Source organism: Bradyrhizobium sp. 192 (assembly GCF_023100965.1).
In the GTDB taxonomy this organism is placed as follows: Bacteria; Pseudomonadota; Alphaproteobacteria; order Rhizobiales; family Xanthobacteraceae; genus Bradyrhizobium; species Bradyrhizobium symbiodeficiens.
Genome location: NZ_CP064690.1, coordinates 7,620,826 through 7,674,837 on the forward strand (window position 1 = coordinate 7,620,826; position 54,012 = coordinate 7,674,837).

Below are 54,012 nucleotides of genomic sequence, written 5' to 3' on the forward strand. Positions count from 1 at the left end.
TCGGCCGCCCTTCCCTCGGACTTGAAAAGGCGGTAGCCCACCGCGATCAGCACGGCGCAGATCGCCAGCGCCGTGGTCAACCCCGCGATCAGCATCATCCGTCGCACCCGCGCGAACAGCGCGGCCTGCTCGGGGCTCGGTTCGGGAACAGCGGTGTCAGAAATCGTCATGGAAAGTCTTGGTCCTAAGGGTCTTGGCTCTGCGCAAAGGTTGGAGGTCGTCGTCCAAGGCAGCGAGGGCTCGGCCCGGCTCGACCGCGTGCTGGCGGCACACCTCACCGACCTGTCGCGATCGCGGCTGAAAGCCCTGATCCTGGCGGGCGCGGTGAGCCTGAAGGCCGCCGCGATCCGCGACCCCGCTTATCACGTCACATCCGGCGATACGATCACAATCGACGTGCCGGAAGCGGTCCCGCCGGAGCCAAAGGGGGAGGATATCGCCCTCGATATCGTGTTCGAGGACGACGAAATCGTCGTTCTCAACAAGCCGAAGGGGCTGGTGGTGCACCCTGCCGCCGGCCACGAGACCGGCACGCTGGTGAACGCGCTGATCGCCCATTGCGGCGCTTCGCTGTCGGGCATTGGCGGAGTGCGCCGGCCCGGCATCGTGCACCGGCTCGACAAGGACACGACGGGGCTGATGGTGATCGCCAAGAACGACCTCGCCCATGCCTCGCTGACCGCGCAATTCGCCGATCACGGCCGCACCGGCGCGATGCGCCGCGGCTACATGGCCTTTGCCTGGGGCGTGCCCGGCCGTCATCGCGGCACCGTCGACGCGCCGATCGACCGCCATCCGCATGCGCGCGAGAAGATGGCGGTGCGCCAGGGCGGCCGCGAGGCCGTCACGCACTGGGAGATCCTGGAGAGTTTCAACGGGCGCGACGGCAAGCCGATCGCGACGCTGCTCGCCTGCGAGCTCGAGACCGGGCGCACCCACCAGATCCGCGTCCATCTCGCCCATACCGGCCATCCCCTGATGGGGGATGCCGTCTATGGACCGCATTTCAAGACGAAGGCGAACCAGCTTGGCACCGAGTCGCAAGCCGCCCTCGCCGCGCTTGGACGGCAGGCCTTGCACGCGTATCTGCTGGTATTGGAGCACCCGAGGACCGGAGAATTACTCCACTGGGAGGCACCTCTGCCGGAGGATTTGCTTCTCCTTCAGGGCGCCCTGAAAGCGGCGCTATGACGCAGAGGCTTTAAGAAAGTCGTTACATTACAAAAAGTTATAGCTGCCACACGGGGACGTGACGTCAGCAATCCTTCCCTTTTTGCCCCCCGATGGGGTATATTGCGCCTGCGTTGGAAATGACCAACGTGGAACATCGCAGCTACGGCCGGCTTTAACACAGCGGTCGTCTGCCTGGCCCGCCGCTATCGGGGGCCTGAACCTTTGGAGGGCTTCAGTATGGCCCGTACCGCTGCTTTGCCGGTCCTCAACGGAGAATCCGGCCTTTCCCGTTACCTCGCCGAGATCCGCAAGTTCCCGATGCTGGAACCCCAGCAGGAATACATGCTCGCCAAGCGTTGGCGCGAGCATGACGATCGCGACGCGGCGCATCAACTCGTCACCAGCCATCTCCGTCTCGTGGCCAAGATCGCCATGGGCTATCGCGGCTACGGCCTGCCGATCTCCGAGGTCGTCTCGGAAGGCAATGTCGGCCTGATGCAGGCGGTGAAGCGTTTCGAACCCGAGAAGGGGTTCCGTCTCGCTACCTACGCCATGTGGTGGATCAAGGCGTCGATTCAAGAGTACATCCTGCGTTCCTGGTCGCTCGTGAAGATGGGCACCACTGCGAACCAGAAGAAGCTGTTCTTCAACCTGCGCAAGGCGAAGAGCAAGATCAACGCGTTGGATGAGGGCGATCTGCGCCCCGACCAGGTCAAGATCATTGCCAAGCGTCTCGGCGTCACGGCCCAGGACGTGATCGACATGAACCGCCGCCTCGGTGGCGACGCGTCGCTCAACGCACCGATCCGCGACGACGGCGAAGCCGGCGAATGGCAGGACTGGCTGGTCGACAATACGCCCAACCAGGAAGCCATGCTGGCCGAGCACGAGGAATATGACGAACGCCGGGACGCGCTGAACGGCGCCATGGGCGTGCTCAATCCGCGCGAACGCCGCATCTTCGAGGCTCGCCGCCTCGCCGATGAGCCGATGACGCTGGAAGACCTCGCTGCCGAGTTCGGCGTGTCGCGCGAGCGCGTCCGCCAGATCGAGGTCCGTGCCTTCGAGAAGGTGCAGTCAGCGGTCAAGGGCACGATCGCAAGGGCCGAACAGGCCGCGCTGGAAGCCGCGCACTAAGCGGGGCGTTTCCGCGGAGAGAAATTGGCGGATCGAAAAGAGAGAAAAAGCCGGCGGCAACGCCGGCTTTTTTGCGCGTGATGTCGAGCATGTTCGGACAGAGGCGGGCGAGGCATCTTGAACCCGCCTCGCCGGTCAACCGACCCAAGATTGAGAGCGATCAGCATCGATTGGACGCACACCGTGTCGATCATCCTGCAATCCACCGTGGGCGGTTTTTCCGCCCAGTTCATGCGCAAGCTGCCGCAGGTCGAACAGGCGATGCGCGAGCATGGGCTGGAGCCGTCGGAATTCGTGATCTCCAAGGACTATGCATCGACCGCGACGATCCCGATCATGGGGCCGTTCTTCTTCAGCTACAGCGTGTTCTTCGGCGAGGAGACGTTCAGCGTCACCGAGCCGAACGACATGGTGTTCCTGGATTACTTCTTCAAACGCGTGCTCGCCGTCGATGATCCACCCGAATTGCCGCAGCGGGCGGGATTGATGCGACGGTTGTTCGGCTGGATGGCGCAGTCGGTGTGACGCCTCCCGTCACTCCCCCCACATCCTCGCCAGCGTCGCGAGCCAGCAGCCTTCGCAATAGCGCGAATCCTTGTAGTCGATCCAGTTGTGGGCATAGACGTGATCGAGGGGAATGTCGTAGCGCGCGCGCAGCAGCTTCACGAGCACGCGCCACGCCGCGACCTGCGCGTCGGTCGGACCGGTCGTCACATCAGGGTAATTGCCGGCGAACTCGACGCCGATCGAATTGTCGCGCACGACCCGGCGATAGGTCGCGCTGTTGTCAATGTACTTGTTGTCGTTGCGGTTGGCGCCGTCGCCATGGGTCGGCACCAGGTTTTCCGCCACCGCCCAATAGACCGTGCCGTCGGTCTCGACCCACACGGTGACGCCGCGCCGCGTCGGGTTCTTCGACTGCTCCGCCGCGCCGCCGCGCGCCGAGCCCGCCGGCCCCTCGGTCTGGTGCACGATGATGTTGCGCCAACCTCTTACGCTGCGGACGTCCCCCCAGGGCGCCAGCCAGACCATCTTCAGGCCGGGAATGTCGGGCGTACCGGAGGAACGTGCGAGCTTTGCGAACTCGGCATCTCCGGCAGCGGCAGGCGCGATCAGAAAGAGGGCGGCGAGAACGGCCGCGAGCAGGCGAGCAATCATCATGCGGGTCCAACGAAAGACCCAACCTAGCATGGCCTCAGGCGAAATTGCGCGCGGCCTCGCCCCGGCAGATCGGCTCAGGCGAAAGCGGCGGCGACGGATCGTAGACCGCAAAATCGTTCTTGCCGTTCTTCTTGGCGGCATAGAGGGCGTGGTCGGCATTGGCCATCAGGCGATCCGGGAATTCGCCGATACCGCGATCCCATTGCGCGACGCCGATCGAGATCGCGATCGGGATCTCGCTGCCGGTGCAGGCCTCGGCATCCTGACGGCAGACCTCGAGCACGCGGCGGGCGATCGTCGCGGCCTCGCGCAAGGACGATGACGGCAGCACGACGCAGAACTCGTCGCCGCCGGTGCGGGCCAGCATGTCGCCGGGCCGCAACCTCGTCTGCGCCATCAGGGTGAAGTGCTGCAGGCAGGCATCGCCGGCGGCATGGCCGTGGGTGTCGTTGATGGCCTTGAAGCCGTCGAGGTCGATCACCAGCAGCGAGAACGGCGCGCCGCTGCGCTCCGAGCGGGCGCATTCCTCGGTCAGGCGCTGCAACAGATGCCGCCGGTTGGCGACGCCGGTGAGATCGTCGAGCAGCGCGAGGTCGGCGACCTCGGCCCGCAGCCGGTCGATCGCCATCAGCAGGAAGCCGAAATTGAGCGTCATCGACAGGAACAGCAGCCCCAGCACCATGAGGGCAGGGGTCTGGCCACCGGCCTTCGCCGACAAATCGTGACCGAGCAGATTGCCGATCGTGCGGACAACGAGGATCGCGATGATGGCGAGAATGACGATGCCGGACAGTCGCGCGCCCGGGCTGACGCGGCCCTCCGTCGGCGAGAGGAGAAGACGCAGCGCCAGCACCAGTGGCAGGGCCTGACCGAGCGTGTAGCTGAGCATGCGCAGCTGCATGTGGTCGAAGCCGACCATGAAGACCACGATGCCGGCAAGGCTCAGGGCTCCCGTAGTCGTCATGAGGCGCCATGAGACCGGCCGGTCATAAAAACGTTGAATGCCCATGGTGGCGAGACAGCACGCCGCGATCACACCGGCTGCGCCGAGCAGAAGCGGCAAGGGAGAGGCGACGAACAGGCGGACCAGCGCCGTCGTCGCCCCGAGCGCGCCGACGAAAGACGATGCCATCCAGAACCGCGCGGCGGCGAATTTCGGATAGGACCGCGTCACGTAGGCCCAGATCACGCCGAGCGCCACGAAGTTGACGACGAACACGGTCCAGAGCGTCGGTGTGTTCAGCATGAGGCGTGCGGCATGCGCAACGTCGCGCCCCCCGTCCCTGCCAGCCGTCCGTCCATGACCCATCCCCGTTTTCTTGCGGGCGACCATGCGCGCGACGCGCTTAATGGAGTCTCACCGCGATCCGGCAAATCGCGCCTTTGGTTTTGGATTCATGAACGGCGCTCTCCCCGTTGGCGGATCGTTAGGGATGCCGGCGGCGACGCCGCTTCGACGCCGATGCGGATTCCCGCACCAAAATCACCCGAAAATGCATCTGAGCTGTGGATAACGCGATGACACGGATGTGACAGCGCGGGGCAGCGAGCTGCGAATCTGCTGAGCTTGTCGTCGAGGATGTTGCGAGGCTGGCCCTCCGCCGAGCATCCCTCGTGTCGCGTTTCACCATTAACCCTGAAGAGGATCCTATGGCTAAGAAAGCGAAGAAGGCTGTGAAGAAGAAGGCAAAGAAGGCCAAGAAGGCGGCGAAGAAGAAGTAACGAGGCTTCTATTTTCTTTGCCCGGGTGGAGCCTCGCTCCGCCCGGGCTTCGGGTCAGCGTTGAGAGTGTGTGAAGGTGGCGGGCGCGAGGCCCGCTTTTTTATTGGCTTGCTCTCTCAATCGTACCACCGAGCAAGGGCCAATAGCGGCCGCACCTGAACGCACGCCTCGTCCTTCGAGACGACCGCCTCCGGCGGTCTCCTCAGGATGAGGCTCAGCGGCACTGTGCCCGTTGAAGCAGCCGCTACGCACTCCGCCCTCATCCTGAGGAGCCCGCCTAAAGCGGGCGTCTCGAAGGATGGCTGCAAGTGCAAATGCCTAGCCGCGAGCGACCTGAAGAAGCTACCTCTCCGCGAAGGCCAGCTTGGCGCCGAGCGCGGCGAAACCGGCGGCGAAGCTGCGGCGCAGCCAGGCCATGACGCGCGGGCGGGAAATGACGTGCTCGCGCACCGAGGCGGCGCAGAGGCCGTAGACGACGAACACCGCAAGGGTCATCGCCATGAAGGCGCCGCTCAATTCCAGCATGCGCGCCAGCACATGGGATTCGTCCGCGGCGATGAACTGCGGCAGGAAGGCGAGGAAGAAGATCGACAGTTTCGGATTGAGGATGTTGATGAGAAAGCCGGTGGCGATGACGCGGCCGACCGAACGCTCGCTGATGTCGCCCTCGACCGCCAGCGCACCTTGTTCGCGCAGCGCCTGCCAGGACATGTAGAGCAGATAAAGCACCCCGCCCCATTTCAGCGCGGCAAAGGCGAGCGCGCTGGTGTGGAGCACGGCGGCGAGCCCGAGCATGGCCGCCATCATGTGCGGCACGATCCCGAGCGTGCAGCCGAAGGCGGCCGCGAGACTGGCGCGTGAGCCGCGCGTCAGCGCCGCAGCGAGCGTGTAGAGCACGCCGGTGCCGGGAGAAGCGACGACGATGAGCGAGGTGAGCAGGAAGGACCAGGACATGGGCGGACCATATCAGCCCACCTCGCGGTGAGGAAGCCAGCTTGGGCGCAACGGGATGACGGCTCGAGAACGCTCACGCCAGCTGCGCGAGCTCCGCTTCGCGCAGCACGTCGAGCGGCGCCCAGGGTTTGGCCCAGAACTTCGCGCCGTCGGGCAAGGGCTGCATCAGCGGACGGCCGGAGGTGACGACGACGTCGAGCCTGGGATTGCGGTGCTTGGCGACATGGGCGAGTTCGACGCCGGTCATGCGCCCGGCGAGCTGGACGTCGGTCATCATCAGGCAGAGCGCGCCGGCGCTCTTGTCGAGCACGCGCTCGGCGGCCTCGGCGCTTTCGCACTGGATGACCTGATAGCCACTCTCTTCCAGCAGCAGGCTCAGCATCTCCCTCTGCATGACATCGTCTTCAACGATCAGCGCAGTTGCGCGAAATGGCTGTGCCTGCCCCATCAGCGTCTCCAATTCTTGTTTGTGTAACGTATGTTAAGGGGCGAATTCGCCTGGGGTTCGGTTCCATTCTGAAAAAATCCAAAGCATAGTTCCCTTATCGGGGATTGACCGGGGATCGACATGACTGCAATTCGCGGCGCTGCCGCCATTACGGGTGCTGCGAGCGGCATCGGCCGGGCACTGGCGCTGGAGCTTGCGCAACGCGGCTGCGATCTCGCGCTGGCCGATCGCGACGAAGCGGGGTTGAAGGCGCTGGCAGCCGAGATCGGGGCAACGCGCAAGGTCAGCGTCCACCGCGTCGACGTCGGCGAGCCCGACGACATTGCCCAGTTCGCGAATGAGGCGACCTCCGCGCATCCCGCGCTCGGCATGGTCGTCAACAATGCCGGCGTGGCGCTGATGGGCTCGTTCGAGGAGATCGACCAGGCGCAGATGGACTGGCTGTTCGACATCAATTTCTGGGGCGTGGTGCACGGCACGCGCGCCTTCCTGCCGCATCTGAAGACGAGGAGCGAGGCGCATATCGTCAACCTCTCCTCGATCTTCGGCATCATCGCGCCGCCGGGCCAATCGGCCTATGCGGCGGCGAAATTCGCGGTGCGCGGCTTCTCCGAGAGCGTGCGGCACGAGCTCGCGGTGGCGGGCAGTCCGGTCAGGCTGTCGGTCGTGCATCCCGGCGGCGTCGCCACCGCGATTGCGCGCAACTCGCGCACCGGGGTCGGCGTCACCGACAATTCCCGCCGCGCGCAATCGATCGAGCGGTTCGAGAATGCGGCAAGGACCACGCCGAAGGATGCCGCGCTGCGCATCATCAGGGGTATCGAGAAGAACGAGCCCCGCATCCTGATCGGCAACGACGCCCGCTTCATGGACCTGTTGCAGCGCTTCCGCCCGGCAACGTATTGGGCGCCGCTGCAGCGGAAGCTGGAGAAGATGGCGAAGGGGAAGTGAGGTGACCCGATGGCGTTGCCTCGCGCCCCGCTGTCGTAGGGTGGGCAAAGCGTAGCGTGCCCACGACTTTCCAAGAGCGTGGGCACGGCGCAAGTGCGCCTTTGCCTACCCTACGAGATCAGCGCTCTCACTGCCCCGCCAGCCGATCGGCGAAATAGCCGATGGTCTTACGATACACCACCGCCCTGTTCCACTCGCGCATCGCTTCGAAATTGGCGGTGCCTTCGCCGTAGGGCTGGCCCATCTTGAAGCCGTTGGTGTGGAGCAGATTCGCGGTCGAGGCGAGCACGTCGGGGACGCTGTGGCGGAGGTCGACATGGCCGTCGCCGTCGAAATCGACGCCGTATTTGATGTAGGACGACGGCAGGAACTGGGTCTGGCCGATCTCGCCGGCGAAGGCGCCGATCAGGTCGCGCAGCGGCAGGTCGCCGCGCTGCACGATCTTCAGCGCAGCGAGCAGCTCGCCCTGGAACAGATCGGTGCGGCGGCAATCATGGGCGAGCGTCGCCAGCGTGCGGACCACCGGCATCTTGCCGATGTCGCCCTTGCCGAAATCGCTCTCCAGCCCCCAGATCGCGACCAGGATGTAACGGGGCACGCCGTACTGCTGCTCGATGCGCGAGAGCAGCGCGGCGTGGCGCTGCAGCAGGGCGCGGCCGCCATTGATGCGGCCGGGGCCGACGCGGGTCGAGACATACTGCTCGAAGCTCTTGTTGAAGGTGTGGCGCTGGCGCCGGTCGAAGGCGAGCACCGCGCCGTCTGGGGTGACACCGCTGAGCGCGGTGTTGGTCACGCTTGCAGAGACGCCGGCGGCCTGTGCCTCCTGCGCCATGCTGGCGACGAAAGCGTTGAAATCGCCGCCGCAGCGCGCGGCCTGCGCCGACCCGCCGGCCAGACAAAGAACGGACGCGGCGGCGAGAAGCAGTCTCAGCATGTGGAGCAATCCCTTAAAAATCTTCTGCGAAGCAGCGCGCGGATCATGCCCGGGAAAGCAGCGAGCGTCAAAGTGCAAGGCCTGAAAGGGCAAGGCTTGAAAGAACAAGACTTGAAAGAACAAGACTTGGAAGGACAAGGCTTGGAAGGACAAGGCTTGATCCGCATCAATCCATCTCACCGCCCGCTTCCTAGACTGCGACGAACAGGAGCCGCCTCAGGAGAAGCGTCCATGACCGGAATTACCTTGACCGCCGAGCAGATCCGCAATGCCCCCGCAGCCGTGCGACAATGGATCGAGCAGGAGGTGTTCAGTTCGCTCGGCCTTGCGGCGCCCCGCGCGGCCGTGACCATCCCGCCCCAGGCGTCCCATCTCGTCGCCTGCAGCGTGGAGGACGTCGCCGGGGTGCTGGAGCACATCAGGGGCGTGCTTCCGGCCGTCAACGTGCTGTTCGAGCTTGGCCGTCCCGGCATCAGCTTCGGCCAGCCCGCGGTGATGACCTTCCGCCTGATGGACATCCTGCATCACACCCGCCTGCACGATGTCGGCGAGGCCATCACCTGCCTGGAGATGATCAACCAGGCGCTGACGGAGGTGAAGAAGGACCCATCGGGGCGGTTCTGCGGTTTCGACAATGAAGGCCACTGCCTGATCGCGCCGCAGACGCAAGCGAGCATCGCAACGCTCTGGCAGACCATGATGGAGCGGCAGCAGGCGGCGCAGGCGCGCGAAGCCGCGGGCCGGGTGGCGCCGGCGGCGTGAGGTGGGGCGGTATCGCCATCACCACTGTCCGTCATTCCGGGGCGCGACGAAGTCGCGAGCTATGGTGCGCAATTGCGCACCTGAGAATCCATCCGGCGGCAGAGACGGTCGATGAATGGATTCCGGGCTCGCGCTGCGCGCGCCCCGGAATGACGGACGAGAGAGTTTGCGCTATGATTGTTGCTTGCGCCGCGCCGCCGAACGATCCGTCACCGCATCAAGCCCGCATGAAGCGACCAGCCATGCCCAACCATCAGCCCAATCGAACTTCTCGCCCCTCCCTCCTCCGCATCCCGCTGTTTCGTCTGCTCGCCATCAACCTCGCGATCGGTGCCTGCGCCGCGACGCTGCTCGTCGGCGGCCTGCTCTGGCTCAACCCCGGACATCTGCGCGAGCTGATCTTCGCCGACAGCTCGCCCGGCATTGCGCTCGCACTGCTGCTCGCCTCCTTTCTCATCACCTTCGGCTCGGCCGCGATGGGCAGCGCGATCATGGCGCAGGGACGCAACGAGGACGGCGGCAAGAGCGGCGGACACGGATCGCGGCTCGCCATGCAGGAGGTGGCGCAGCGCACGCGGCCAAAATGATGCGCGCGCCGAGAAGCGTGAGGCCCGTTTACATATGTCAGCCTGCATCATCTGCACGCAGGCGGGAAGATGTGCAGGCTGGTGCAACGTTCGACACAGCGCGTCATTCGCGCTGCATTGCGAGGGCCGGCGAGATGAACAAATTGGTTTGGCGGTCTAAACAATTGCTTCGATGTGAATCGAAACCGCAGGTCGCGGCCAACGCATATCTGATCCGCTCGCTGCGACATCGACGCCGCCATGATTTGCTTGCCATCGCAGGGCGCCTTCTATAGCCTTCTACTTTAGGTTGTCGCCCCGCCAGCCCCGGGCGACGCTGAAGACCAAGAATAGACGGCGGGCTTCGGCCCGCCGTTTATTGAAGCGAGGGTCTCTCATGCAGCGGATCCGCGGCCACGGCTCCGTGCCGACCCCGGAGACGCGCAAAGTCATTTGACTGCGGCCCGCCAATCGACGACAAGCCGCCCATGGCCAAGAAACCCGGAACCAACCCCAAAGGCGAATTCGCCTTCTTCAACGTCTTCTATGAAGACGATTCCCAGCGCTCCAACCGCCGCGTTCCCTCGGAACTGCTCGGCGGCCTCGACGGCGACGAACCCGCCCGCGCCTTCATCATGGAGCAGGACCGCGAGATCGCCGAAAAGAGCGGCAAGCCGGCGCTCGAGATCAAGCGGCTCGAGCGCGTCGGGGTGAAGAAGAAGTAGGCCTTCAGCTTCTCCCACGGCAAACAAAAACGGCGGGCCTGAGCCCGCCGTTTTCGTTTTGAAGGATGCTTGGATCAGTTATCCAAGAAGCTCCGCAGCTTCCGCGACCTCGACGGATGCTTCAGCTTCCTCAGCGCCTTCGCTTCGATCTGACGAATACGCTCTCTCGTCACCGAGAACTGCTGGCCCACTTCTTCCAGCGTATGGTCGGTGTTCATGCCGATGCCGAAGCGCATGCGGAGCACGCGTTCTTCGCGCGGGGTGAGCGAGGCCAGGACGCGCGTGGTGGTCTCGCGCAGGTTGGACTGGATCGCGGCGTCGATCGGCAAGATCGCGTTCTTGTCCTCGATGAAATCGCCGAGGTGTGAATCCTCTTCGTCACCGACCGGCGTCTCAAGCGACAGCGGCTCCTTGGCGATCTTGAGGACCTTGCGGACCTTCTCGAGCGGCATGCCGAGCTTCTCGGCGAGCTCTTCCGGGGTCGGCTCGCGGCCGATCTCGTTGAGCATCTGGCGGGACGTGCGCACGATCTTGTTGATCGTCTCGATCATGTGCACGGGGATGCGGATGGTGCGGGCCTGGTCGGCGATCGAGCGCGTGATCGCCTGCCGAATCCACCATGTCGCGTAGGTCGAGAACTTGTAGCCGCGGCGGTACTCGAACTTGTCGACCGCCTTCATCAGGCCGATGTTGCCTTCCTGGATCAGGTCGAGGAATTGCAGGCCGCGGTTGGTGTATTTCTTGGCGATCGAGATCACGAGACGGAGGTTGGCTTCCACCATCTCCTTCTTGGCCTGGCGTGCTTCGCGCTCGCCCTTCTGCACGGAGTGCACGATCTTGCGGAACTCGATGATCTCGAGACCGGTCAGCGCCGCGAGCTGATGCACCTCGTGGCGGAGGTCCTTGATCCGGTCCTTCTCGTGATGGACGAAATTCTTCCAGCCCTTGGCCGAAAGCTTCGAGACACGGTTGAGCCAGCGCGGATCGAGCTCCGAGCCGGTGTAGTTGCGCAGAAAATCCTCGCGCGCGACGCCGTGGCTGTCGGCGAGACGCATCAGCCGGCCCTCGTACGAAACGAGGCGCTTGTTGATGTCGTAGAGCTGCTCGACCAGTGAATCGATACGCGCCTGGTTGAGGCGCAGCGACTTCACCTCGACGATGATCTCGTCCTTGAGCTTGCGGTACTTCCGCTCCTGATGCGGCGACAGCGAGGGCCCGTGCGAGGTGCTCTCGAGCTGGTTCTGGATGTCCTGCTCCTGCAGCTTGCGCAGCTTCTTGTAGCTGTCGGCGATCTTGTCGAAGATCTCGACCACCTTCGGCTTGAGCTCGGCCTCGATCGCCGCAAGCGACATCTGGTTCTCGAACTCGTCGTCCTCGTCCATGTCGGCTTCGGCGGCGGACTCGGCCGGATCCTTGACCTCGCCAGCCGGGCTGCCGCCGGGGGCGGGTTGCCCGGCGCGGAACGGGGTCGGCGCCGGCGGCGCTGCGGGCGGGGCGACATGCGCGGGCGCACCGGTCGCGGCGGCCTGGCCGCCCTCGGCCGGGGCTTCACCGTTCTCGCCGGTGGGACCCGCGATCATCGCATTGTTCATGCCGGCCTTGGCGTCGGGGCCGGCATAGGTGGCTTCGAGATCGATGATGTCGCGAAGGAAGATCTTGCCTTCGTTGAGCTCGTCGCGCCAGATGATGATGGCCTGGAAGCTCAGCGGGCTTTCGCAGAGACCTGCGATCATCGCCTCGCGGCCGGCTTCGATGCGCTTCGCAATGGCGATTTCGCCTTCGCGGGAGAGCAGCTCGACCGTGCCCATCTCGCGCAGATACATGCGCACGGGGTCGTCGGTGCGCTCGCCGGGCTCGCTCTTCTTGACCTCGGTGACGGCCTTCTGCGTGACCTCGACGAGTTCGTTGTCGGTCTCGTCCTCGCCGCCCTCGTCCTTGTCCTCTTCGCCTTCGCTATCGTCGGCTTCGGTGACGTTGATGCCCATGTCCGAGAGCATCGACATGATGTCCTCGATCTGCTCGGGCGAGGTCTGGTCGGACGGCAAAACTTCGTTGAGCTGATCGAAGGTCACGAAGCCGCGCTTCTTGGCCTGCTTGATCATCTTCTTCACTGCCGCGTCGGACAGATCGAGCAAAGGAGACGGCGCGTCCTGGGAGTCCTTCTCCGGCGCGTCCGCTGCCTTGTCGTCTTTTTCCTTGTCCTTCGCCTGCAGCGTCTTTGCCTTGGTGGCCATCCATTGCTCCTAAACGCGCTTCATGCGAGACGCTTGCCGCGCCCGCGTGAAATCACTTGAACCTGTTGCTCGACGCTCTCGCTTCGCCAGATCTCGACACGGAAAGGGCGGCGCGCACATCTCTCGCCACCCCGACCCTTCTCTCGCCGGATTTGCCTAACGCTTCGTGAGCCTCTTTGTCGCAGCGGATGCAGGTGAAGTGCCAACAGTGATTGCGCGGATTCATTCCTGACGCGTCTGTTCTGCCTGCGGCCGCCTGGGGGCCAAAGTGCTACAAGACCGTTAAGCCTCGATTAACCCTGTTTTTGCCGCCAAACCTTGGATTTGGCGAGTCTTTTAGCGGTTCCGGCCTCGGCCGTCCGCATGATTCTTTTATCACACGCTCTTCTGGAACCGGCCCGACAGCTCGCCAAAACCCTCGATCAGGGCCTCGGTGCCGTCGACTTCGGCCAACCGAGCCTTCACGTCACGCAGCCACGACATATTGGCCTCGCTGGGATCCTCCCCCAAGGCCAGCTCGGCGTCCTTCAGTTCTCTAAGTAGTGAATGGTACTGCCGATGCAAGGCAACCAGCTGGTGCCAGGTGGCGAGAACATCGTCGGGGGCGGCGCCCTCGCGGGCACCCCACACGGCTTGCGTCGTAATCCCGTTCTCAACCCTTTGAAGAACTTGTGAAAATCCGCCCTTGGCGAGATCGCTGCGCATCTTTTCGGCCTGCTCGCCGGGGTCCGGGGAATGGTGGTGGTCGTTGGCGAAGGCGGCGATGATGCCGGCCCTGAGCTTGTGGGCCTCGGGATGGGCCAGCTCCAGGGCGGCGACCTCCTCGAGGTGGTCGTGCAGCAGCCAGGGGTGGTTGATCAGGATTTGCAGGATCAGCGCCTCGCGACGGGAGATGGCGCTGCGCTGGCCGCGCATGATCGGGCTTGCCGCCAGCTGGGGGCTTGCCGCCTGATAGGGGCCTGACGGTAATGGGGTGAGGCCCGGCGGGCCGCGGCGCCCGCCGCCGAACCCTCCACCGTATCCTTGGCCACCGAATCGATTCGCGCCGCCGGCAGCCCGGGGCTGGAATTGGCGGGCGCCGCCACCCTGGCGGAAATTGCCCCGGCCGCCGAAGCCGCCACGCCCGCCCTCGGGGGCAAAGGCGCGCTGCAGCCGCTCGACGAAATCATCGCGGTAATAGCGCCGCACCACCTCGTCGCGGATCCCGTTCGCGAGCTCCTTGATGCGCGCCTCCAGCGCGGCGCGGCGCTCGGGCGTGGCGAAATTGCCGCCTTCGAGCTCGCGCGACCAGATCATCTCGGCGAGCGGCTTCGCCGCCGCGATCACTTCCTCGATGGCGCCGCGGCCGCCCGAGCGCACGAGATCGTCGGGGTCCTGCCCCTCCGGCAGCAGCGCGAAACGAAGGCTCTTGCCGGGTGCGAGGAAGGGCAAGGCAAGGTCCGCAGCACGATAAGCCGCCTTCTGGCCGGCGCGGTCGCCGTCGAAGCAGAGGATCGGCTCGTCCGCCATCTTCCAGAGCAGCGCCAGCTGGCTTTCGGTCAGCGCGGTGCCGAGCGGCGCGACGGCGCCCGCAAAGCCCGCGGTGACCATGGCGATGACGTCGACATAGCCCTCGACCACGATCAGCGCGCTGCCGTCATGGGTGGCTTTGCGCGCGGTCTGGTGGTTGTAGAGATTGTCGCCCTTGTGGAAGAGCGGCGTCTCCGGGGAATTGAGGTATTTGGCCGGAACGTCCTTCTCCAGCGCGCGCCCGCCGAAAGCGATGACGCGGCCGCGCATGTCGGTGATCGGGAACATCACGCGATCGCGGAAGCGGTCGTAGGGCACGGGAATGTCGTCGCCGGCCACCAGCAGGCCGGTCTCGACCATGTCCTCGACGGAAACGCCGAGCTTGCCGAGATGCTCCTTCAGCGCGAAGCGGTCGGGCGTGGCATAGCCGAGGCGGAACTGCAATTGCGTCGCCGGCGAAACGGCACGGTCGGCGAGATAGCCGCGCGCCTTGGCGCCGACGCGCGAGGCCAGCGTTTCCGCGAAATAGGTCGCGGCGAGATCCATGACGTCATGCAGCGTACGGCGGCGCTGCTCCTGCCGCGCCGCATCCGGCGTCACCGCCGGCAGCGCCAGGCCCGCCATGCTGGCGAGCCGCTCCACCGCCTCGCCGAACGGCAGGCCGTCGGTCTCCATCACGAAGGAGATGATGTCGCCGTGCTTGCCGGAGGAGAAGTCGTGGTAAAAACCCTTCTGGTCGTTGACGTAGAAGGACGGCGTCTTCTCCTGCTGGAACGGCGACAGCCCCTTCCACTCCCGTCCCGCCTTCTTCAGCTTGACGCGCTTGCCCACGACTTCGGACACCGAAAGCCGGGCCCGAAGCTCGTCGAGGAATTGGGGCGTGAAGCGCATGATACTGATTTCTGGGCTGAGTCGGCATTATGGCCAACCGGATAGGCATATAGGGACGGCCTTGGGAAATACGAAGCATGTGTGGCTTCTCCCAGCTATTCACAGCCGAAAGTTTCGACGGAAAGCTTGAATCGCCCCCGGTTCCACGCTTCCATACCGCCATGTTCAGGACCTTCCGAGGCGGCCACAGCGGGGGCTGGCGTGTGATCTCGATCGCACCCGTGACCGGCGAGCCCCTGCCCTTCATGCCGGCGCTGTCGGTCACCGACAGCGAGGCCATCGCGTTGCCGCTCGTACCCTCGCGCAATGCGTGGCGGCTGGTCGGCGCTCCCAGCAGCTTGCGCTACACCGAGCGGCCTGAGAAGCAGCAGCTCACCGCCGTGCAGGCCGGGCTCGGCCGAGTGGAAGCAACCAGCGCGGCACTGATCCCGATCCGCAAATCGCAGGCCTGGTGGGACCTGACCCAGGAAGAGCGCCGCAAGATCTTCGAGGACAAGTCGCACCACATCGCCAGCAGTCTTCGTTTCCTGCCCGCGATCGCGCGCCAGCTCTATCACTGCCGCGACCTCGGCGAGCCCTTCGACTTCCTGACCTGGTTCGAATTCGCCCCCGCACACGCATCGCTGTTCGAGGAGCTGGTGGGGATGCTGAGGCGGACCGAGGAATGGAGCTACGTCGAGCACGAGGTTGACGTGCGCGTGGTGAAGGAAGTGCTGTCGGCTTAGTGATCGAGAAACCGGCCGGACTCGATGATCGGCAAACCGGTGACGGGCCAGTTGTAGACATAGGTCCAGGCCTTCCCGGCGGCTCCATCAGGCAGCGTCACGTCGACCTCTCGGCGCAGATATTCGGTCGGCTCCGGAAAACCCTCGCCGCAGGCCTCGTACATGTCGAGTTCGCCCAGCAACTCGTCAGGCACGCGCATCCGGAACAGCTCGCCGTGGACGATGTCGGAGGCTGCCTCCGACAGCAGCAAACCCGGATAATGCTTCACCAGGACCAGCCGGCCGCGGCAGGTCGCTTCACCCAGGAAATCCGCATGCCCCGCAAGCAGCCGCGCCATCGGATGGTCGAAGCCGCGCATCAAGGTGCCGTAGACGAAGAGGTGATCGGAGGTCATGCTGTTCTAACGTTGCGACGTCGGTGCAATATCGTTACTCCGTTTAGACACGTAATCGTTTCATAGGCAATCAGAATGGACCTGCACACGGCAGAGGCGGCCGATCAACTGCTTGGCGAGGGCGACACTCCGCCCGTGCATGAGGAGAATGCGGAGGGGACTTCGCCCTTCCTGCTCACCGCGGATCATTACGGACGGATGCTGCCGCACGCGCTGGGCGATCTCGGCATCGCGGAAAGCGAGCTTGTCAGGCACATCGGCTGGGACATCGGCATTGCTGGCGTCGCCGAGCGACTCGCAAAGCTGCTCGATGCGCATCTGATCGCACAGCGCTATTCGCGGCTGGTGATCGACTGCAACCGCCCGCCGGCCGCGGCAAGCTCGATTCCCGTGATCTCCGAGGCCACCGCGATCCCGCGCAACGAAGGGATTTCGGACGGCGAGCGCGCGGCACGGCGGCGCGAGATTTTCGAGCCTTATCACCATCGCATCGATGCCGCGATCGACCGCCGCGTGCATGACGAGCGGCCGATGGTGCTGGTCTCGCTGCACAGTTTCACGCCAGTCTATGCCGGCGTCGCGCGGCCCTGGCACATCGGCGCGCTCTACAATCGCGATACCGTGCTGCCGCAGCTGCTGCTCAAGCATCTGCGCGCAGAGGGCGACCTCGTCGTCGGCGACAACGAGCCCTATGCGGTGGACGACCTCACCGACTACACCATCCCCGTGCACGGCGAAGGGCGCGGCCTCGTCAGCACCGGCATCGAGATCCGGCAGGATCTGATCGCGGACCAGTTCAGCCAGCAGCAATGGGCCGAACGGCTGGCGAGGATCTTTGCCGAGATCGAGGTGGAGCTGCGGGCGGAACGGCTGGTCATCTAGAGCAGATTCTGATCAGGCGCGATCATAACCTGCCGCGGCGAAGAAGTTCAGGCACTCTTGGGCGGTGAAGGCGGCTGTGGTGAGGGCGATAGCATTGTCCAAAGCCTGGATTGATCTGGCGGCGGCCTTTCGCAGGGCGGCTTTGAGCTTTGCGAAGGCCATTTCGATCGGATTGAGGTCGGGCGAATAAGGCGGGAGATAGAGGAGCTGAGCGCCCGCCGCGTCGATTGCGATGGCGATCTCGGTCCGCTTGTGTGCTGCGAGATTGTCCATCACCACGATGTCGCCGGGCTTGAGTGTCGGTACCAGGACTTGCGTCACGTAAGCCTCGAACGCCGGACCATCCATGGGGCCGTCGAGGACCATCGGCGCGGTCATACCGGTCGCTCTAAGCGCGCCGACGAAGGTCGTCGTCTTCCAATGACCATGCGGGATCGCGGCGACACAGCGCTGGCCGTACGGCGAACGGCCGTAGCGCCGCGCCATTTTGGTCGAAGCCCCCGTCTCGTCGATGAACACCAACCGATGGATGCCGATCTCAGGCTGAGACGCCTTCCACGCTGCGCGTTCAGCGGCCACGTCCGGCCGATCCTGCTCGCTGGCGTGCGATGTTTTTTTTGAACGTGATGTTGCGACGATCGAAGAATCGCCAGATCACGCTCGGCACGAAACGCTCGCCGTGGACTTTGAAGAGATGGTCAGCGATCTCGGCCAGCGTCATGTCAGGCGTAACCTTGACCAGGGAGAGGATCTCCGCAGCGTGACCCTCGATCCGAGCTGAACGCCGGTCTCCGCCCTGCGTTCCCGCCTCACAGGCGCCGGTCCTTCGCCACTCGCCAACCAGTTCGATCGCTGTCGAGGGCGCCACGCCGAACCGAACAGCGGCGCCCCGACGGCTCATGCCTTCATCTTCCACAGCCCGAATAATACGAATGCGAAGGTCCGGCGACAGCGGTTTAGCCATGGGGGCTGGCCTCCATCACCAGCCCTCAGGGTGAATCACGATTTGCCTCGCAAGGGAATCCCCTACCGATTCCGACAGGTTGGAAAATGCTCTAGCCGCCGCGTGTAGCGACGAACAGCGCCAGCGCTACGAGAATCGCGGCGATGCCCCACAGCACGAAAGCCATGCGGCCGGCGCCGCGCGCGTCGAGCGTGGCTTCCGCCGGATTTTCCGGATTGACGCGAACCTCGACGGTCGCGCCGTCCTGGTAGCGTGCCATGAGCTTTCGCAGCATCTCGTCGGAGGCATCAGGCGTTTCGGCCGCGACGCGCGCGCATTCATTGGTGTAGCTGACGTTCTGATACTGATAGGTGTAGGTCACCCGCTTGCCGAACATCTCGGTACCGCGACGCTCGCCCGGTTCGCTCGCCCGGTGATAGTCTTCGATCCCCGACAGCTTGATGGTGCCCGGCACCACCGGCCAGCGCGTCGCCATCGACGCCTGCCGGTGCACGGCATACCCCATCAGCGCGATGACGAGGCCGAACGCGCCGAAGCCGACCACGAGGCCGGCGAGATCGGGACGGGCGACGTGGTGCGAGAGATAGACATAAGTCTGGTTGAGGCCGAAGGCCGATCCCAACACGATGCCAAGCACGATCACCGTGCCGATGCCGAGACAGCCCCACAGGCCCTTGGGCAGGTCGCGCTCCAGCACGGCCTGATCGGGATGGCGCGGATTGTAATAGACGGTCACGATGCTGCCGGCGGGATATTTCGCGAGCTTCTCGGCGACCTGGAAATTGCCGAGGTCCTCGCCGATCGAAATGCGGTTGCAGCGCAGCTTCCGCCCGCCGACCGAATATTCGTAAGTCACGTTCGCGAAATTGCGGCTTTCGAGGCGAGAGCCCCCCTCGCGATCGTCGTCGAAAACCTTGACGTCGCGCAACTCGGCGACCGAGGTCATGACCTTGCCCGGCGCTTGCGGCCAGTTTCGCGCCTCGCGCACCTGCCAGGTCTTGACGATGGCAGCGACCAGGATGAGCCCGAGCGGCGCGAGCAGCATCGCATAGACGAACCAGGGGAGATCGGGCACGGCAAATTCCTTCGTCAGCGGCAATGCCCGATTGGACGCATTGCGGCCGCGAAGGGTTCAAGCCGGACCGGCCCTGGAGGGGCTATTTTGCTCGCGTCAGCGCCAGCCAGATGCCGCCGCCGATCATGAAGCCGCCGGAGATGCGCGACATCATGCGAGTGCGGCGGGCCGAGAAGAATTTTCGCGCGCGACCTGCCGCGATGGCGTAGAGCGCATCGGTCATTACCGCTGTAACCATGAAGGTCGCGCCCAGAAGGGCGACTTGCGGAAAGTGCGGCTGGTTCATGTCCATGAACTGCGGGATGAAGGCGCCGAAGAACACCAGCACCTTCGGGTTCGACAGCAGCACCAGGAAACCCTGCAGGAAGAAGCCGCCGCGCGGCGGCGCCGGCGGCTCGTCGACATTGACGCCCTCGACCGGCGCCCAGATCAGCTTGATGCCGAGCCAGACCAGATAAGCAGCGCCCGCAAAGCGCACCCAGTCGAACCAATAGCCCATGGTCGCCATCAGCGAGGTCAGGCCGACCGCGACGATGCCGATGACGATGGCAAGCCCGGCTTGCGCACCGGCCACGTTGGTGAGCGCGGCACGCGTGCCGTGGCGCAGGCCGTTGGCGATGACGAGGGTCACGATCGGCCCCGGCAGCAGCGCCAGCGCAATGCAGGCAGCGAGGAAGGCGAAATAAGCTTGCATGGACATCATGAGGAGGACTCGGGCTCGGGGCGGCGTGCGCGTATTAATGCATGGGATCGGCCGGAACGGAAGCTTGCTCATCCATTCTTCGGCAGGCCGGCGACCGCGCGCGCCGGGCCGGTCAGCTCGAGGATATGCAGGCCTGTATTGGCGCGATCGACGATGTAGATGTAGCCGCGGTCGTCGGTCTCGACATTGTTGGTCTGGATCGCGACCTTGCAGCGCTCGCCGCCTTCGATCGGGATGCAGCGCTTGTCGGTCGCTGCCGTGATCGAGGGAATGAAATAGCCGACTTCCTTCGGATGATAGGGATCGCGGATGTCGAGCGCGCGCACGCCGGCATTGAAGAAGGCGATGAAGGCCATCTTCTTGTAATAGACGGGCGCCATGCTCTCGTTGGAGGAATGCGCGCCGAACCGGCCGCCGCGCTGGCAGAACCGCCCGCTCGCCTCCGGCACGGTGTAGCTCGAGATGATCATCGGCCGCGTCTCGGTGGTAACGTCGGCGAACCACACCATCTGCCGCGCCTCGCCGCATTCGTTCAGGATGGTCTCGTCCACGATCATGACGATGTCGCGGGTCTTGCCGTCCTTGTCCTCGGCGAATTCGGCGATGGGCATGTCGAGCATCGGAAACGTCGTATGCGCGCCGTTGAAGGCTGACATCGGCAGGCGCGAAATCTCGGGATAGCGCAAATTGTCCGGCGTCGGCTGCTTCGGCCCGTTCAGCAGCTTGTCCCGATCGACGATCTGCATAATGCCGTCCTTGTCGGTGCCGTAACCGAAATAGACGCGGTTGCCATTGGGCCCGGTCGAGATCGGCCCGTGCAGCTCGGTCGGCACCGCACCGGTCGAACCTGGCTCCTGACCGGGCAGTCCGAAGTCGCGGATCTTCTGCGGCCGCGCGGGATCGGAGAGATCGTAGATCTGCGTCATGCGCCGTGTGCGCCAGTCCGGCGCGCCCGAGACGAGATAGGCAATGCCGGTGTCGCATTCCCACCAGCTCTTGTGCGTGTCCTTCAGGCCGCCGATGCGCGTGATGAGCACAGGGCTGGCGGGATCGGTGACGTTCCAGATCTCATGCGCCTCGCTGCCGAAGGTGCGCAGCATGTAGACCGCGTTGGGATCGCCCTTCGGCAGCGCCTTGCCATCGCAGACCCGCACCATCTGCGCGCCGCCGGATTCGTATTTGCCCTCCTGGCCCGGCAGATGCCTTAGATATTTCGGACGCGCGGGATCGGTGACATCGACGATGGAGGTTCCGTTCGGCTCGGCCTTGCCCGTCATCGGATTGACGGGCGCGGGTACATCATCGGTGCCGCCGTGATGGCCGATATAGGCGATCCAGCGATTGCCCTGGTGATGGATGGTCGGCTGATAGGCGCTGCGGGCCTGGAGATCGTTGCTGCCGACGAGCTTCATGTTGGAGGCTTCTGGCGGCGCGCCGATTGTTTGCTGCTGCGCCTCGGCGGCGGTGCTGCACGCGAAAAGGACGAGGGCGGCAGCAGTCAAGACGCAGCGGAACATCAATGTCCTCCCGGAACCGATCTGTGCTGGCTGAGCTTCGACGGTAACACAGCCGAATGCGGACGCCAAAGACACCATCTTGACATGCAACCATTTGGTTGCCTATTATCCCGGTCATGGATGAGGTCTTCAAAGCGCTCGCCGATGCGTCACGACGATCGCTGCTCGACAGGCTTCACGCGAGGAACGGCCAGACGCTGAACGAGCTCTGCGACGGCCTTGCAATGACGCGGCAGGCCGTGGCCAAGCACCTTGCGATTTTGGAGGAGGCCAATCTCGTCACCACCATCAGGCATGGCCGCGAGAAGCTGCATTACCTCAACCCGGTGCCGATCCATCAGATCGGCGAACGCTGGATCAGGAAATTCGAGCGCGGCAAGCTGGCCGCGCTCAGCGAGTTGAAACGCCAGTTGGAGAAGCGCGATGAGTAAGCCGGAATTCGTCTACGTGACCTATATCGAGACCACACCGGAAAAACTGTGGGAGGCGCTGACGTCGAGCGAATTCACCAGGCAATACTGGTTCGGCGCCGAGGTCCGCTCCGACTGGAAGGTCGGCTCACCCTTTGCGCTCACGCTCGACGGCGAGGTCACCGATTCCGGCGAGATCCTCGAGGCCGATCCGCCGCGGCTTCTGTCCTACAGCTTCAAGCACCGGAAGTTCGAAGAGCTGCGCGGCGAGCCGATCTCGCGCGTCGTCTTCACCATCGAACCGTTCGGTGCGCTCGTGCGCTTGACCGTGTTGCACGACGGCTTCGTCGAGGGCGGCAAATATCTCGGCGCCGTCTCCAATGGCTGGCCGGCGATCCTGTCCGGGCTCAAGAGCCTGCTGGAGAGAGGCAAAGTGCTCGCCATTCCCCGCACGGCCCTCAACAAGGGATTCGACGCAAAATGAAGCTCGATCAGTTCAAGCCGCTGACAGTCTACACCATCTACATCGCGTCCACGCCGGAAAAGGTGTGGGAGGCGCTGACCTCGGCAGAGTTCAGCCGTAAATACTTCTCCGGCTTTGCGGTGGAGATGGAGCCGAAGCTCGGCGGCACCTTCATCGTGCGCGCGCCTGACGGTTCCGAGCACATCTCCGGCGAAGTCTTCGAATACGATCCGCCGAAGAAGCTCACCGTGAGCTGGAACGTCAACTGGCCCGACCTTGTCGCAAAGCTCGGCGCCACACTCGTCACCTACGAGATCGAGCCCGCAGGCGAAGCCGTCCGCCTCACCATGAGCGAACGCCACGACCGCGAACTCGGCGACGACATCCTCGAAGGCGGTCGCACCGGCTGGCCCGCGATCCTGTCGGGGCTGAAGAGCCTGCTGGAGACGGGCAAGGCGCCGCAGATCAAGATGGCACCGCCAGCGCAGATGCTGGCGGCGCTGAAGGCGATGGGGATCAAGACGCCGTAGCGTCCGGAATCTGCGCCCTCACCGCTTCTTCTTCACCGGCGGCTGAATCTCGTCGATCTTGCGACGGCAATCCCCTTCCGAATCGTGCGGGCCCGAGACAAAGGTCCCGCTGACCTTGATCGCATACCAGCCCGACTCCACGCCAAGCCGAAGTGCTTCGTCTGTCTTGACCTGCCGTGGCGAGAGAGCTTGTATCGGTTGAGTTTGCATCGGGTGCTTTCGGTTGACGTTCGATCTCATATCGAACGAATGGGGAATCTGTCACGCAGCCGTGGATGAGCCACGCCGCATCCAACTTACTCGTGGGAACGGGCAATACAGGCGACGATCGCGTTACGACGGCGTGACCAATCGGCTCCGCCGGTGCGAGGAATGAGCCGTTGCGCCTCGCGCGTGCAGCGTCGTGGCGCCACGTGTGCGCGGAGACGACCGCTCTTTCCGACATTGACGCACCGTGCGCGCAATCGCGACAATTAGCTATCGTTTTCTCGTTCGCGCCGCGCTTTTGAAGCGCCAAATGCCGCTCTCGATCGAATAAGGCCGTCGAAGCCTTGTGTTCGACCGCTTCGTAGCCATCTTGAGAACTCAGCCAGGGGAAAGTCGTACGCATGAAGCTCCGCGTCGGGTTCGAGATGCTGTACGAGTTCCCGCAGCCGACGCCCATGATCATGGTGCTGGGCACGCACTTCACGCGCGCCTCCGACGTGATCGTGCCCGATCTGCTGACCACCAGCCCCTCCGTGACGATCAGTCCCTATCGCGACCTCTTCGGCAATTGGTGCAGTCGCCTCGTGGCGCCGGCCGGCACTTTCCGCCTTGCCGGCGATGGCATCGTTCGCGACAGCGGCCTGCCCGACCCGGTGTTTCCGAACGCGTTTCAGCACGCCGTCGAAGCGCTGCCGACCGACACGCTGGTCTATCTGCTCGGCAGTCGCTACTGCGAGACCGATCGCCTGACGGATATCGCATGGAAATTGTTCGAGCGGACGCCGCCCGGCTGGAAGCGGGTTCAGGCCATCTGCGATTTCGTTCATCGCCACATCACGTTCGGTTATGAGCACGCGCGCGCCACAAAGACGGCCCGTGAGGCTTACGACGAAGGCAAGGGCGTGTGCCGCGACTACGCCCATCTCGCCATCACATTCTGCCGCTGCATGAACATCCCGGCGCGTTATTGCACCGGCTACCTCAGCGACATCGGCACGCCGAAGCCCTGGGCTGCGGGAGATTTCGCCGGCTGGTTCGAGGCCTATCTCGGCGGAAGCTGGCACATGTTCGATCCGCGCAACAACACGCCGCGGATCGGCCGGGTGCTGATCGCGCAGGGACGCGATGCCTCCGACGTCCCCATCACCCAAACCTTCGGTCCGAATAAACTGCTCAATTTCAAGGTATGGACCGACGAGGTCGCTTGATGACGGACAGCACCGCCGCGCTCAGCGCCGACGAATTTGCGTCGCTAACCGAAATCGGCAAGGGCGAGGCGCAAGGCGACATTCCGCAGGCGCACGGCGAGCGCCTGGTCAACCTGGGTTATGTGATCAGGCGGCTTGGCGAACTCGAACTGACCTCCTCCGGCACTCGTCGCCTGGCAGCGGGCCAATAGCGCGCCGCCGCTACGTCCGGCTCTCCGCTCACGCCATCGGCGTCACCAGCCGCCGATAGAGATGCCATGTCGCATGCCCGAGCACCGGCAGCGTCACAATCAGCCCGAGAAAGTAGGGCAGCGCCGAGACGATCAGCAGCATCACGATCACGGCGGCCCACGTGATCATCGGCAACGGACTCGTTACCACCGCGCGCACGCTCGTCACCATCGCCGTGACGAAATCGACCTCGCGGTCGAGCAGCAGCGGAAACGACACCACGGTCAGCGAGAACAGGATCAGCGACAGCACCGCACCGACAGCATTGCCGATGCCGAGGAACAGCAGGCCTTCATTCGTAGTCAGCACCACGGTCATGAATTCCTGAATGCTGGAGAACGAGGCGTGCAAGCCGAGCAGCAGCGCGATCAGGAGCCGCACCTGGTACATCCAGACCACGAAAACGAACAACGTGACGAACGCCATCCAGCCGATCTCGCTGCGCGAGCGCACGGCGGACCAGATCGCGCCGAAGGAGACCGGCTCGCCGCGCTCGCGGCGGCGGCTGATCTCGTAGAGACCGATCGCCACGAACGGTCCGATCAAAGCGAAACCTGCCGCCAGGGGATAGACGAGATAGACCATGCCGAAGGCCGTGAAGCACAACATGATGGCGATGCCGCCGGCGGCGTAGAGCCCGCCGAAGCAGAGACCGTAGAACGGCAGCGCCTGGAAATCGCGCAGGCCCTCGACCAGCGCCTCGGCGATGTCGGTCGCCGCGACTGGACGCACCACCGGATCGACCTTGCCCGAGATGGACATCAGCTTCCTCCACACGTCGGCGCGATCTTTCGCCGCGCGCATGCGCGATATTAGCGCCGCCGCGCGCCGGCGCAACTTGATGCCGGCAGGAGCGAAGAGTCAGAGGCGAGGCGACAATGCTCGCGGTGCGAAATCCTTGACCCTTGGTGCATTTTCCCGCCAATGGCTATGGACTGGGCAGACGATCGTGCCGCAAATTGTACCTCCGAGCAGATACGCCTGAGAGCGGACCGCCCCACCGATGAGCCTGCGTACCCGGTTACTGATCCTCGTCATCGCAGCCATGCTCGTGCCGGCGATCCTGGTCGGGCTGCGCTTCGTGCAGAATCGAGCCAGCGAGATCGACGCGGCGCTGGCCAATCTGGCCGCATCCGCCGACGACATCGCCGCCGATCTCGACGAGAAGATCCAGGGCACCGCCCAGCTTCATTATGGGCTCGCCCGTGCCCGCGACCTCGACACGCGCGACAAGGCGGCGTGCTCGGCGTTTCTGTCCGATGTCCGCGAAGAATATCCGCAGTTCACGGGTATCCTGACCATCGATCCCGACGGCAGCCTGTTCTGTGACTCGCTGCGAACCAACCGCACGCTCGACCTGAACGACCGCGGCTATTTCAAACAGGTCAAGGAGCTTACGGGCGTCGTCGCGGTGGAGCCGGTGTTCGGCCGTCTCACCGGACTGTCGGTGCTCCAGATCGCCTACCCCGTGCGATCGGAGGCGGGCGCGCTGAAGCTGGTGCTGCTCGCGTCCTTCAACCTGAACAAATTCGTGGAGTTTCACGACAAGCGGCTGCTCGCCGAGAAGGACATCCTGCTCGTCGACGCCAAGGGTACGGTCCTGGCCGCCCCCAAAGGCGGCGGCTGGAGCGAACCCGTCGGCGGGTCGATTGCCGGCTCCGACCTGTTCCGCTTTGCGGCAGCGCCCGATGGCGAGCCATTTCGGGAGGTCACCGACCGCGAGGGCCGCACGCAGATCTGGGGCGTTGCCCGCTCGCCCTCGATCCGCAAGGCCGGCCTCTACATCCTGGTCGGACGCTCCAAGGACGGGCTGGTCGCGGCGGCGAACCGCCGGCTGTACGAGGACGTGGCGATTCTCGCGGTGGCCTCGCTGCTGCTGCTCGCCGGCCTGTGGATTCTCACGACCGTGAGCATCGGCCGCCAGGTCGGGCGGCTCGCCACCATGGCGAAGAGGCTCGGGCGCGGCGATCTCAGCGCGCGCATTCCGGAGCCCCATCCGGGCGGCGAGCTCGGTGGGTTGATGACCCTGCTCAACAGCACCGTCGAATCGCTCGAACAGCAGCGCGCCGCCATCGCGGATCTCAGCCACAAGCTCAGCCAGTCCCAGAAGATGGAAGCCATGGGCCAGCTCACCGGCGGCGTGGCGCATGATTTCAATAATCTCCTGACCGTCATTCTCGGCAACTCGGAGCATCTTGCCGACAGGCTTGCGGGCAACAAGGAATTGCACCGGATCGCCAGCGATATCGCGACCGCGGCCGAGCGCGGTTCCGATCTGACCCGGAGCCTGCTCGCCTTCGCGCGCAAGCAGCCCCTGCGGCCGCGAGAGATCGACATCGCCGAGCAGGTCACCGGCATGAAGCAGCTGCTGCGCCGGACCCTGGGCGAGCACATCGAGTCCAGCTTCACCTTCGCGCCCGATCTATGGCTCGCCAGCGTCGATCCCGGCCAGTTGGCGACCGCCGTGCTCAACCTCGTGCTCAACGCGCGCGATGCGATGCCCGACGGCGGCAAGCTGGCGGTCGAGGTGTGCAACGCATCGCTCGGCGAGTCCGATCTCGACGTCAACGGCGAGCCGCGGCCCGGCGACTACGTCATGCTGGCTGTGAAGGATACCGGAGCCGGGATGAGCAGCGAAGTGTTGGGGCGCGCGTTCGAGCCGTTCTTCACCACCAAAGAGGTCGGCAAGGGCACCGGCCTCGGCCTCAGCATGGTCTACGGATTCGTGCAACAATCCGGCGGACTCGTGCAGATGCAGTCCGAACCGGGACGAGGCAGCACCATCAGGCTGTTCTTTCCCCGTCTCGCAACACCGCCGGGCGAGGACCTGCACCCCGCGCAGGCGACCGTCACACACGCGGGACACGAGACCGTCCTGCTCGTCGAAGACGACGACATGGTGCGAGCTTATGTCGAGAACGAGCTCAGAACGCTGGGCTACCGGGTTATCGCGACGTCGAACGGACCCGCAGCGCTGGAAGTGTTGCGCCATCCCGACGACATCCAATTGCTTTTCACCGACGTCGTGATGCCCGGCGGCATGTTCGGGCCGGAGCTGGCGAGGCAGGCAGCCGAGCTTCGGCCTGATCTCAAGGTGCTCTTCACCTCCGGCTACAGCCAGGATCCCGTCAAGACGCCGGACGGAATCAACGCCCGCATTCTGACCAAGCCGTTCAAGCGTCAGGAGCTTGCCGCGATGCTGAGGGCCGCGCTCTCGGAGCCGTCGCGATAATTCGCCTTTCCCAGCGGGGAGAGGTGATCCGGGTTCGCGGCCAGCGCCGAATTCAATTCAGCAGCATTCGCTTCTTTTCAGGACGCCATCGCGAGACGGAGCGCCACCGCGAGATTGGCCGCGAACAGTCCCGCGTCGATGACGAAGATCCTGAGCATCGGGCCCCTTCAGCACCGGCCAGTAAGCGACGCCAACGCGTCCGCCACGCATCAGCACCGGAAGATTATAGGCGAACTGGCTGAAATGGCAGGCGGAGAAGAACAGGAACAGCGCGAGCTGCGCCTCGACCGGCTGGAAGAAGAGCGGACGCGCGGCCAGAAGGTAGAACGACAACAGCCCGATCGGCAGGTTCATCCCGCCCAGGAACGCCACGCTCGCCGCCAGGGTCGGCGCGATCGGATTGCTGCGCTCTTCCCGCGGCAGCAGGATCTTCAGCGTGTTGGCTTGCGCAATGCTGAACTGGACGAAGGCGCCGCCAAACCACAGCGCGTTGAGGAGCAGGACGATATCCGACAGGCGCATGGCTATTTTCCGTAGAAGGCTTCACTGCGCGCGACGTGCCCCGTTTCGTCGAAATCCATGAACTCGCTGGCGCGGGTGTCGCCCAGCTGCCACCACACCGTCAGCCGGGCAATGGCGTCATCCCAGCTCCAGCTCAGGATCTTGAGATCGGCGCTTTCGATGTGGCCGTAGGCTTTCTGCCAGTAGGCGCGGATGTTCTCGGCACCGCTCACGACCGGCGAGCCGGTGAGCGTCAGCGCCAGGGGACTACGCATCTGCGCATCGTCGGCAAGGTGGGCGACGACGGCGTCGATGTCGACCTTGCACCAGCTCGCGCACCAGGCCGCGACGAAGGGTCCGGCCGCCGCCCGATTCATTGCCTCTCCACTCATGACGCGGCCTCCCCACGCTTGTCGCCGGGGAAAGTGGCAAAGCCAGTCCTTCATGTCAACTATATTGACTTGAGACTCGTCAATTTTGGTCGGCGATTGCTGCCATGACGGCCATCCATGCCGCCGCCCCGGATGCGCCGACGCGATCGAACGCCTGACGCATGACGTTGCGCTCATGGTCGGATGCGCGCTGCTCGATGCGCTGCCCGGCCGCCGTCAGACGCAGCAGCTTGGAGCGATGCTGCGCGGGCGAGCGCTTCGACGTCACGAGCTTGCGCTCCACCAGCAGATTGAGCGGCCGGCTCAGGGCCTGCTTGGAAATCCCGAGGACCTCGAGCAGCGAGCCGATCGCGATATCGGGCCGGCGCGCCACCACGTAGAGGATGCGATGATGCGGACGCGACAGGCCCTGCTTCGCGAGGTATTCGTCGGCCTCCAGCGTCATGCCGCGCCAACCGTAATACATCAGCTCGAGCGCCGCATCGAGATCGTGCAGCTTGTCGAGCGAGGCGCGGTGGAGTCCCGCGGCTGGAGACGTTTTTGCCATTGTCGGAAGCTAGCCCTTCGCCCGCAGCTCGCGCCGCAGCACCTTGCCGGTCGCCGTCATCGGCAGAGTCTCGGCGAATTCGACGAAGCGCGGATACTCATGCGCGGCGAGCTGCACCTTGACGAACTCCTGGATCTCGCGCGCCAGCGCATCGGTGCCGCTAAAACCAGGACGCAGCACGATCCAGGCCTTGATCGATTCGGTGCGGATCGGATCGGGGATGCCGACCACCGCGGCCATCGCCACCGAGGAATGTTTCATCAGCGCATGCTCGATCTCGGAGGGACCGACGCGATAGCCGGCCGTGGTGATGACGTCGTCCTCGCGGCTGACATACCAGAAATAGCCGTCCTCGTCCTGCACGCCGAGATCGCCGGTCAGCAGGAATTCGCCGGCATATTTCTTCGCCGTCGCCTCCGAATTGCGCCAATATTCCAGCATGGTGACGGGGCATGGCTGGCGCACGCCGACGATGCCGCGCTGGCCGCGCGGCAATTCCTCGCCCTTGTCGTTGACGATGCGGACGTCGAAGCCCGGCGTCGCCTTACCCATCGATCCCGGGCGGATCGGAAACAAATTGGAGTTGCTGCCGATCACGAGGTTGCACTCGGTCTGGCCGAACACCTCATGCGCGTCGATGCCGAAGGTCTCGCGCACCCAGCCGAGCAGCTCGCCGCCCAGCGATTCACCGCCGGTGAAGATGCTGCGCAGCTTGACGCCCGGATGCGTCACGCCGGCCTGCCGCATCAGCTTCAGCGCGGTCGGCGGCAGGAAGACGTTGCGCACGCCGAGGTCGGCCATCATCTGCATCGCCGCCTGCGGCTCGAATTTTCGCGCGCGATGGCCGACCAGAGGAATGCCGTGATACCAGAATGCGAGCAGGCCGTTGACGAGGCCGCCGATCCAGGCCCAGTCCGCCGGCGTCCACATGAGATCGCCGGGCCTGGGTAAGAAGTTGTGGCACATCTCGACATTGGGCAGATGGCCAAGCACGACGCGGTGCGCATGCAGCGCGCCTTTCGGATTCCCTGTCGTGCCCGAGGTGTAGATGATCAGCGCGGGATCATCGCATGAGGTGTCCACGCGCGCGAAATCGGGCGAAGCGGCCTTCACCGCATCCCAGAACGATGTCGTGCCCGAACGCGCGCGCCCGCCGACGACGTAGATCGTCTTCAGCTCCGGCAAGCGATCGCGGATCCTGGACAGCTTCTCCCAACCACCCTCGTCGGTGACGATGGCTTTGGCTTGCGAGTTCGACAGGCGAAATTCCAGCGCGTCCTCGCCGAACAGTGCGAACAGCGGGATCGAGATCAGGCCGGAGCGGAACGCCGCCATATGCGCAACCGGCAATTCCAGCGATTGCGACAGGAACACCGCGACGCGGTCGCCGCGGACAAGGCCGTCCGCCTTCAGCACATTGGCAAAGCGCCGCGAAGCTTCGGCGACCTCGTCGAAGGAGGTGCGGCTGGTTGCACCGTTCTCGTCGACATAGACCAGCGCGAGCCGGCCGGTGCCGTCGGCATGCCGGTCGCAGCACGCCTCCGCCATGTTGAACCGCGCCGGGATGTCCCAGCGGAAATTGCGATAGAGCTCGTCGTAGGTTGCGGCTTCGGTCAGCATGGCAGGCGTTTCCACGGTCTCGACGTCATGGCCGGACTTGTTGCGGCCATCCACGTTCTTGTTTGGCCTGAGTTTAAGGGCGTGGATGCCCGGGACAAGCCCGGGCATGACGGAGAATGCGTCTCACCGCACCGTCGCGAAGAACTTCCTGACATCGCGCACGAACAGCTCCGGCTGCTCGAACGCGGCGAAATGGCCGCCCTTCTCCATCTCGCTCCAATGGGTGATGTCAGGGAAGTTCGGCTCCATCCAGCGCCGCACCGGCGTGATGATCTCCTTGGGAAATACGGCAACACCGGTCGGCACGTTGACCTTCGGCGTGGTGCGGCGCTTGCCAAAACTTTCCCAGTAGAGCCGCGCCGAGGAGGTTGCCGTCTCCGTCGCCCAATAGAGCATGACGTTGTCGAGCAGCTCGTCCCGGGTGAAGATGTTCTCGGGGTGGCCGTCGCAATCGGTCCAGGCCCAGAATTTTTCCAGGATCCAGGCCGCCTGCCCGCTCGGAGAATCCGTCAAGCCATAGCCGAGCGTCTGCGGGCGCGTCGACTGCTGCTTGGAGTAGCCGGAGTCGAGGTCGACATAGTGCTTGAGCCCGGCGAGCGCGCGCTTCTCCTCCGCCGTCGGCTCGCCCTCGACCTTGGGCGCCGCGTTGAAGGCGAGAGTGATGTGGATGCCGGCGCAATGGATCGGGTCCTGCGCGCCAAGCGATGTCGTCACCGCCGAGCCCCAGTCGCCGCCTTGCGCGCCGTAGCGCTTGTAACCCAGCCGCTCCATCAGCTCCGCCCAGGCCGCAGCGATCCGGTCGATGCCCCAGCCGGTGGTCCTGGGCTTGGCCGAGAAGCCGAAGCCCGGCAGAGAGGGACAGATCACGTGAAACGCATCGGCGGGGTTGCCGCCATGCGCGGCTGGATCGACCAGCGGCGAGATCACCTTCTGGAATTCGACGATCGAGCCAGGCCAGCCATGGGTGATGATCAGCGGCAGCGCCGACGGCTCCTTCGAGCGCGCATGGATGAAGTGGATGTCGAGCCCGTCGATCTCGGTCGTGAATTGCTCAAAGCGATTGAGTTTTGCTTCGCGGGCACGCCAGTCGTAGCCATCAGCCCAGTAGGTGCAGACCTCCTGAACCCATTTCAGCGGCGCGCCCTGGCTCCAGTCGTCGACGAGTTCTGCTTCGGGCCAGCGGGTGCGGGCGAGACGCGACTTGAGGTCGGCGAGGATGTCGTCGCTGATGGCGATGCGGAACGGTTTGATGGCGGTCATCGTGCCTCCCCTGTTTCTTCTTGTCATTCCGGGGCTCGCGAAGCGCGAGCCCGGAATCATTTCTCAACAGAACGGTGGCACGATGGATTCCGGACTCGACGCTTCGCGTCGGCCCGGAATGACAGCTCAGCCCGACAGCGCCGCCTTCACCAAGCCGCTGGCCTTGCCGAAATCCATCTGCCCCGCATACTTCGCGCGCAGCACCGCGATCACCTTGCCCATGTCCTTCATGCCGGCGGCACCGGTCTCAGCGATCGCATCCGCGATCGCCTTCTTCACCTCGTCCTCGGCCATCTGCTTCGGCAGGTATGCCGAGATCACCGCGATCTCCTCGCGCTCCTGGGCTGCGAGCTCGGCGCGGCCGCCTTTCTCGTAGAGCTCGACCGATTCCTGCCGCTGCTTGATCATCTTCTGAAAAACGCCGAGCAGATCGGCATCCGAGAGCGGCGGCTTGCCCTGCCCGCGCGCGTCGATGTCGGCGTTCTTGATGGTCGAATTGACCATGCGCAGCGTGGACAGCTTGCGCTCGTCCTTGGCTTTCATGGCCTCCTTGACCGCATTGTTGATGTCGTCGCGCAGCATGGTCGTGATCCCTTCGAGTATCTGACGCCTGATCTAGGCCGTCCGGGGCCTTCAGACAACTAGCTTCCAAGCCATTCGGAGAGCGCGCGCACCGTCGCTTCCGGCTGTTCCGGCTGCGGCAGGTGTCCGCAGCGATCGAGGATCACGAGCTTTGCGCCGGGGATGCCCTCGGCCATCTCCTTCGAGAGCGCATTCGGGATGGTGTTGTCGGCATCGCCCGTCAGCACCAGCGTCGGGCATGTGATGGCTGAAAGCGTCGAGCGCGAATCCACCCGTGCGATGATCGCGGTCTGCTGCCGCAGATAGCCCTCGACGCCGACATCCTCATCCTGCGCATGCACCAGCTTCAGAATATCGGCATCGTCGCGCCGTGACGGATGGACCAGCTCCGGAAAGCTCTCCTCGCGGATCGCGCGAAGCTCGCCGCGCCTGGCACGTTCCATCAGGCCGCGGCGGCGCGCGGTCGCCTCCGCCGTATCGGGCCGCGCCTGGGTGTTGATCAGCGCAAGCTTGGCGACCCGCTCGGGCGCCTGGCGCATGATCTCGAACGCGATGTAGCCGCCCATGGAATGGCCGGCGAGTGCGAAGCGCGGTGGCGCCTCGCTCAGGATGCGGCGGGCGATCGCCGCCATGCTGTCGTCGCGGATATGGTTGGCGACCATGACCGGGCCGAAACGCCAGAGCGCGGGGATCATTTGTGCATAGATCCGGGCCGAGGAGGCCAGCCCCGGAACCAGCACAATCGGGGGCGTCCGGTCCATTATTGCCTCGCATGCCCAGGAATTTGCCGGAAATTGTGCGCCGGAGCTTAAGTGCCGGGGACGGCCTGTCAAATATGCAAAAACGCATGTGAATCCGCCCTCTCCCGCTTTGACGGCGGCCCGCGCGAGGACTATGAAACGCGCTCATGACACAACATGACAACGATACCGCCTGGCCGGACCATAAACCGACCGCGCTCCTCGTGCTTGCCGACGGCACGGTGCTCGAAGGCTTCGGTCTCGGCGCCGAAGGCCACGCCGTCGGTGAGGTCTGCTTCAACACCGCGATGACCGGCTACGAGGAGATCCTCACCGATCCCTCCTATGCCGGCCAGCTCATCACCTTCACCTTCCCGCATATCGGCAATGTCGGTACCAACGAGGAAGACATCGAGACGGTGAACATGGCGGCGACGCCGGGCGCACGCGGCGTGATCCTGCGCACCGCGATCACCGATCCCTCGAACTATCGCGCCACCAAGCATCTCGACGCCTGGCTCAAGGCCCGCGGCATCATCGGCCTCTCCGGCATCGACACCCGCGCACTGACCGCGCTGATCCGCTCAAAGGGCATGCCCAACGCCGTGATCGCGCACGCCAGGAACGGCGAGTTCGACCTTCATGGATTGAAGGAAGAAGCGCGCGAATGGCCGGGCCTCGAGGGCATGGACCTGGTGCCGATGGTCACGAGCGGCCAGCGCTTCAGCTGGGACGAGACGCCCTGGGTTTGGGACAAGGGCTTTGGCCGTCAGGACAAGGCCGAGTTCAACGTCGTCGCCATCGACTACGGCATCAAGCGCAACATCCTGCGCCTGCTGGCCGGCGTCGGCTGCAAGGTGACGGTGGTGCCGGCGACGACTTCGTCCGAAGACATTCTGGCAATGAAGCCGGATGGCGTGTTCCTGTCCAACGGTCCGGGCGATCCGGCCGCGACCGGCAAATATGCCGTGCCCGTGATCCAGGACGTCATCAAGTCGGGCACGCCGACCTTCGGCATCTGCCTCGGTCACCAGATGCTAGGCCTCGCCGTCGGCGCGAAGACAAAGAAGATGCATCAGGGCCATCACGGCGCCAACCATCCCGTCAAGGACGAGACCACCGGCAAGGTCGAGATCACCTCGATGAACCACGGTTTTGCCGTGGACGAGACCACGCTGCCGAAGGGCGCGACGCAGACCCACATCTCGCTGTTCGACGGCTCCAATTGCGGCATCCAGCTCGACGGCAAGCCGGTGTTCTCGGTGCAGTATCACCCCGAGGCCTCACCCGGCCCGCGCGACTCGCACTATCTGTTCCAGCGCTTCGCCGATCTGATGCGGCAGAAGAAGACCGCGTAAGACGCAAGGTCGCCCGGCGGATGAATCCGCCGGGGCCCGCCGTCACGGACGCATGAACATGAAGTCCGTGTCGGGATCGCAGTTCTCGGCGATGAAGCGCAGCTCGGCCTGAATGTCGGCGATCGACCGCGTCTCCAGATATTTCGAAATCACGAGACTGAGCAAAGCGCGGCAAACGGCTTCGTGCCCAAGGCCGGAAGTCTCCGCCTCGGCAACGGCCGCCGAAAAATGGCGCTGCGCAACGTCGGATGCGTACATGGCGTTCCCTTTTCTTTCGCTTCGATGTGCGTGCCCGCCATCGGCCGCGCGTGCCTTGATCTCCGTCAAGCCGGCGCGCGGACCGGCGCAGGAACAAACGGGGCGAGCATCGTCTTTATTTCGCGACCGTTGTAACCCGGAGCCCTGCCATGTCTGCCGTCCGAGACAACGCCGAGCCGCTCGCCATCGTCTTCGAGGACGACGGGCTCGTGCCGAACAATATCCTTCCCTTCCTGGTCTATCAGGACGCGGTGAAGCTCGATCCCGCGCGACCTGAAGAGACCATCGAAGATCTGTTCGCGGCGAACGGCTGGGGCGGCACGTGGCGCAACGGCGTCTACGACTATCTGCATTACCACGCGACGGTTCACGAGGTGCTCGGCGTTGCGCGCGGCAGTGCTCGCGTCCGCTTCGGCGGCGACCATGGCCAGGAGCTCGAGATCAAGGCGGGTGATGTCGCGATCCTGCCCGCCGGCACCGGACATCAATGCATCAGGGCAAGCGGCGATTTCTGCGTGATCGGCGCCTATCCGCCGGGCAGCAAGATGGAGATCACGCGTGCAACCCCGGAGAACCACGCCAAGGCGCTGAAGACGATTCCAGAGGTCGCGATGCCGCCGGCCGATCCGGTGACGGGCAAGGATGGGGCGTTGATGCGGCTGTGGCGGTAGCCAAGACAATGATGCCGTAGAGTGGGCAAAGCGGAGCGTGCCCACGCATTTTTTTGCGACCGAGAGAGATGGTGGGCACGGCGCGCGAAGAGCGCCTTTGCCCACCCTAAACAAGAGTTCGGCCTACGCCTCGTTGGCGCCTTCCTGACGCGTCGCCTCGAACAGGAACCACGTCCGGCGCTCGGTCTCGTCGATGAAATTCTCGAGCAGGCTGGCGCTCGCCACGTCTTCGGCCTTGTCGCAGACGTCGTGCGCCTTGCGCATCGCGGCGGCGACATGCTTGTTGTCCTGCATCAGCTCGCGGAGCATCTCGCGCGGCGGGACGTAGTCCTCGTTATTGTCCTTGATGGTCTGGAGTTTTGCGACCTGGCCGATCGACTTCAGCGTGGTGCCGCCGATCTTGCGGACGCGCTCGGCGAGCTGGTCGGTGGTGGCGAAGATCTGGTCGGACTGCTCGTCGAGCAGCAGATGGTAGTCGCGGAAGTGCCGGCCGCTGACGTGCCAGTGGAAATTCTTGGTCTTCAGATACAGCGCAAACGCGTCGGCCAGAAGCACGTTGAGCGCCTCCGAGACCTTCTTGACCCCGTCGGGCGACAAATCGGTGGGGGTATCGAGATCGGGCGAGATCTTGTTGCTGGTTTTGCTCACGGGGGACCTTCCTGTTAGGACGCGGACATTGACGGCGCGCCGTCGCACCCCTAACGCAAGGCGGGCAGCGCGGTTCCAAGATAGGAACCGCCGGGCGGGATACCATGGAAGATTGGATCGATTATTACGACTCGACGCACACGATCTATGTCAGCAAGCTGCATCGCGACTTGCACTTCCAGATCATCGCGCGGGACATCATCGGCTACATCTCCTCGCCGGAGGCGACGGTGCTGGACTATGCCTGCGGCGAAGCGCTGTCGGCGAGCCAGGTGGCATCGGCTTGCGGCAAGCTGATCCTCGCCGAGCCCGCACCCGGCGTGCGCGGCCGGCTGATCGCGCGGTTTGCCCCGAACACGAAAATCCGCGTCCGCTCGCTCGACGACGTCCGCAAGATGCAGGACCAGTCGATCGACCTCGTCGTGATGAACTCGGTCGCGCAATACATGGCGCCGGACGAGCTCGATGCCGCGCTCCGCAACATCAGGCGATTGCTGACGCCTTCCGGCAAGCTGGTGCTCGGCGACATCCTCCAGCCCAATGTCGGCATGTTCAGGGACGTCATGGCGCTGCTCGGCTTCGGCCTACGCCACGGTTTCCTGAAGGACGCGCTGGTCGGGCTGATCAGCACCGCGCTGTCCGATTATCGTCATCTGCGCACGCGCATCGGGCTGCAGCGCTACAGCGAGGAGGAGATCACCGCCAGGCTGAAAGCAGCCGGGTTCGCGGTCCAGCGCGCCCACACCAATATCGGCCATAATCGCTGGCGCATGACCTTCATCGCGCGACCGCCTCTGGTTCGTTAAGCATAACAATTAGCCGTTGTGGCTTGTCGCGCTGCAATCGGACATGATCGCCGTGGCCCGGTGGCGGAAGCGTCTACGCGAGGGCGGTGCAACGCCCTTCATCCTGGTTCAAATCCAGGCCGGGTCTCCACGCTTCGCCCCTTCGGGGCTACGCGTGACGCAGCCACACTTGACCCGAAGTGGCGAAGCGTGTCCGGCGTAGCTGGAGCGCAGCGGAAGCGTAGACGGACCGGCCGCGCAAACCTCAACCCGCCTCAATCACCTCGCCCTCCGTCGACCGCAGCAGCCGCTCGGCATCCTTGCTCGCGGATTTGATCACCGCATCGAGCAGGCCGGGAAAGCGCGCGTCCAGATCCTCGCGGCGCAGCCGCATGAAGCGGTTGGTGCCGGCCACGCGCGTCAGCATCAGGCCGCATTCGCGCAGCTTGGCGAAATGGTAGGCAAGGTTGGACTTGCCGGCGAGGCTGTAGAAATCGCCGCAGCAGAGCTCACTGCTGACACGTTCCTGCTGGGCGAGCTGGCAGACAATCGCCAAACGGATCGGATCGCTGAGGCAATCCAGAACCATCGGCAGCTCGATCTGCTCGCGGGTGGGATGAAGAGGCGTGCGGCTCATGACCCGGGAATCATAGCGAAGCGGCCGTAATGTTCAATAGTTCTTGAACCAATTGACTTGCGGATCATCGCATTCAATAGTTCAATAAACGTTGAACAAAGGGACATCGTCCAATGAGCGTATTCTGGCTGGCCTTGGCCGCCTTTGCGATCGGCACCGAAGGCTTTGTGATTGCAGGACTTTTGCCCAGCATCGCAGCCGATCTGCAGATTTCGGTCTCGGCCGCCGGGCAATTGGTCACCGCCTACGCCCTCACCTACGCCGTGGGCTCGCCGATCCTGGCGGTGTCGTTGAACAACATCGACCGCCGCACCGTGTTGGCGCTGGCGTTGACCACCTTCATCGCCGGCAACCTCGCGGCCATGGTTGCATCCAACTACGCCCTGCTGCTGGCTTCGCGGATGCTGATGGCACTGGGTTCCGGCCTATGCATGCCGACGGCACTCGCCGTGTCGGTCGCGATCGCCTCGCCTGAACGGCGCGGTCGCGCCGTGGCGCTGGTGACCTCAGGTCTGACGGTCGCGACCGTCATCGGCGTCCCCATCGGCAATCTCGTCGGCAGCCTGTTCGGCTGGCGCGCAACCTTTGCCATGGTCGCCCTGATCGGCACGGTCGCGCTCGTCGCCCTCCTGTTCGGCCTGCCCCGCGGCTTGCCGCGCAACACGGCCTCGCTCGGCGAGCGTCTGGCGGTGGCGCGTCACGGCCATGTCTTGACCGCGCTCGTGATCACGATCCTATGGGCGCTCGGCGGCTTCACCGTGTTCACCTATTTCGCGGTCCCGCTGCGTGGGCTCGGCTTCGATGCCTCGCAGATCAGCCTTGCCCTGCTGGTGTTCGGCGGCGCGGCCGCGATCGGGAACATGCTCGGCGGTACCCTGGCCGACCGGCTCGGAACGTTTACGACCGCCGCCCTCGGGCTCGCCGGCATGGCGAGCGCCCTCGTCCTGCATTCGCTGGTCCTGAAGCTGATGCCCGGACAGGCGCATTATGCGGTGCTGGGCGCGATCTTCCTCTGGGGCATCTCTGGCTGGGCATTCTATCCGGCCCAGATCGCCAGCATCATCCGGATCGAGCCGCAGGCTTCGATGATCGCGCTGTCGCTCAACGCCTCCGCCATGTATCTCGGCTTCGCCATCGGCGGGGCGCTGGGTGGCGCGGTGCTGGCCACCCTGTCGCCGACCGACTTGGGCTGGATCGGCGGATCGAGCGTTGCGGCCTCACTTGTGGTGCATCTCGCCCGTGGCTGGCAGGCCCGGCCAAAACCCGTCAAAATTGCCGGTTGATGGATATTTTTCGGGGTTTCGCCGCTCCGGAATCTGGTCTAAGACCCACCCGCGCGCGAGGGAGACCCCCGCGCTCTCGGCTTCAGGGGACGCGCGGCAAGCGCGCCCTTTTTTTGTGCCCAAATTCCAGTCCGGCGAGAGTTGATGCCCAAACGTACAGACATCACCACCATCCTGATCATCGGCGCCGGTCCCATCGTGATCGGCCAGGCCTGCGAGTTCGACTATTCGGGCACCCAGGCGGTGAAGACGCTGAAGGAAGAGGGCTATCGCATCGTCCTCGTCAATTCCAATCCGGCCACGATCATGACCGACCCGGAATTGGCCGATGCGACCTATATCGAGCCGATCACCCCCGAGATCGTCGCAAAAATCATCGAGAAGGAACGTCACGTCATTCCGGGCGGTTTCGCGCTGCTGCCGACCATGGGTGGCCAGACCGCGCTGAACTGCGCGCTGTCGCTGCGCCAGCAGGGCACGCTGGAAAAGTTCGACGTCGAGATGATCGGCGCCACCGCCGACGCGATCGACAAGGCGGAGGACCGCCAGCTGTTCCGCGAGGCCATGACCAAGATCGGGCTCGAGACACCGAAGTCGCGGCTCGCCAACGCCTCCGCCCTGAAGAAATCCTTCCGCGACAAGCGTCAGGCTGAACGCGAAAAGCTCTCGGGCGCGGCCCTCGAAGAGCACGATCGGCAGTGGACCCTCGGCGAAAGCGACCGCCGCAAGCGCTACCAGGAATATGCGCTCGGCCAGGCGCTGATGGCGTTGTCCGAGATCGGCCTGCCCGCGATCATCCGCCCCTCCTTCACCATGGGCGGCACCGGCGGCGGCATTGCCTACAACAAGGAAGAGTTCCTCGACATCATCGAGCGCGGTCTCGATGCTTCTCCGACCAACGAAGTGCTGATCGAAGAATCCGTGCTCGGCTGGAAAGAGTACGAGATGGAGGTGGTGCGCGACAAGAAGGACAATTGCATCATCGTCTGCTCGATCGAGAACCTCGATCCGATGGGCGTGCACACCGGTGACTCCATCACGGTCGCGCCGGCGCTGACGCTGACCGACAAGGAATACCAGATCATGCGCGACGCCTCGCTGGCGGTGCTGCGCGAGATCGGCGTCGAGACCGGCGGCTCCAACGTGCAGTTCGGCGTCAATCCCGAAGACGGCCGCATGGTCGTGATCGAGATGAATCCGCGCGTGTCGCGCTCCTCCGCGCTGGCCTCGAAGGCCACCGGCTTTCCGATCGCCAAGGTCGCGGCCAAGCTCGCGGTCGGCTACACGCTGGACGAAATCGCCAACGACATCACCGGCGGCGCCACCCCGGCTTCGTTCGAGCCGACCATCGACTATGTCGTCACCAAGGTGCCGCGTTTCGCCTTCGAGAAATTTCCGGGCGCCTCCACCACGCTGACCACATCCATGAAGTCGGTCGGCGAAGTCATGGCGATCGGCCGCACCTTCCAGGAGAGCCTCCAGAAGGCACTACGCGGGCTCGAGACCGGCCTCACCGGGCTCGACGAGATCGAGATCGAGGGTCTCGGCCGCGACGACGACAAGAACGCGATCCGCGCCGCGCTCGGCACGCCGACGCCGAACCGGATTCTCCAAGTCGCCCAAGCCATGCGGCTCGGCTGGTCGAACGAGGAGATCTTCAACTCCTGCAAGATCGACCCCTGGTTCCTCAGCGAGATGCGCGGCATCGTCGATATGGAGGAGAAGGTCCGCAAAAATGGCCTGCCGGGCAATGCCTTCGGCATGCGCACGCTCAAGGCCATGGGCTTCTCCGACGCGCGGCTTGCCGTGATCGCGCAGACGACCGAGGCCGAGGTGACGGCGAAGCGCCACGCGCTCGGCGTTCGCCCGGTCTACAAGCGCATCGACACCTGCGCGGCTGAATTCGCCTCGCCGACCGCCTATATGTATTCGACCTATGAGGCGCTGTTTGCAGGCGCCCCGGCGGACGAGAGCACCCCGTCCGACAAGAAGAAGGTCATCATTCTCGGCGGCGGCCCGAACCGCATCGGCCAGGGCATCGAATTCGACTATTGCTGCTGTCACGCCTGCTTCGCGCTGCATGACGCCGGCTACGAATCCATCATGGTCAACTGCAACCCGGAGACGGTGTCGACCGACTACGATACCGCCGACCGGCTCTATTTCGAGCCGCTCACCGCCGAGGACGTGCTGGAGATCATCGCCAAGGAGCGCACCAACGGCACGCTGCACGGCGTGATCGTGCAGTTCGGCGGCCAGACCCCGCTGAAGCTCGCGCGTGCGCTGGAAGCCGCCGATGTGCCGATCCTCGGGACCTCGCCCGACGCCATCGACCTCGCCGAAGACCGCGACCGCTTCAAGCGCGTGCTCGACAAGCTTCGGCTGAAGCAGCCGAAGAACGGCATCGCCTATTCGGTCGAGCAGGCGCGCCTGGTCGCGACCGACCTCGGCCTGCCGCTGGTGGTGCGCCCGTCCTATGTGCTCGGCGGCCGCGCCATGCAGATCATCCGCGAGGAGAACCAGCTCAGCGACTATCTGCTCGGAACGCTGCCGGAGCTGGTGCCGGCCGACGTCAAGGCGCGCTACCCGAACGACAAGACCGGGCAGATCAACACCGTGCTCGGCAAGAACCCGCTGCTGTTCGACCGCTACCTCTCCGATGCCACCGAGATCGACGTCGACTGCCTCTGCGACGGCAAGGATACCTTCATCGTCGGTATCATGGAGCACATCGAGGAAGCCGGCATCCATTCCGGCGATAGCGCCTGCTCGCTGCCGCCTCACTCGCTCGACGCCAAGATGATCGAGGAGTTGGAGCGACAGACCCGCGAGCTCGCCCTCGGCCTCGACGTCGTCGGCCTGATGAACGTGCAATACGCCATCAAGGACGGCGACATCTACGTGCTCGAGGTCAACCCGCGCGCCTCGCGCACGGTGCCCTTCGTCGCCAAGGTGATCGGCACGCCGGTCGCCAAGATCGCCGCGCGCATCATGGCCGGCGAGAAGCTCGCCGACTTCAAGCTGAAGAAGGCGGACTTCAAGCATGTCGGCGTGAAGGAATCGGTGTTCCCCTTCGCCCGCTTCCCGGGCGTCGATACCGTGCTTGGTCCCGAGATGCGCTCGACCGGCGAGGTCATGGGCATCGACCGCTCCTTTGCGGTGGCGTTCGCCAAGAGCCAGCTCGGCGGCGGCACGCGGGTGCCGCGCAAGGGCACGGTGTTCGTCTCGGTGCGCGAGAGCGACAAGACCCGCATCGCCGAGGCCGTCCGCGAATTGCATTCGCTCGGCTTCAAGGTGCTGGCGACATCGGGCACGGCGCGCTTCCTGACCGACCAGGGCATCCCGACCGAGAAGGTGAACAAGGTGCTGGAGGGGCGGCCGCATATCGTCGACGCCATCACCAATGGCGACGTCCAGCTCGTCTTCAACACCACGGAAGGCCCGCAGGCGCTCGCCGACAGCCGGTCGCTGCGGCGCGCGGCCCTCTTGCATAAAGTGCCGTATTACACCACTCTTTCGGGGGCCGTGGCGGCCGCGCAGGGCATCCGCGCCTATCTCGGCGGAGACCTTGAGGTACGTACCCTGCAGAGCTACTTTTCGGAAACCTGATCGCGAGCGGCAGGCCGAGCCTCGAGGGGTTAAGCCATCCGCTAAGTGACTGGCAATGAAGCCACAATGGCCGGAGGAACTGTCCGGCCATGGTGGTTGTTCTGTTCCGGCGCCAAGCCCACATAACGTTCCGGTGGCCGCGTGTTCAGCGCCGGGAATACCAACGAATCAAGGTTGCCGCGCCCGCTGTTTGTGGGGGCGCGTGACCGAAGGACGAGAGAAGAGATGGAAAAGGTTCCGATGACAGCGGGCGGCTTTGCCGCGCTCGGGGAAGAATTGAAGAAGCGCCAGTCCGAGGACCGTCCGCGCATCATCGAGCATATCGCGGAGGCGCGCTCGCACGGAGACCTGTCGGAGAACGCGGAATATCATGCCGCGAAGGAAGAGCAGTCCCACAATGAAGGCCGCATCGCCGAGCTCGAGGACAAGCTCGCGCGCGCCGATATCATCGACATCTCGAAACTGTCCGGCGACACCATCAAGTTCGGCGCCACCGTGACGCTGGTCGACGAGGACACCGAGAAGAAGACGGTGTGGCAGATCGTCGGCGAGGTCGAGGCCGACGCCAAGAAGGGCCGCATCTCCATCACTTCGCCGCTCGCCCGCGCGCTGATCGGCAAGAAGAAGGGTTCGACCGTCGAGGTCAACGCCCCCGGCGGCGCCAAGGCGTATGAGATCACCAAGGTGGAGTGGCGGTAAGCATTTGCCGCTGCGCTGACGTTTGAAAAAGGCCGCGCCCAGCGCGGCCTTTTTGTTTCGGCGTATTGCTTGCGAGGGCCGAGCACGCTCTCTTACCCCTCGTCACTGCGAGCAACTTGTCCGCCGAAGCTCGACGAGCGAAGGCACGAGAGCGGAAGCTTACCTCCGCCCCTTCACATCCAGCGGCACGGCTGCCTCGTACTTCGAATTATGCAGCACCAATGACGTCCGCACATTCCGCACGTGCGGCGCTGCGGTGAGATGGGTGACGAAATCCTGGAAGGTCGCCATGTCAGGCGCGACGCATTTGAGGATGAAATCGACCTCGCCCGACAGCATCCAGCATTCCCGCACCAGTGGCTCGGCGCGAACGAACTCCTCGAAGGCGCGCAAATCCGCCTCGGCCTGGCTGGACAGGTGCACGGCGGCGAACACGGTGACGTCGAAGCCGAGCTTGCGGGCGTCGAGCAGGCCGCGATAGCCGAGGATGTAGCCCTCCTCCTCCAGCGCCCGGACCCGGCGCAGGCAGGGCGGGGGCGAGATGCCGACCCGCTTGGCCAGCTCGACATTCGTGATTCGACCGTCGGCCTGAATTTCGGTGAGAATTTTCAGGTCGATCTCGTCTAGGTTCCGCGACACGTGATTGGAACTCCTGGCTTTTACGGCGGTATTGGGTGGATTTCTCGCAATGCTCATAGCCCAGTCTGCACGCCTAGCGCAATTTTATTGCGCGTGCACCGCAATCGACTTTTGTTCCCTGTTGGAAAAATCCGCCGACAGGCAATGCAATTCTTGCATAGCTCACCAGAAGGCTTAGATTAGCTCTGATATTTCAGCGCCTCCGCGAGGCCTCCCGGCACGTTCCGCGCCCGCGCTGCAAGTCCCCCGTGCAAAGGCGTCCGTCGAAATGTCCGCTCCTGTCCATGCAAAGGTCGTCATTATCGGCTCCGGCCCCGCCGGCTACACCGCGGCGATCTACGCCGCGCGGGCGATGCTCGAGCCGATCCTGATCCAGGGCATCCAGCCGGGCGGCCAGCTCACCATCACCACCGACGTCGAGAACTATCCGGGCTTCGCCGACGTGATCCAGGGCCCCTGGCTGATGGAGCAGATGGAGAAGCAGGCGGTGCATGTCGGCACCAGGATCATCTCCGACCTGGTGATCAAGCTCGACACCTCGCAGCGGCCGTTCCGCCTCACCTGCGACTCCGGCGACGTCTATCTCGCCGACGTGGTGATCCTCGCCACAGGCGCCCAGGCACGCTGGCTCGGGTTGCCGTCCGAAGTCAAATTCCAGGGCGGCGGCGTGTCGGCCTGCGCCACCTGCGACGGCTTCTTCTACCGCAACAAGGAGGTCGTGGTGGTCGGCGGCGGCAATACCGCGGTCGAGGAAGCCCTGTACCTCACCAACCATGCTTCAAAGGTCACCATCGTGCATCGCCGCGATCACTTCCGGGCCGAGCGCATCCTGCAGGAGCGCCTGTTCAAGCACCCGAAGATCCAGGTGATCTGGGACAGCGCCGTCGACGAGATTTGCGGCACCGAGAACCCCAACAAGGTCACCCATGTCCGCCTCAAGAACGTCAAGACCGGCGCGCTGACGGACGTGAAGACCGACGGCGTCTTCATCGCCATCGGCCACGCACCGGCGACCGAGCTCGTGAAAGACCAGATCAAGCTCAAACCGTCGGGCTATGTCGAGGTCGCCCCGAACTCGACCGCCACCTCGGTGCCCGGTCTGTTCGCCGCGGGCGACGTGGCCGATGAAACCTATCGCCAGGCCGTCACGGCCGCCGGCCTCGGCTGCATGGCAGCTCTCGAAGCCGAACGTTTCTTGGCCCTGCGCGCCAGCGAGCGCGCGGCAGCGGAATAAAGATCATGCCTCGAACACGCGACGGATTTACGGATATGGACTGGGACAAGCTGAAGGTGTTTCACGCAGCGGCGGAAGCTGGCAGCTTCACGCATGCGGGCGAGCAACTCGGCCTGTCGCAATCGGCGGTGTCGCGCCAGGTCTCGGCGCTGGAGCAGGAGCTTTCGGTCTCGCTGTTCCACCGCCATGCCCGCGGCCTGATCCTCACCGAGCAGGGCGACCTCTTGTTCCGCACCGCGCATGACGTGTTCATGCAGCTCCAGGCGGCGCGCGCCAAGCTGACCGACAGCCGCGAGCGGCCGAGCGGCGACCTCAAGATCACCACCACACCCGGCGTCGGCATCAATTGGCTGATCCCGCGGCTCGGCGAATTCACCGCACTCTATCCCGAGATCCGGATCTCGCTGATCGTCACCGACGAAGAGCTCGACCTGTCGATGCGCGAAGCGGACGTCGCGATCCGCACCCGCAAGCCGACGCAGCCGGATCTCATCCAGCGCAAGCTGTTCGCGATGGGCTTCCACGCCTATTGCTCGCCGGAATACATCAAGCGCTTCGGCACGCCGCGCACGCTGGAAGAACTCGACTCCCACCGCATCATCACGCTCTCGGACGGCAACTTCGCGCCGCATCTGCAGAACCGCAACTGGCTGGTCGAAGCGGGCCGCAACGGCTCGGGTCCGCGCGAAGCCTATTTCAGGGTCAACAACATCCTCGGTCTGGTCCGCGCCTGTCAGCAGGGCCTCGGCATCGCAGCGCTGCCCGACTACCTCGTCGAGGAACAGAGCAAACTCGTGCAGTTGTTCGGCGAGTCGGATTCGATCCAGCTCGATACGTATTTTGTCTATCCCGAGGAGTTGAAGACGGTCGCGCGCGTGCAGGTGTTCCGCGACTTCGTGGTCAGCAAAGCGCAGCGTTGGCCGTCCTGATTTCCGCATGACTGACATGCGGCCTCGGCTGTTGCTGCGGGCCGCTCGTCAAGCTCATACTGTTTGCACGCTGAGCCTTCGCGTTGCGCATTTGTCCCCCTCCTCCAGTGGCGCGGGAGTTCAGTAATCCCTCTTGGAAGGTGATTGTGTCGGCCTCACGTGGCCAATACCTTAAGCCGGGCTCTCTGGGCCCGGCTTTTTTTTGTTCAAGTCGGCCGTCGCCTTCTGCGTGTATTGACAGTTCCAGGTATACCCCGCATCATTTGCAAATGATCACGAAGTCGTGCGCAATTTCGTCGAAGGCGATCGCCTCGAAAAAAGGCCCCCATTCGGGGACCTCGGAGTTTTGTGCGCGCTAGACCGACTTCGTCATCGCTGCAATCCCGAAAACCCCGCCGCCTGGACGGGGTTTTTTCATGTGCCCTCCGTCTCAGGTTTCCCGAGAAGGAGATGGAAACATGACCGGACTTGAAGATCATTTGCACGGGCTGTGGCTGCCGCTGGTGACGCCGTTTCAGGGCGGCGCGCTCGACGAGCGATCGCTGCGGCGGCTGACGCGACACTACAGCGCGCAAGGCATCGACGGCTTCATCCTGGGGGCGACCTCCGGCGAAGGCATGACGTTGCGCGAGGCCGAGCTCGAACGTCTCGTCACCATCGTGCGCGACGAAATGGCGGCGGGCCGGTGCACCTTGCCGATCTGCCTCGGGTTATCAGGCGTGGACACCTCGCGGCTGCAGGATCGTCTCGACGAGACCGCGGATTGGCCGATCGACGGCTACCTGATCGCAAGCCCCTATTATGTGCGGCCCTCGCAGCGCGGATTGCTGGCGCATTTCGAGACGCTTGCCGATCACGCGGCATGGCCGCTCGCGCTCTACAACATCCCCTATCGCACCTCGGTCAACATCACCAACCAGACCATGCTGCGTCTGGCCGAGCACCCGAACATCGTCGGCTTGAAGGATTGCGGCGCGAGTCGCGAGCAATCGATCGCGCTGTTGCGCGACCGCCCGAAGGAATTTCGCGTGCTCACCGGCGAGGACGCCAATTATTTCGAGGCGCTCGTCGACGGCGCCGACGGCGGCATCGTGCTGTCCGCCCATATCGAGACGACGACCTTTGCGGCGGTGTATGCGGAAACGAAGCGCGGCAACCACGACGCGGCGCTGGCGCGCTGGCACGAGGTCGCCGATCTGACGCGGCTGCTGTTCACCGAACCGAGCCCGGCGCCGGCGAAGTACTGGCTGTGGCGATGCGGCCTGATCGACAGCCCCGAGGTGCGCCTGCCGATGGTGGAAGTGAGCAGCGAGCTCGCCGCCGCGATCGATCGCGAGATCGAGCGGCGGACGAAGGTCGCGGCGTAGCTTTTCCTCTCCACGCGCGCTGCTTTCCTTCTCCCCTTGCGGGAGAAGGAAGAGCGTGCCGGTGGTTAACCGCACCCCAACGGCCTTCGCTGCTGCCGCATTCCCCATCCACGCCTCGTTTACGCAATCGCGCCTATCGTTTCCTCCAGAACTTTTCACGAGGGGGAATCACCATGGGGCATCGCAACCGGCCTACGGCCGCGCAGCAATTCGCGCCGGCCGATCTTTTGCAGGGAATTCTCGTCCTATCGTCGTTCGGGTTCTGGGCCGTAATGCTCGGCCTGATGCCGGTGCTGCTGTTTCGGATCTGGCTCGCCTGAGACATCTGCCAATGCGGATGGTTAAGCCGCCGTCACAAATGCGCTCAAAATGCGAGCGGCGCCGCAAGCCGGAATCTTAAAACATCCCGGGTACCGTCCACGCCATAAGCGAAGAAATCGCGGGGGCGTTTTGTGAATAGTCGGAATGAAATGGCGTCTTATTTCGGCGCCGGGCAGGAAAAGCTGTCCACCGAGGAGAACTTTACCACCGAGGACATTCTCTGGGCCGTCGGCATCTGGTCGGTGATCCTGACGCTGTCGCCGGTCATCGTGTTCTACATGCTGATGGTGGCGTAGCCGTCCTTCAGCAGATCCCGAAAACGCAAAACGCGCGGGTATCCGCGCGTTTTTCGTCCGGGGAATGATTTATAAAAAATTACGCAGCCTGCTTGTGCATTGCGCCGGACGCCGACGCCGTGCCGCGAATGGCCTTGACCGAACGCTCGATCGCCGCCCACAGCCTTGCGATTTCCTGAGCCGCACGACTCTCGGCCTGATATTCCCGCGCGCCTTCGCCGTGGCTCAGCGCCATCAGCAGATCCGAACGGTTGGTGATCTGGCCGCCCCACACCGGAGCCCGGAATTTCGCCAGCGCTTCGCGGGCGATGGTGACGATCGGGCTTTCGGACTCGTCGCGGCGCGCCGGGGCACCGTTGAGCACGACCGCGTAGGGCTTGCGCGCTGCGCGGCACATCTGGATGGTTTCCTGCACCGCGTTGACGTCGAACACGCCCGGACGCGCCGGAATGACGACCATCGTCGCGTTCTTGATCGCGTCGTCGACGACGGCCGAGAGGTTCGGCGGCGTGTCGATCAACACCCATTCATAACCGTCGCGCTTGGCAGCGGAGACGATGCCGCTGACGGAGTTCACGGCCGACTTGATCGGCGGTTCGTTGGTGCCGCGCAGCTTGTGCCACAGCGTCAGCGAGCCCTGCGGGTCCGCGTCCACCAGCATGACCTGCTTGCTCGCCTTGATCTGTGCGGCAAGATGTGCGGCGAGGGTACTCTTGCCCGAGCCGCCTTTACGCGATGCGAAAACAATAACGTTCATACCTTCGGCCTCCAGATTGACCCCAGACCGCGAAAATGAATCACCACGCTGATTCGTGAAAGAAAAATTTATCGAGGGTTGCGTTACGGCCACGAAATAACAAGGCGTGTTGGCTTTTGAGTCACACTGCGTCGCAGCACCCGAGCTGCCGGGCACAGGAAAACGCGGCTCGCGCGAGCGTCTGTGCGTTTTTTGAGCAGTCTTGCGGGATCAAGCGGGACGCAACCTTGCCGCGTAAACCGCTTATCACCCGGCAGTTGCCCCAGGCATCAGCGAGACCCATGCGAACAAAACGAGTCCGCTGGCGGGCGCGGAGCTGATGCCGGACAGGACGAAGGTTTCAAATGAGGAACGCGGTTGCCCGCGCTCAGCCGTCGGTGGTCTTTTTCTTCTTGGGCGCCGGCTTGGTGCTCTTCTTCGCGGTCTTGGGCGCGATGTTGGTCGGCTTGCCGGCGCGCTGCTCGCCCGGCTCGGGTCCGCGGCGGAAGAACACCGCACATTGCGGCGAGAGCTGCGCCTTCTTCTTGATCATGCAGGCGGTGATGGCATCGACGTTCGGAACGAACTCGCTGCACAGCCGCATCGCATCCGGCGAGCAGGCCTGCTGCTCCTCCGGGGTATAGGCGAAGCCGGTACCGGGCTGGATCAGCGCGGCCAGGGCCATCCCCAGGGTTGCAGCAGCCAAGGATGTCTTGAAGCGAAGCGCCGGCATCGATCCCCCCACATGTCGAGTCGGAGGGAATAGTGGGTGAACGGCGGTTCGTTGGCAACGAGGGGGGATGCGAAAGCCGCGACCTGTGCGGTCTCGGCAACAGGGTGGGCTGGCCTTTACCCGCAGTCGCTCGGAAAGCATTTGAGACGCGGAACTGTCCGCGACGTCATGGCCGGGCTTGTCCCGGCCACCCACGCCTTGCCACGCAGCACCGAGAACGTGGATGCCCGGGACAAGCCCGGGCATGACTACCACATGGAAGAGCGGGGGACGACAGCGCGAGCACAGACCCACCCAACCCAAAAATTGCGAAAACAACCCCATGCACAGTAGCCAAGTCCCGGTAATGCCTGGGCATTTCCACTCCATTTTTAGGATTTTGCGAAGTCGAATTTGACTCGTCGGGCAAAACGGGGGCATGATGCCGTCATCAATAAGATGCGCGTGGGGTGGTCGGCCTGTCTCCTGCGCTGGTCGAAAAGCGCACGAGGGGAAGCGATCTCATGGAAGGCAATGAAGCGGAGCTGCCGCTTTCGGGCGTCACGGTGGTCTCGCTGGAACAGGCGATCGCGGCGCCGCTGGCGAGCCGGCACCTGGCGGACTGGGGCGCGCGGGTGATCAAGATCGAGCGGCCGGGCGCGGGCGATTTCTGCCGGGACTACGACCACGTGATGAACGGCATGTCGAGCCAGTTCGTCTGGACCAACCGTTCCAAGGAAAGCCTCGCCATCGACATCAAGAGCGAGGACGGCCGCAAGGTGCTCGATGCCCTGCTGCCGCAGGCCGATGTGTTCATCCAGAACCTTGCGCCGGGTGCCGCCGAGCGGCTCGGCCTCGATGCCGCATCGCTGCTTCGGAAGCACCCGCGCATCATCGCCTGCGACGTCTCGGGCTATGGCACCGGCGGGCCCTACAGCGACAAGAAGGCCTATGATCTGCTGGTGCAGTGCGAGGCCGGCGTGCTCGCCATCAACGGCACCGAGGCGGAGCCGGCCAAGGTGGGGCTGTCGGTGGTCGACATCGCCACCGGCATGTACATCCTCAACGGGGTGCTGATGGCGCTGTACCGCCGCGAGCGGACCGGCAAGGGCACGGCGTTCCAGGCTTCGCTGTTCGACTCCATCACCGACTGGATGAGCTATCCCGCCTTCTACACGCACAGCACGGGACGGCCGCTGCCGCGCACCGGCGCCAGGCACGCGACCATCGCACCCTATGGGCCGTTCCGGGTCGGCGACGGCAACACCATCTTCTTCGGCATCCAGAACGACCGGGAATGGCGGTCGCTGTGCAGCATCGTCCTCGGCGATGCCGGCTTCGCGGATGATCCGCGTTTCCGCACCAATCCGCTGCGCATGCAGAACCGCGACGATCTGCAAGGACATATCGAGCAGCGCTTTGCGTCCATGAGCAGCGAGGAGGTGCTGCGGCTGCTGGACGAGGCTTCGATCGCCAACGCGCATCTGAACTCGGTCGAGGCTTTTCTGGAGCACGAGCAGCTCCGCGCGCGATCCCGGGTGCAAAATGTAGGCTCGCCGTGCGGGCCGGTGATGAGCTTCCTGCCGGCGCTGACCATTCCAGGCGTCAAGCCGCGGATGGATCCGGTGCCGGATGTGGGCGAGCACAATCAGGCCATCCTCGGCGAACTCGGTCTTTCGAAGGAGATTTGACGATGGCCTCGCTGCGGCCCATGCGGGCCACCCTCGCCGTCCCCGCGCATCGCGCCCGTCTCGTCGCCAAGGCAGCGGCCTCAGCGGCGGATGCGGTGTTCATGGATCTCGAGGACGCGGTGCCGCCGTCTGAGAAGAGCCTCGCGCTGAACGAGGCCGTCCAAGCACTCGCCTCGCTCGACTGGGGCAGCAAGCGTGTCACGGTGCGGATCAACGCAGTCGACAGCCCCTTCATCGCCGGGGAGATCCGCGCGCTGGCGGCGCTGCCGCGGCTAGATGCGGTGATCGTGCCGAAGGCGGAACGCATGAGCGACATCGTCGGCATTGCCGGGCAGATGCGCGCGGCCGCGCCCGATCGCCCCGCGCCGGTCGCGCTGGATCTGCTGATCGAGACCGCGCTCGGCCTCGTCAATGTCGAGGCGCTGGCCGCATGTCACGACAGCATCGCCGCGCTGCATCTCGGCGTCGGAGATTTTGCGGCATCGATCGGTGCCCGCTCCTCCGACATCGGCGTGTCGCCGGACGGTTATCGTCATGTGGGATCGGCGCAAACCGGCTACGCCTCCGCCCCGCTCGATCTGTTCGCCTATCCGATGATGCGCCTTCTGGTCGCCGCCCGCGCGTTCGGCCTTCAGGCCATCGACGGCCCCTGCGGCGCGTTCCGCGATGCCAGGCTCACCGAGAGCAGCGCGCAGAAGGCCGCGGCGATGGGGTTTGACGGCAAGCAGGTCATCCATCCCGACCAGATCGAACCGACGCTGCGTGCATTCGTGCCGTCGGACCAAGAGCTCGCGCAGGCGCGGCGGATCGTCGATGCGATGGAGCAAGCCGAGGCGCAAGGCCAGGGCGCGGTGACGCTGGACGGCAAGATGATCGACTATGCCAATGTGCGGATGGCGCGCCGGATCATCGAGCTGGGGTCGTAGCCCAGGGAAATCGCATTTGAGAGTTATTCCTGCGGCCATCCTTCGAGACGCCCGCTTTCAGCGGGCTCCTCAGGATGAGGACGGAGTGCGTGGATGCAGTTTCAAAAGGCAATGAGGCTGATTAGCCTCATCCTGAGGAGGCGCGTCAGCGCCGTCTCGAAGGACGAGGCGTGCGCACCGGCCGCCGCGTCAAGTCATCTGCGATAGTCCTGGGAGCATAGCGGCGCATGGCCACCTTGCTGATCGTCGCGCCGGTGTTCGCGCTGATCGCGGCCGGCTATGCCGCGGTGCTGTTTCGCTTCGTCTCGGAGGGCGCGCACAAGGGCATCAGCGAATTCGCCTTCAGCATCGCGATCCCTGCCCTCCTCTTCCGCACCATCGTCGTCTCGGAATTTCCCGATGTCAGCCCCTGGCGGATGTGGGGCGCCTATTACGGCGCGCTGGCGCTGACCTGGATTGCGGCGCTCGCGATCTCCGCGCTGCTGCGCGCACGGCGCGAAGACCGCGAGGACGGCGTCGTGTTCGCGATCGGCTCGGTCTACGGCAACATCGTGATGCTCGGCATTCCTCTCGTGCTCTCGGCGCTCGGCAACGAGGCGGCGGGGCCGATGGCGCTGATCCTGTCGGTGAACACGCCGCTGCTCTGGCTCTGCGGCATCCTGCAGATGGAGCTGGTCAGCCAGAAGCGCACCGGCTCGCCGCTTTCGGTGATCCGCCCCGTGCTGGCGGATCTCGCGCGCAATCCGCTGATGCTGGGAATCGGTTTTGGCGTGGTCTGGCGCTTCAGCGGCCTCGGCCTCAATCCGGTCGTCGACAGGACGATCGAGCTGCTGGCGCAGGCGGGTTCGCCGGCAGCGCTGATCGCGCTCGGCATCAATTTGTTCCGGTTCGAGGTGAAGGGCGAGATGCTGAGCGTGGTCGTGCTGTGCGCGCTCAAGCTGCTGGCGATGCCGGCGGCCGCGTTCGTGCTGGCAAAACTGCTCGGCCTGCCGCCGATAGCTGCCGGCGTGATCGTGCTGTTCGCGGCGATGCCGACCGGCGCCAACGCGTATATTTTTGCGGTTCAGTACAAGCGGCTGGTGAACCCGGTGTCCGGCGCGGTGGCGCTGGGCACGCTGCTGGCGGCGGTGACGTTGCCGGTGGTGGTCATGGTGGTGGCCCGTCTCAACTAGGCCGCCATGCGCGCCCGCTCCGGCAAGTCGCCATCCGCCGGATCAACGCAATCCCAGGAACGACAGAATGATGCCAACCACGACGACGAGACCGACGATATAGATAATTCCGTTCATTGTTCAGCTCCTCAGCGTTCTTCCTGCCGAACTACAAACACCCTCCCGGCCGAAAAGGTCCGCCGCAGCGATTGCCGATTTTTCCCGAACGCAGGAACGAATGTCCCCTCAGCGGCTTCTGAATCCGGGATTGTCTGGAGGAAGAGGGATCGATGAGTACCTGGCACCAGATCGCGAGTGCGACGACGACGATTGCATTCTCGATTTGCCTGTTCATCGCGTCGCAGATGTACGTGGCGTCCCGCTTGTCCGCTGCAGAATTCTCCACCTCGCACGTCATGAAGCTGCGAAACGCAGCCTATCGCGTGCCGCGCGGTCATTGAGCCGGACCGGCATGCCGCTTGCCATATCGCTGACCGTGGACGGCTACAAAAAGGCTATTGAACCGGCTTGCCCGCGCGCCAGGCCATTTCCCAGAAGTCTGCCTCAAGGCGGGTGGCTTCCTTGAAGATCGCAATCAGCTCGGCCTCGCGGGCCGGCGTGGCGTAGCGATCGGCGAGCTGCTCCATGTGCGCCCGCGCCTTGGCAGCGACCTCCTGGTACGGCGCGCCGGCGTATTCGGCGATCCAGACG

At 64.4% G+C, this 54,012-nt stretch carries 58 protein-coding genes, 1 tRNA gene and 1 pseudogene (2 of these 60 cut by a window edge); 31 read left to right on the plus strand and 29 right to left on the minus strand.

All coding sequences use genetic code 11. From position 1 onward, the window contains the following. Nucleotides 1-170, minus strand: the start of a protein-coding gene (locus IVB24_RS35720; RefSeq protein WP_247771368.1) for a hypothetical protein. The gene continues 175 nt to the left of window position 1, outside the view; 170 of the gene's 345 nt are visible here — the first part of the coding sequence; it begins with the start codon at nt 168-170; its stop codon lies off the left edge, out of view. Here IVB24_RS35720 and IVB24_RS35725 point away from each other — a divergent pair. The 3 genes from IVB24_RS35725 (at nt 169) to IVB24_RS35735 (ending at nt 2,835) form a co-directional block, all read left to right on the plus strand. Further along, nucleotides 169-1,191 (plus strand): RluA family pseudouridine synthase, encoded by a 1,023-nt coding sequence (locus IVB24_RS35725; protein ID WP_247771369.1) that lies wholly within the window; start codon nt 169-171, stop codon nt 1,189-1,191. The two genes, IVB24_RS35720 and IVB24_RS35725, sit on opposite strands and share 2 nt — an antisense overlap. Nucleotides 1,192-1,410: 219 nt before the next feature. Then, nucleotides 1,411-2,310 carry an RNA polymerase sigma factor RpoH gene (gene rpoH / locus IVB24_RS35730; RefSeq protein WP_094895121.1) on the plus strand — a complete coding sequence of 300 codons (900 nt, stop codon included), beginning with the start codon at nt 1,411-1,413 and terminating at the stop codon, nt 2,308-2,310. 183 nt (nt 2,311-2,493) lie between these two features. Beyond that, nucleotides 2,494-2,835 (plus strand): hypothetical protein, encoded by a 342-nt coding sequence (locus tag IVB24_RS35735; RefSeq protein ID WP_166473980.1) that lies wholly within the window; start codon nt 2,494-2,496, stop codon nt 2,833-2,835. A gap of 9 nt (nt 2,836-2,844) precedes the next feature. On the opposite strand, the gene IVB24_RS35740 is transcribed toward IVB24_RS35735, so the two are convergent. From IVB24_RS35740 to IVB24_RS35755, 4 genes are all read right to left on the minus strand, one after another. Next, nucleotides 2,845-3,471, minus strand: coding sequence for an N-acetylmuramoyl-L-alanine amidase (locus IVB24_RS35740; protein WP_247771370.1), 627 nt, complete (start codon nt 3,469-3,471; stop codon nt 2,845-2,847). A gap of 34 nt (nt 3,472-3,505) precedes the next feature. Then, nucleotides 3,506-4,717, minus strand: coding sequence for a GGDEF domain-containing protein (locus IVB24_RS35745; RefSeq protein WP_247771372.1), 1,212 nt, complete (start codon nt 4,715-4,717; stop codon nt 3,506-3,508). Nucleotides 4,718-5,535: 818 nt separating this feature from the next. Further along, nucleotides 5,536-6,147, minus strand: coding sequence for a LysE family translocator (locus IVB24_RS35750; protein ID WP_166473977.1), 612 nt, complete (start codon nt 6,145-6,147; stop codon nt 5,536-5,538). 73 nt (nt 6,148-6,220) lie between these two features. After that, nucleotides 6,221-6,595: a response regulator gene (locus tag IVB24_RS35755; RefSeq protein ID WP_247771373.1), complete on the minus strand. Its 375-nt coding sequence runs from the start codon at nt 6,593-6,595 to the stop codon at nt 6,221-6,223. Nucleotides 6,596-6,715: 120 nt separating this feature from the next. On the opposite strand from IVB24_RS35755, the gene IVB24_RS35760 reads away from it, so the two are divergent. Continuing rightward, the gene (locus IVB24_RS35760; RefSeq protein WP_247771374.1) at nt 6,716-7,546 is read left to right on the plus strand and encodes an SDR family oxidoreductase; all 831 of its coding nucleotides are present in this window, start codon (nt 6,716-6,718) and stop codon (nt 7,544-7,546) included. 127 nt (nt 7,547-7,673) lie between these two features. Here IVB24_RS35760 and IVB24_RS35765 read toward each other — a convergent pair whose 3' ends face one another. Next, a complete protein-coding gene (locus IVB24_RS35765; RefSeq protein ID WP_247771375.1) occupies nt 7,674-8,480 on the minus strand; it encodes a lytic murein transglycosylase in 807 nt (268 codons plus the stop codon). Between the two features lie 231 nt (nt 8,481-8,711). Here IVB24_RS35765 and IVB24_RS35770 point away from each other — a divergent pair, with 231 nt between their 5' ends. The 3 genes from IVB24_RS35770 (at nt 8,712) to IVB24_RS35780 (ending at nt 10,533) form a co-directional block, all read left to right on the plus strand. Further along, on the plus strand, nt 8,712-9,242 hold the full coding sequence (locus IVB24_RS35770; RefSeq protein WP_247771376.1) for a hypothetical protein: 531 nt from the start codon (nt 8,712-8,714) through the stop codon (nt 9,240-9,242). 242 nt (nt 9,243-9,484) lie between these two features. Next, on the plus strand, nt 9,485-9,829 hold the full coding sequence (locus IVB24_RS35775) for a hypothetical protein (protein WP_247771377.1): 345 nt from the start codon (nt 9,485-9,487) through the stop codon (nt 9,827-9,829). A gap of 467 nt (nt 9,830-10,296) precedes the next feature. Next, nucleotides 10,297-10,533: a hypothetical protein gene (locus IVB24_RS35780; RefSeq protein ID WP_094972958.1), complete on the plus strand. Its 237-nt coding sequence runs from the start codon at nt 10,297-10,299 to the stop codon at nt 10,531-10,533. A 74-nt stretch (nt 10,534-10,607) separates the two neighbouring features. Here the strand turns inward: IVB24_RS35780 and rpoD are convergent, their stop codons facing one another. Continuing rightward, nucleotides 10,608-12,767 (minus strand): RNA polymerase sigma factor RpoD, encoded by a 2,160-nt coding sequence (rpoD, locus tag IVB24_RS35785; RefSeq protein WP_140482954.1) that lies wholly within the window; start codon nt 12,765-12,767, stop codon nt 10,608-10,610. Nucleotides 12,768-13,142: 375 nt separating this feature from the next. Further along, nucleotides 13,143-15,167 (minus strand): DNA primase, encoded by a 2,025-nt coding sequence (gene dnaG / locus IVB24_RS35790; RefSeq protein WP_247771378.1) that lies wholly within the window; start codon nt 15,165-15,167, stop codon nt 13,143-13,145. A gap of 161 nt (nt 15,168-15,328) precedes the next feature. Between dnaG and IVB24_RS35795 the strand changes: the two genes are divergently transcribed. Next, nucleotides 15,329-15,892 (plus strand): chlorite dismutase family protein, encoded by a 564-nt coding sequence (locus tag IVB24_RS35795; RefSeq protein ID WP_094972961.1) that lies wholly within the window; start codon nt 15,329-15,331, stop codon nt 15,890-15,892. On the opposite strand, the gene IVB24_RS35800 is transcribed toward IVB24_RS35795, so the two are convergent. Further along, nucleotides 15,889-16,287: a gamma-glutamylcyclotransferase family protein gene (locus IVB24_RS35800; protein WP_247771379.1), complete on the minus strand. Its 399-nt coding sequence runs from the start codon at nt 16,285-16,287 to the stop codon at nt 15,889-15,891. The two genes, IVB24_RS35795 and IVB24_RS35800, sit on opposite strands and share 4 nt — an antisense overlap. Before the next feature lie 75 nt (nt 16,288-16,362). Here IVB24_RS35800 and IVB24_RS35805 point away from each other — a divergent pair, with 75 nt between their 5' ends. Further along, nucleotides 16,363-17,169 (plus strand): N-formylglutamate amidohydrolase, encoded by an 807-nt coding sequence (locus IVB24_RS35805; protein ID WP_247771380.1) that lies wholly within the window; start codon nt 16,363-16,365, stop codon nt 17,167-17,169. Nucleotides 17,170-17,181: 12 nt separating this feature from the next. On the opposite strand, the gene IVB24_RS35810 is transcribed toward IVB24_RS35805, so the two are convergent. From IVB24_RS35810 to IVB24_RS35825, 4 genes are all read right to left on the minus strand, one after another. Further along, nucleotides 17,182-18,133 (minus strand): IS630 family transposase gene (locus tag IVB24_RS35810; RefSeq protein ID WP_247768038.1). Its coding sequence is split into 2 segments (ribosomal slippage): nt 17,182-17,794 and nt 17,793-18,133, totalling 954 coding nucleotides; the frame shifts between segments, so codons are not numbered across the junction. Between the two features lie 91 nt (nt 18,134-18,224). Continuing rightward, nucleotides 18,225-19,208 (minus strand): DUF3592 domain-containing protein, encoded by a 984-nt coding sequence (locus IVB24_RS35815; protein ID WP_247771381.1) that lies wholly within the window; start codon nt 19,206-19,208, stop codon nt 18,225-18,227. Between the two features lie 82 nt (nt 19,209-19,290). Then, nucleotides 19,291-19,911 carry a LysE family translocator gene (locus tag IVB24_RS35820; RefSeq protein WP_247771382.1) on the minus strand — a complete coding sequence of 207 codons (621 nt, stop codon included), beginning with the start codon at nt 19,909-19,911 and terminating at the stop codon, nt 19,291-19,293. Nucleotides 19,912-19,979: 68 nt separating this feature from the next. Further along, nucleotides 19,980-21,428 carry a hypothetical protein gene (locus IVB24_RS35825; RefSeq protein ID WP_247771383.1) on the minus strand — a complete coding sequence of 483 codons (1,449 nt, stop codon included), beginning with the start codon at nt 21,426-21,428 and terminating at the stop codon, nt 19,980-19,982. A gap of 116 nt (nt 21,429-21,544) precedes the next feature. Here IVB24_RS35825 and IVB24_RS35830 point away from each other — a divergent pair, with 116 nt between their 5' ends. The 3 genes from IVB24_RS35830 to IVB24_RS35840 are packed head-to-tail and all read left to right on the plus strand — an operon-like array spanning nt 21,545 to nt 22,831. Further along, nucleotides 21,545-21,859, plus strand: coding sequence for a metalloregulator ArsR/SmtB family transcription factor (locus IVB24_RS35830; RefSeq protein ID WP_247774236.1), 315 nt, complete (start codon nt 21,545-21,547; stop codon nt 21,857-21,859). After that, entirely contained in the window at nt 21,852-22,322 is a 471-nt protein-coding gene (locus tag IVB24_RS35835) for an SRPBCC family protein (protein ID WP_094972966.1), read from the plus strand. The genes IVB24_RS35830 and IVB24_RS35835 overlap by 8 nt, the downstream gene beginning before the upstream one ends. Further along, a complete protein-coding gene (locus IVB24_RS35840) occupies nt 22,319-22,831 on the plus strand; it encodes an SRPBCC family protein (RefSeq protein WP_247771384.1) in 513 nt (170 codons plus the stop codon). Before IVB24_RS35835 ends, IVB24_RS35840 begins: the two co-directional genes overlap by 4 nt. Before the next feature lie 18 nt (nt 22,832-22,849). Here the strand turns inward: IVB24_RS35840 and IVB24_RS35845 are convergent, their stop codons facing one another. Continuing rightward, on the minus strand, nt 22,850-23,041 hold the full coding sequence (locus tag IVB24_RS35845; protein WP_247771385.1) for a hypothetical protein: 192 nt from the start codon (nt 23,039-23,041) through the stop codon (nt 22,850-22,852). Between the two features lie 398 nt (nt 23,042-23,439). On the opposite strand from IVB24_RS35845, the gene IVB24_RS35850 reads away from it, so the two are divergent. Together IVB24_RS35850 and IVB24_RS35855 are read left to right on the plus strand one after the other, a co-directional pair. Continuing rightward, nucleotides 23,440-24,246: a transglutaminase family protein gene (locus IVB24_RS35850; protein WP_247771386.1), complete on the plus strand. Its 807-nt coding sequence runs from the start codon at nt 23,440-23,442 to the stop codon at nt 24,244-24,246. Next, the gene (locus IVB24_RS35855) at nt 24,246-24,437 is read left to right on the plus strand and encodes a hypothetical protein (RefSeq protein ID WP_166473970.1); all 192 of its coding nucleotides are present in this window, start codon (nt 24,246-24,248) and stop codon (nt 24,435-24,437) included. The genes IVB24_RS35850 and IVB24_RS35855 overlap by 1 nt, the downstream gene beginning before the upstream one ends. Nucleotides 24,438-24,465: 28 nt before the next feature. Here IVB24_RS35855 and IVB24_RS35860 read toward each other — a convergent pair whose 3' ends face one another. Further along, nucleotides 24,466-25,239, minus strand: coding sequence for a DUF2189 domain-containing protein (locus IVB24_RS35860; protein ID WP_140482932.1), 774 nt, complete (start codon nt 25,237-25,239; stop codon nt 24,466-24,468). A gap of 241 nt (nt 25,240-25,480) precedes the next feature. On the opposite strand from IVB24_RS35860, the gene IVB24_RS35865 reads away from it, so the two are divergent. Further along, entirely contained in the window at nt 25,481-27,709 is a 2,229-nt protein-coding gene (locus IVB24_RS35865) for an ATP-binding protein (RefSeq protein WP_247771387.1), read from the plus strand. Nucleotides 27,710-27,786: 77 nt separating this feature from the next. Here the strand turns inward: IVB24_RS35865 and IVB24_RS35870 are convergent. From IVB24_RS35870 to IVB24_RS35900, 7 genes and pseudogenes are all read right to left on the minus strand, one after another. After that, nucleotides 27,787-28,231 (minus strand): annotated as a pseudogene (locus IVB24_RS35870) (hypothetical protein). Between the two features lie 2 nt (nt 28,232-28,233). Further along, nucleotides 28,234-28,602 carry a nuclear transport factor 2 family protein gene (locus tag IVB24_RS35875; protein WP_247771389.1) on the minus strand — a complete coding sequence of 123 codons (369 nt, stop codon included), beginning with the start codon at nt 28,600-28,602 and terminating at the stop codon, nt 28,234-28,236. A 79-nt stretch (nt 28,603-28,681) separates the two neighbouring features. Continuing rightward, complete coding sequence (locus IVB24_RS35880; protein ID WP_094972974.1) at nt 28,682-29,149, minus strand: MarR family transcriptional regulator; 468 nt, start codon at nt 29,147-29,149, stop codon at nt 28,682-28,684. 9 nt (nt 29,150-29,158) lie between these two features. Beyond that, nucleotides 29,159-30,769 (minus strand): acyl-CoA synthetase, encoded by a 1,611-nt coding sequence (locus tag IVB24_RS35885; protein WP_247774237.1) that lies wholly within the window; start codon nt 30,767-30,769, stop codon nt 29,159-29,161. 123 nt (nt 30,770-30,892) lie between these two features. Continuing rightward, the gene (locus IVB24_RS35890; RefSeq protein WP_247771390.1) at nt 30,893-32,029 is read right to left on the minus strand and encodes an epoxide hydrolase family protein; all 1,137 of its coding nucleotides are present in this window, start codon (nt 32,027-32,029) and stop codon (nt 30,893-30,895) included. Nucleotides 32,030-32,155: 126 nt separating this feature from the next. Further along, a complete protein-coding gene (locus tag IVB24_RS35895; protein ID WP_094972977.1) occupies nt 32,156-32,611 on the minus strand; it encodes a GatB/YqeY domain-containing protein in 456 nt (151 codons plus the stop codon). A 59-nt stretch (nt 32,612-32,670) separates the two neighbouring features. Then, a complete protein-coding gene (locus tag IVB24_RS35900; protein ID WP_247771391.1) occupies nt 32,671-33,372 on the minus strand; it encodes an alpha/beta hydrolase in 702 nt (233 codons plus the stop codon). A 146-nt stretch (nt 33,373-33,518) separates the two neighbouring features. On the opposite strand from IVB24_RS35900, the gene carA reads away from it, so the two are divergent. Beyond that, nucleotides 33,519-34,709, plus strand: a complete 1,191-nt coding sequence (gene carA, locus IVB24_RS35905) for a glutamine-hydrolyzing carbamoyl-phosphate synthase small subunit (protein ID WP_140482916.1) — start codon at nt 33,519-33,521, stop codon at nt 34,707-34,709. A gap of 42 nt (nt 34,710-34,751) precedes the next feature. Here the strand turns inward: carA and IVB24_RS35910 are convergent, their stop codons facing one another. After that, nucleotides 34,752-35,036 (minus strand): hypothetical protein, encoded by a 285-nt coding sequence (locus IVB24_RS35910; protein ID WP_244642789.1) that lies wholly within the window; start codon nt 35,034-35,036, stop codon nt 34,752-34,754. Nucleotides 35,037-35,116: 80 nt separating this feature from the next. On the opposite strand from IVB24_RS35910, the gene IVB24_RS35915 reads away from it, so the two are divergent. Beyond that, nucleotides 35,117-35,638, plus strand: a complete 522-nt coding sequence (locus IVB24_RS35915; protein WP_166473959.1) for a hypothetical protein — start codon at nt 35,117-35,119, stop codon at nt 35,636-35,638. 123 nt (nt 35,639-35,761) lie between these two features. On the opposite strand, the gene IVB24_RS35920 is transcribed toward IVB24_RS35915, so the two are convergent. Further along, a complete protein-coding gene (locus IVB24_RS35920) occupies nt 35,762-36,286 on the minus strand; it encodes a DNA starvation/stationary phase protection protein (protein ID WP_247771392.1) in 525 nt (174 codons plus the stop codon). A gap of 104 nt (nt 36,287-36,390) precedes the next feature. On the opposite strand from IVB24_RS35920, the gene IVB24_RS35925 reads away from it, so the two are divergent. Beyond that, a complete protein-coding gene (locus IVB24_RS35925) occupies nt 36,391-37,092 on the plus strand; it encodes a class I SAM-dependent methyltransferase (RefSeq protein ID WP_247771393.1) in 702 nt (233 codons plus the stop codon). A 54-nt stretch (nt 37,093-37,146) separates the two neighbouring features. After that, nucleotides 37,147-37,222: transfer RNA gene (locus tag IVB24_RS35930), tRNA-OTHER, on the plus strand. Nucleotides 37,223-37,336: 114 nt separating this feature from the next. Here IVB24_RS35930 and IVB24_RS35935 read toward each other — a convergent pair. Beyond that, entirely contained in the window at nt 37,337-37,708 is a 372-nt protein-coding gene (locus tag IVB24_RS35935) for a helix-turn-helix transcriptional regulator (protein ID WP_247771394.1), read from the minus strand. A 113-nt stretch (nt 37,709-37,821) separates the two neighbouring features. Between IVB24_RS35935 and IVB24_RS35940 the strand changes: the two genes are divergently transcribed. The 3 genes from IVB24_RS35940 to greA all read left to right on the plus strand — a co-directional run bounded on the left by IVB24_RS35940 (nt 37,822) and on the right by greA (nt 43,299). Then, the gene (locus tag IVB24_RS35940; protein ID WP_247771395.1) at nt 37,822-38,991 is read left to right on the plus strand and encodes an MFS transporter; all 1,170 of its coding nucleotides are present in this window, start codon (nt 37,822-37,824) and stop codon (nt 38,989-38,991) included. Between the two features lie 144 nt (nt 38,992-39,135). Next, complete coding sequence (carB, locus tag IVB24_RS35945; RefSeq protein ID WP_247771396.1) at nt 39,136-42,600, plus strand: carbamoyl-phosphate synthase large subunit; 3,465 nt, start codon at nt 39,136-39,138, stop codon at nt 42,598-42,600. A gap of 225 nt (nt 42,601-42,825) precedes the next feature. After that, nucleotides 42,826-43,299 (plus strand): transcription elongation factor GreA, encoded by a 474-nt coding sequence (gene greA / locus IVB24_RS35950; RefSeq protein ID WP_007596674.1) that lies wholly within the window; start codon nt 42,826-42,828, stop codon nt 43,297-43,299. 159 nt (nt 43,300-43,458) lie between these two features. On the opposite strand, the gene IVB24_RS35955 is transcribed toward greA, so the two are convergent. After that, nucleotides 43,459-43,938 carry an Lrp/AsnC family transcriptional regulator gene (locus tag IVB24_RS35955; protein ID WP_092029604.1) on the minus strand — a complete coding sequence of 160 codons (480 nt, stop codon included), beginning with the start codon at nt 43,936-43,938 and terminating at the stop codon, nt 43,459-43,461. A 268-nt stretch (nt 43,939-44,206) separates the two neighbouring features. Between IVB24_RS35955 and trxB the strand changes: the two genes are divergently transcribed. From trxB to IVB24_RS35980, 5 genes are all read left to right on the plus strand, one after another. Continuing rightward, entirely contained in the window at nt 44,207-45,172 is a 966-nt protein-coding gene (trxB, locus tag IVB24_RS35960; protein WP_094972987.1) for a thioredoxin-disulfide reductase, read from the plus strand. 5 nt (nt 45,173-45,177) lie between these two features. Next, the gene (locus tag IVB24_RS35965) at nt 45,178-46,101 is read left to right on the plus strand and encodes a LysR family transcriptional regulator (protein ID WP_026201990.1); all 924 of its coding nucleotides are present in this window, start codon (nt 45,178-45,180) and stop codon (nt 46,099-46,101) included. Nucleotides 46,102-46,559: 458 nt separating this feature from the next. Continuing rightward, on the plus strand, nt 46,560-47,468 hold the full coding sequence (locus IVB24_RS35970) for a 4-hydroxy-tetrahydrodipicolinate synthase (RefSeq protein ID WP_247771397.1): 909 nt from the start codon (nt 46,560-46,562) through the stop codon (nt 47,466-47,468). Nucleotides 47,469-47,641: 173 nt separating this feature from the next. Continuing rightward, the gene (locus IVB24_RS35975) at nt 47,642-47,788 is read left to right on the plus strand and encodes a hypothetical protein (RefSeq protein WP_247771398.1); all 147 of its coding nucleotides are present in this window, start codon (nt 47,642-47,644) and stop codon (nt 47,786-47,788) included. Nucleotides 47,789-47,938: 150 nt separating this feature from the next. Next, nucleotides 47,939-48,085, plus strand: a complete 147-nt coding sequence (locus tag IVB24_RS35980; protein ID WP_162848621.1) for a hypothetical protein — start codon at nt 47,939-47,941, stop codon at nt 48,083-48,085. A gap of 79 nt (nt 48,086-48,164) precedes the next feature. On the opposite strand, the gene IVB24_RS35985 is transcribed toward IVB24_RS35980, so the two are convergent. Both IVB24_RS35985 and IVB24_RS35990 read right to left on the minus strand, forming a co-directional pair. Next, the gene (locus IVB24_RS35985; RefSeq protein WP_094972989.1) at nt 48,165-48,842 is read right to left on the minus strand and encodes a ParA family protein; all 678 of its coding nucleotides are present in this window, start codon (nt 48,840-48,842) and stop codon (nt 48,165-48,167) included. Between the two features lie 367 nt (nt 48,843-49,209). Beyond that, a complete protein-coding gene (locus tag IVB24_RS35990; protein WP_094972990.1) occupies nt 49,210-49,554 on the minus strand; it encodes a hypothetical protein in 345 nt (114 codons plus the stop codon). 503 nt (nt 49,555-50,057) lie between these two features. Here IVB24_RS35990 and IVB24_RS35995 point away from each other — a divergent pair. The 4 genes from IVB24_RS35995 (at nt 50,058) to IVB24_RS36010 (ending at nt 53,762) form a co-directional block, all read left to right on the plus strand. After that, nucleotides 50,058-51,224 (plus strand): CaiB/BaiF CoA-transferase family protein, encoded by a 1,167-nt coding sequence (locus IVB24_RS35995; protein WP_247771399.1) that lies wholly within the window; start codon nt 50,058-50,060, stop codon nt 51,222-51,224. Between the two features lie 2 nt (nt 51,225-51,226). After that, nucleotides 51,227-52,150 carry a CoA ester lyase gene (locus tag IVB24_RS36000; RefSeq protein ID WP_247771400.1) on the plus strand — a complete coding sequence of 308 codons (924 nt, stop codon included), beginning with the start codon at nt 51,227-51,229 and terminating at the stop codon, nt 52,148-52,150. Nucleotides 52,151-52,377: 227 nt separating this feature from the next. Next, nucleotides 52,378-53,322: an AEC family transporter gene (locus tag IVB24_RS36005; protein ID WP_247771401.1), complete on the plus strand. Its 945-nt coding sequence runs from the start codon at nt 52,378-52,380 to the stop codon at nt 53,320-53,322. Nucleotides 53,323-53,591: 269 nt separating this feature from the next. Continuing rightward, complete coding sequence (locus IVB24_RS36010) at nt 53,592-53,762, plus strand: hypothetical protein (RefSeq protein WP_247771402.1); 171 nt, start codon at nt 53,592-53,594, stop codon at nt 53,760-53,762. 54 nt (nt 53,763-53,816) lie between these two features. On the opposite strand, the gene tenA is transcribed toward IVB24_RS36010, so the two are convergent. Beyond that, nucleotides 53,817-54,012 carry the end of a thiaminase II gene (gene tenA, locus IVB24_RS36015; RefSeq protein WP_247771403.1) on the minus strand. It continues 479 nt past the right edge of the window, so the window shows 196 of its 675 coding nt (coding positions 480-675); the start codon falls outside the window, past its right edge; the stop codon is at nt 53,817-53,819.

What these genes read in the sequence shown, in the direction of transcription:
- IVB24_RS35885 (WP_247774237.1), bottom strand. Translation starts at nt 30,769, where the DNA reads ATGCTGACCGAAGCCGCAACCTACGACGAGCTCTATCGCAATTTCCGC.
- IVB24_RS35750 (WP_166473977.1), bottom strand. Translation starts at nt 6,147, where the DNA reads ATGTCCTGGTCCTTCCTGCTCACCTCGCTCATCGTCGTCGCTTCTCCC.
- IVB24_RS35900 (WP_247771391.1), bottom strand. Translation starts at nt 33,372, where the DNA reads ATGGACCGGACGCCCCCGATTGTGCTGGTTCCGGGGCTGGCCTCCTCG.
- IVB24_RS35975 (WP_247771398.1), top strand. Translation starts at nt 47,642, where the DNA reads ATGGGGCATCGCAACCGGCCTACGGCCGCGCAGCAATTCGCGCCGGCC.
- IVB24_RS35895 (WP_094972977.1), bottom strand. Translation starts at nt 32,611, where the DNA reads ATGCTGCGCGACGACATCAACAATGCGGTCAAGGAGGCCATGAAAGCC.
- rpoD (WP_140482954.1), bottom strand. Translation starts at nt 12,767, where the DNA reads ATGGCCACCAAGGCAAAGACGCTGCAGGCGAAGGACAAGGAAAAAGAC.
- IVB24_RS35755 (WP_247771373.1), bottom strand. Translation starts at nt 6,595, where the DNA reads ATGGGGCAGGCACAGCCATTTCGCGCAACTGCGCTGATCGTTGAAGAC.
- IVB24_RS35830 (WP_247774236.1), top strand. Translation starts at nt 21,545, where the DNA reads ATGGATGAGGTCTTCAAAGCGCTCGCCGATGCGTCACGACGATCGCTG.
- IVB24_RS35805 (WP_247771380.1), top strand. Translation starts at nt 16,363, where the DNA reads ATGGACCTGCACACGGCAGAGGCGGCCGATCAACTGCTTGGCGAGGGC.
- IVB24_RS35825 (WP_247771383.1), bottom strand. Translation starts at nt 21,428, where the DNA reads ATGTTCCGCTGCGTCTTGACTGCTGCCGCCCTCGTCCTTTTCGCGTGC.
- IVB24_RS35840 (WP_247771384.1), top strand. Translation starts at nt 22,319, where the DNA reads ATGAAGCTCGATCAGTTCAAGCCGCTGACAGTCTACACCATCTACATC.
- IVB24_RS35745 (WP_247771372.1), bottom strand. Translation starts at nt 4,717, where the DNA reads ATGCTGAACACACCGACGCTCTGGACCGTGTTCGTCGTCAACTTCGTG.
- IVB24_RS35990 (WP_094972990.1), bottom strand. Translation starts at nt 49,554, where the DNA reads ATGCCGGCGCTTCGCTTCAAGACATCCTTGGCTGCTGCAACCCTGGGG.
- IVB24_RS35855 (WP_166473970.1), top strand. Translation starts at nt 24,246, where the DNA reads ATGACGGACAGCACCGCCGCGCTCAGCGCCGACGAATTTGCGTCGCTA.
- IVB24_RS35980 (WP_162848621.1), top strand. Translation starts at nt 47,939, where the DNA reads ATGGCGTCTTATTTCGGCGCCGGGCAGGAAAAGCTGTCCACCGAGGAG.
- IVB24_RS35780 (WP_094972958.1), top strand. Translation starts at nt 10,297, where the DNA reads ATGGCCAAGAAACCCGGAACCAACCCCAAAGGCGAATTCGCCTTCTTC.
- trxB (WP_094972987.1), top strand. Translation starts at nt 44,207, where the DNA reads ATGTCCGCTCCTGTCCATGCAAAGGTCGTCATTATCGGCTCCGGCCCC.
- IVB24_RS35985 (WP_094972989.1), bottom strand. Translation starts at nt 48,842, where the DNA reads ATGAACGTTATTGTTTTCGCATCGCGTAAAGGCGGCTCGGGCAAGAGT.
- IVB24_RS35770 (WP_247771376.1), top strand. Translation starts at nt 8,712, where the DNA reads ATGACCGGAATTACCTTGACCGCCGAGCAGATCCGCAATGCCCCCGCA.
- IVB24_RS35915 (WP_166473959.1), top strand. Translation starts at nt 35,117, where the DNA reads ATGTCTGCCGTCCGAGACAACGCCGAGCCGCTCGCCATCGTCTTCGAG.
- IVB24_RS35835 (WP_094972966.1), top strand. Translation starts at nt 21,852, where the DNA reads ATGAGTAAGCCGGAATTCGTCTACGTGACCTATATCGAGACCACACCG.
- dnaG (WP_247771378.1), bottom strand. Translation starts at nt 15,167, where the DNA reads ATGCGCTTCACGCCCCAATTCCTCGACGAGCTTCGGGCCCGGCTTTCG.
- IVB24_RS35775 (WP_247771377.1), top strand. Translation starts at nt 9,485, where the DNA reads ATGCCCAACCATCAGCCCAATCGAACTTCTCGCCCCTCCCTCCTCCGC.
- IVB24_RS35965 (WP_026201990.1), top strand. Translation starts at nt 45,178, where the DNA reads ATGCCTCGAACACGCGACGGATTTACGGATATGGACTGGGACAAGCTG.
- IVB24_RS35890 (WP_247771390.1), bottom strand. Translation starts at nt 32,029, where the DNA reads ATGACCGCCATCAAACCGTTCCGCATCGCCATCAGCGACGACATCCTC.
- IVB24_RS35740 (WP_247771370.1), bottom strand. Translation starts at nt 3,471, where the DNA reads ATGATGATTGCTCGCCTGCTCGCGGCCGTTCTCGCCGCCCTCTTTCTG.
- IVB24_RS35820 (WP_247771382.1), bottom strand. Translation starts at nt 19,911, where the DNA reads ATGATGTCCATGCAAGCTTATTTCGCCTTCCTCGCTGCCTGCATTGCG.
- IVB24_RS35765 (WP_247771375.1), bottom strand. Translation starts at nt 8,480, where the DNA reads ATGCTGAGACTGCTTCTCGCCGCCGCGTCCGTTCTTTGTCTGGCCGGC.
- IVB24_RS35940 (WP_247771395.1), top strand. Translation starts at nt 37,822, where the DNA reads ATGAGCGTATTCTGGCTGGCCTTGGCCGCCTTTGCGATCGGCACCGAA.
- IVB24_RS35875 (WP_247771389.1), bottom strand. Translation starts at nt 28,602, where the DNA reads ATGAGTGGAGAGGCAATGAATCGGGCGGCGGCCGGACCCTTCGTCGCG.
- IVB24_RS35760 (WP_247771374.1), top strand. Translation starts at nt 6,716, where the DNA reads ATGACTGCAATTCGCGGCGCTGCCGCCATTACGGGTGCTGCGAGCGGC.
- IVB24_RS36005 (WP_247771401.1), top strand. Translation starts at nt 52,378, where the DNA reads ATGGCCACCTTGCTGATCGTCGCGCCGGTGTTCGCGCTGATCGCGGCC.
- carA (WP_140482916.1), top strand. Translation starts at nt 33,519, where the DNA reads ATGACACAACATGACAACGATACCGCCTGGCCGGACCATAAACCGACC.
- greA (WP_007596674.1), top strand. Translation starts at nt 42,826, where the DNA reads ATGGAAAAGGTTCCGATGACAGCGGGCGGCTTTGCCGCGCTCGGGGAA.
- IVB24_RS35970 (WP_247771397.1), top strand. Translation starts at nt 46,560, where the DNA reads ATGACCGGACTTGAAGATCATTTGCACGGGCTGTGGCTGCCGCTGGTG.
- IVB24_RS35880 (WP_094972974.1), bottom strand. Translation starts at nt 29,149, where the DNA reads ATGGCAAAAACGTCTCCAGCCGCGGGACTCCACCGCGCCTCGCTCGAC.
- IVB24_RS35860 (WP_140482932.1), bottom strand. Translation starts at nt 25,239, where the DNA reads ATGTCCATCTCGGGCAAGGTCGATCCGGTGGTGCGTCCAGTCGCGGCG.
- IVB24_RS35995 (WP_247771399.1), top strand. Translation starts at nt 50,058, where the DNA reads ATGGAAGGCAATGAAGCGGAGCTGCCGCTTTCGGGCGTCACGGTGGTC.
- carB (WP_247771396.1), top strand. Translation starts at nt 39,136, where the DNA reads ATGCCCAAACGTACAGACATCACCACCATCCTGATCATCGGCGCCGGT.
- IVB24_RS35845 (WP_247771385.1), bottom strand. Translation starts at nt 23,041, where the DNA reads ATGCAAACTCAACCGATACAAGCTCTCTCGCCACGGCAGGTCAAGACA.
- IVB24_RS35925 (WP_247771393.1), top strand. Translation starts at nt 36,391, where the DNA reads ATGGAAGATTGGATCGATTATTACGACTCGACGCACACGATCTATGTC.
- rpoH (WP_094895121.1), top strand. Translation starts at nt 1,411, where the DNA reads ATGGCCCGTACCGCTGCTTTGCCGGTCCTCAACGGAGAATCCGGCCTT.
- IVB24_RS35935 (WP_247771394.1), bottom strand. Translation starts at nt 37,708, where the DNA reads ATGAGCCGCACGCCTCTTCATCCCACCCGCGAGCAGATCGAGCTGCCG.
- IVB24_RS35800 (WP_247771379.1), bottom strand. Translation starts at nt 16,287, where the DNA reads ATGACCTCCGATCACCTCTTCGTCTACGGCACCTTGATGCGCGGCTTC.
- IVB24_RS35725 (WP_247771369.1), top strand. Translation starts at nt 169, where the DNA reads ATGGAAAGTCTTGGTCCTAAGGGTCTTGGCTCTGCGCAAAGGTTGGAG.
- IVB24_RS36000 (WP_247771400.1), top strand. Translation starts at nt 51,227, where the DNA reads ATGGCCTCGCTGCGGCCCATGCGGGCCACCCTCGCCGTCCCCGCGCAT.
- IVB24_RS35865 (WP_247771387.1), top strand. Translation starts at nt 25,481, where the DNA reads ATGAGCCTGCGTACCCGGTTACTGATCCTCGTCATCGCAGCCATGCTC.
- IVB24_RS35795 (WP_094972961.1), top strand. Translation starts at nt 15,329, where the DNA reads ATGTTCAGGACCTTCCGAGGCGGCCACAGCGGGGGCTGGCGTGTGATC.
- IVB24_RS36010 (WP_247771402.1), top strand. Translation starts at nt 53,592, where the DNA reads ATGAGTACCTGGCACCAGATCGCGAGTGCGACGACGACGATTGCATTC.
- IVB24_RS35850 (WP_247771386.1), top strand. Translation starts at nt 23,440, where the DNA reads ATGAAGCTCCGCGTCGGGTTCGAGATGCTGTACGAGTTCCCGCAGCCG.